Origin of the sequence: Pseudomonas putida, from assembly GCF_050990305.1 — a bacterium.
GTDB classification, from domain to species: domain Bacteria; phylum Pseudomonadota; class Gammaproteobacteria; order Pseudomonadales; family Pseudomonadaceae; genus Aquipseudomonas; species Aquipseudomonas putida_AH.
The window spans coordinates 401405-459075 of the sequence record NZ_CP158817.1 but is presented as its reverse complement, the minus strand read 5'-3'; the positions used below and the strand labels follow the sequence as shown (position 1 = coordinate 459075).

The window sequence follows — 57671 nt, the reverse complement described above, 5'->3', positions numbered from 1 at the left end:
CCCACAACGCCGTCTCGTAGGACATGCCGAAGGTGCTTTCGAACAGACGGGCACCGGCCACGATGCCGGAAGCACAGTAAATGGTGAAGAACACCAGGATAACGACCGCAGAGATGATTCGCAGCAGGCCGCTCTTGTCTTCGAAACGGCTGGCGAAGTAGTCCGGCAGCGTCAGGGCATCGCCGTTGTGCTCGGTCTGCACCCGCAGACGGCCAGCGACGAACAGCCAGTTCAAGTAAGCACCGACGATCAGGCCGATGGCGATCCAGCTTTCGGAAAGACCGGACATGTAGATCGCGCCCGGCAGACCCATCAACAACCAGCCACTCATGTCAGAGGCGCCGGCGGACAGCGCGGTCACGACGCTACCCAGGCTGCGACCGCCCAGGATGTAGTCAGACAGGTTATTGGTGGAGCGGTAGGCCATGAAGCCGATCAGCACCATGGCAGCGATGTAGATCACGAAGGTGATCAGGGTTGGATTCGTTACGCTCATTAAGTGACGCCCTGGCTTTGTTTTTATGTAGCGGCGGCTGTTGAACCGCTCGCAAACGATGACGTTTGACAGACGATTCGGGAGCCCGCGCATTTATGACTGATGTTTCCCCAGGAAAGCCATCAGCCGACGCACCCTCGATCCAGACGGGTTGCACCTTGGGGCGCGAATGCTAGTCAACAAAGCAAACTGGGTGCAACCTTTTATTGGGAATTAGTTGCACCCATTTATGGCAAATTCACAACCTCATTTTTTTACTATCCTTTTTACGCAACCCCGACAGATCTCACAAAATTAGGGGATCGAGCAAAATGCGGCACTTTCGTACCAGAATTTATTTCCTGATCAAGCGCGGAATTTTCCGACAAAAAAGGGTTGCACCCGGTTGCACCTCTGTCGGCGCACGGCTAATCTTGCCGCCAGCTGATGCCACGCAGTCGTGGCAAACATGAGGACAAAAAACATGGCTACCACCACCCTTGGCGTCAAGCTTGACGACCCGACCCGCGAACGCCTCAAGGCTGCCGCGACCTCGATAGATCGCACGCCGCACTGGCTGATCAAGCAGGCAATTTTCAATTACCTGGAAAAACTCGAGGGTGGTGCAACCCTGACCGAGCTGAACGGTTTGACCACCGCTGCCGCTGACGACGCGGGCGAAGTTCATACCGACCACGCACACCAGTGCTTCCTCGAATTCGCCGAAAGCATCCTGCCGCAATCGGTACTGCGCGCCTCGATCACCGCCGCTTACCGTCGTCCGGAGCCGGAAGTGGTGCCGATGCTGATCGAGCAGGCGCGCCTGCCGGCACCAATGGCAGAAGCCACCAACAAGCTCGCCGCTTCCATTGCCGAAAAACTGCGCAACCAGAAGAGCGCCGGCGGCCGTGCCGGTATCGTTCAGGGCCTGCTGCAGGAATTCTCCCTGTCGTCCCAGGAAGGCGTGGCACTGATGTGCCTGGCCGAAGCGCTGCTGCGCATCCCGGACAAAGGCACCCGTGACGCATTGATCCGCGACAAGATCAGCACCGGCAACTGGCAGCCGCACCTGGGCAACAGCCCGTCGCTGTTCGTCAACGCCGCCACCTGGGGTCTGCTGCTGACCGGCAAACTGGTGTCCACCCACAACGAAGCCGGCCTGACTTCGTCCCTGAGCCGCATCATCGGCAAGAGCGGCGAGCCGATGATCCGCAAGGGCGTCGACATGGCGATGCGTCTGATGGGCGAGCAGTTCGTCACCGGCGAAACCATCGCCGAAGCCCTGGCCAACGCCAGCAAGTTCGAAGCCAAGGGCTTCCGCTACTCCTACGACATGCTGGGTGAAGCGGCGCTGACCGAACACGACGCGCAGAAGTACCTGGCCTCGTACGAACAAGCCATCCACTCGATCGGCAAGGCCTCCCACGGTCGTGGGATTTATGAAGGCCCAGGCATTTCGATCAAGCTGTCCGCCCTGCACCCGCGCTACAGCCGCGCCCAGTACGAGCGCGTGATGGACGAGCTGTACCCACGCCTGCTGTCGCTGACCTTGCTGGCCAAGCAATACGACATCGGCCTGAACATCGACGCCGAAGAAGCCGACCGCCTCGAACTGTCGCTGGATCTGCTCGAGCGCCTGTGCTTCGAGCCGCAACTGACCGGCTGGAACGGCATCGGTTTCGTGATCCAGGCTTACCAGAAGCGTTGCCCGTACGTGATCGACTACGTGATCGACCTGGCTCGCCGCAGCCGTCATCGCCTGATGATCCGCCTGGTGAAAGGCGCGTACTGGGACAGCGAAATCAAGCGCGCCCAGGTCGAAGGCCTGGAAGGCTATCCGGTCTACACCCGCAAGGTGTACACCGACGTGTCCTACATCGCTTGCGCACGCAAACTGCTGTCGGTGCCGGAAGTCATCTACCCGCAATTCGCCACCCACAACGCCCACACCCTGTCGGCCATCTACCACATCGCCGGCCAGAACTATTACCCGGGCCAGTACGAGTTCCAGTGCCTGCACGGCATGGGCGAACCGCTGTACGAACAAGTTGTAGGCAAGGTTTCCGAAGGCAAGCTGAACCGTCCGTGCCGTGTGTACGCACCGGTCGGCACTCACGAAACCTTGCTGGCTTACCTGGTGCGTCGTCTGCTGGAAAATGGCGCGAACACCTCGTTCGTTAACCGCATTGCCGACCAGTCGATCTCGATTCAGGAGCTGGTGGCCGATCCGGTGGCCAGCATCGAACAAATGGCAACACTGGAAGGCGGCTTCGGCCTGCCGCACCCGCGCATCCCGCTGCCACGTGACCTGTACGGTTCGGAACGTGCCAACTCCAGCGGTATCGACATGGCCAACGAACATCGCCTGGCTTCCCTGTCCTGCGCCCTGCTGGCCACCGCACACAACAACTGGAAAGCCGCGCCGATGCTCGGTTGCGCCTCCAGCACCGAAGCCCCGGCACCGGTGCTGAACCCGTCCGATTTGCGTGATGTCGTCGGCCATGTGCAAGAAGCCACCGTCGAAGACGTCGACAACGCGATCCAATGCGCCCTGAACGCCGCCCCGATCTGGCAGGCCACCCCGCCTGCCGAGCGCGCCGCGATCCTGGAACGCGCCGCTGATTTGATGGAAGGCGAGATCCAGCCACTGATGGGCCTGCTGGCCCGTGAAGCCGGCAAGACCTTCGCCAACGCCATCGCCGAAGTGCGCGAAGCCGTGGACTTCCTGCGTTACTACGCGGTGCAGGCACGCAACGACTTCACCAACGACGCTCACCGTCCGCTGGGTCCTGTGGTGTGCATCAGCCCGTGGAACTTCCCACTGGCGATCTTCAGTGGCCAGGTCGCCGCCGCACTGGCCGCCGGTAACCCGGTGCTGGCCAAGCCTGCGGAGCAGACGCCGCTGGTCGCTGCCCAGGCCGTGCGCCTGCTGCTCGAAGCCGGGATTCCGGAAGGTGTGCTGCAACTGCTGCCGGGCCGTGGCGAAACCGTCGGTGCCGGCCTGGTGGGCGACGATCGCGTCAAAGGCGTGATGTTCACCGGTTCCACCGAAGTGGCTCGCCTGCTGCAACGCAACATCGCCGGTCGCCTGGACAGCCAGGGCCGTCCGATTCCTTTGATCGCCGAAACCGGTGGCCAGAACGCAATGATCGTCGACTCCTCGGCGCTGACCGAACAAGTGGTCATCGACGTTGTATCGTCGGCCTTCGACAGCGCCGGTCAGCGTTGCTCGGCACTGCGCGTGCTGTGTTTGCAGGAAGATTCCGCCGACCGCGTCATCGAAATGCTCAAGGGCGCCATGGCAGAAAGCCGTCTGGGCAACCCTGAGCGCCTGTCCGTTGACATCGGCCCGGTGATCGACGCCGAAGCCAAGGCCGGCATCGAGAAGCACATCCAGGCCATGCGCGACAAAGGTCGCAGCGTGTACCAGGTGGCCATCGCCGATGCCGAAGAAGTCAAACGCGGCACCTTCGTGATGCCGACCCTGATCGAACTGGAAAGCTTCGACGAACTGCAGCGGGAGATCTTCGGCCCGGTGCTGCACGTGGTTCGCTACAAGCGCAAGGACATCGACCAGTTGATCGGCCAGATCAATGCGTCCGGCTACGGCCTGACCCTGGGCGTGCACACTCGCATCGACGAGACCATCGCCAAGGTGATCGACACCGTCAATGCCGGTAACGTCTACGTCAACCGCAACATTGTTGGCGCCGTGGTCGGCGTGCAGCCGTTCGGTGGTGAAGGCCTGTCGGGTACGGGTCCGAAGGCCGGTGGTCCGCTGTACCTGTACCGCTTGTTGTCGACGCGCCCGACCGATGCCATCGAGCAATCCTTCGCTCGCGGCGATGCCGCCGTGGCGCCGGACGTGCGTCTGCGTGAGGCGATGAGCAAGCCGCTGACCGCCCTCAAAGCCTGGGCCGACAGCAACAAGTTCGCCGACCTGAGCACCCTGTGCGTGCAGTTCGCCGCGCAATCGCAAAGCGGTATCACCCGCGTCCTGGCCGGCCCGACCGGCGAGCGCAACAGCTATGCGATCCTGCCGCGTGAACACGTGCTGTGCCTGGCGGAAGTCGAAGGCGATCTGCTGACCCAACTGGCGGCGGTACTGGCCGTCGGTGGTTCGGCGGTGTGGCCGGAAACGGACCTGAGCAAGGCGCTGTTCGCACGCCTGCCGAAGGACATCCAGGCACGCATCAAGCGGGTGGCCGACTGGAACAAGGACGAGGTGGTGTTTGATGCGGTTCTGCATCACGGCCATTCCGATCAGTTGCGCGCGGTTTGCCAGCAAGTGGCCAAGCGCGCCGGCGCCATCGTCGGTGTTCAGGGCTTGTCGCAGGGTGAATCCAACATTGCCTTGGAGCGCCTGGTGATCGAGCGGGCGTTGAGCGTCAACACTGCGGCGGCGGGTGGTAATGCCAGCCTGATGACGATCGGCTAAACCGCCAAGTGTCAGTTACACAAAATGGGCGCCCTGAATGGCGCCCATTTTTTTGCCCTGTAGGAGCCGGCTTGCTGGCGATCAGTACAATGCGGTGCATCTGGAGCACTGCTATCGCCAGCAAGCCGGCTCCTACAGGGTCGTGTTTGGCTTCTCCATCACGCAGATCAATCATCCTATTCAGCCTCTATTCCTCAACCTAGACTCGGCCCATTCCAACAAAAGGTAGGCCGCCATGTCCGAGACGTTGCTCAGTTCCCGTAATCTGGCTTTCGAGCTGTATGAAGTCCTCGATGCCGAGGGCCTGACCCAGCGTGAGCGTTTTGCCGAGCACAACCGCGAAACCTTCGATGCCGCCCTCGGCACCGCCCGCAGCATTGCCGAAAAATTCTTCGCCCCGCACAACCGCAAGGGTGACGAGAACGAACCGCGCTACGAGGACGGTCGGGCGATTCTGATTCCGGAAGTGAAACCGGCGGTGGACGCCTTCCTCGAGGCCGGTTTCCTCAACGCCGCGCGCAGTTTCGAGGCCGGCGGCATGCAACTTCCTACGCTGTTGTCCCAGGCCTGCTTCGCGCACTTTCAATCGGCCAACGCCGCATCGACCTCGTACCCGTTCCTGACCATGGGCGCGGCCAACCTGATCGAAAGCTTCGGCAGCGACGAGCAGAAGCGCCGCTTTCTGCAACCGATGATCGACGGGCGCTTCTTCGGCACCATGGCCCTGACCGAGCCCCACGCAGGCTCATCCTTGTCGGATATTCGTACACGCGCCGAGCCTGCGTCCGACGGCACTTATCGCCTCAAGGGCAACAAGATCTTCATCTCCGGCGGCGATCACCCGCTGTCGGAAAACATCGTGCACATGGTCTTGGCCAAGCTGCCGGACGCACCGCCCGGGGTGAAAGGCATCTCGCTGTTCATCGTGCCCAAGTTCCTGGTCAACGATGACGGCAGCCTGGGCAAGCGCAACGATGTGCTGCTGGCCGGCCTGTTCCACAAGATGGGCTGGCGCGGCACCACCTCCACCGCACTGAATTTCGGCGATAACGGCGACTGTGTCGGCTATCTGGTGGGCAAGCCGCACCATGGCTTGAGCTACATGTTCCAGATGATGAACGAAGCGCGGATCGGCGTCGGCATGGGCGCGGTGATGCTCGGTTATGCGGGGTATCTGTATTCGCTGGAGTACGCCCGTGAACGTCCACAAGGACGGGTGCCGGACAGCAAGGATCCGAACACCGCACCAGTGGCGATCATCCAGCATGCCGACGTCAAGCGCATGCTGCTGACCCAGAAGGCCTATGTCGAAGGCTCCTTCGACCTGGGGCTGTACGCCGCGCGACTGTTCGACGACACCACCACCCTTGAGACCGAAGCCGAACGCAAACAGGCCCATGAACTGCTGGATTTGCTGACGCCGATCGTCAAATCCTGGCCGTCGGAGTTCTGCCTGAAGGCCAACGAACTGGCGATCCAGATTCTCGGCGGCCATGGCTACACCCGCGAGTATCCGGTGGAGCAGTACTACCGCGACAACCGCCTGAACCCGATCCACGAAGGCACCCACGGCATTCAGTCGCTGGACCTGCTGGGTCGCAAGCTGGCGCAGAACGGTGGTGCCGGGCTCAAGCAACTGATTCGCCTGATCGCTGACACCGCCGAACGCGCGCAAGCGTTCGAGTCGCTGTCGCCACTGCGTGAGCCTTTGGAGAAGCTGGTAGCTCGCCTGCAAACCGTGACCATTGGCCTGCTGACGGACCTGGCCCAAGGCAAGGTCAACAACAGCCTGGCGAATTCGGCGCTGTACCTGAAGGTGTTCGGCCATACCGTGATCGGCTGGCGCTGGCTGGAACAGGCCATCCGCGCCGAGGAAGGGTTGGCCAAAGGGAATGCGGCGGATGTGAGCTTCTATAAGGGCAAGCTGCAGGCGGCGCGGTATTTCCTGACCTGGGAAATTCCGAGCTGCCACCATGAGCTGGCGATTCTTGAGACGCGGGATGATGTGTGTTTGAACATGCAGGATGAGTGGTTCTGACAGCCACAAAAAGATCGCAGCCTGCGGCAGCTCCTACATTGGAATGCGTTCCTTTGTAGGAGCTGCCGCAGGCTGCGATCTCTTGATTTTGATTCAGCTCAGCTTGAACCCACCCATCTGCCGCGCCAAATCATCGGCCAACCGCTGCAACGTCTGACAATCTTCACGGCAAGCCCTGACCTCTCCCGCCGTCGCCCGCGCCAGATCGGAAATCCCTTGCACGTTGCGGTTGATCTCTTCGGTCACCGCCGACTGTTCTTCCGTCGCGGTCGCCACCTGATGGTTCATGTCGCTGATGCGCTCGATCTGGCCAGTAATCGCCGTCAGCGATGCCCCGGTCTTCTGACTGGATTCAACACCGGTGCCGGTGGCCGCTTGCCCGGTATGCATCGATGACACCGCATTCTCAGCGCCCTGCTTGAGGCTGCCGATCATCTGCTGGATTTCATCGGTGGACGACTGCGTCCGTCGCGCCAACGTGCGAACTTCATCGGCCACCACCGCGAATCCTCGCCCCATGCCCCCCGCCCGCGCCGCTTCGATCGCCGCGTTCAACGCCAGGAGATTGGTCTGCTCGGAGATCCCGCGAATCACCGCCAATACCTGATCGATCGACGCCACTTGATTAGCCAGTTCGCCCACAGCGCTGGCGGCCACACCGATTTCGTCGGACATGCTTTCGATATGGCGAATCGAGCCGCCAACCACGCCCCGAGCCTGCAAGGCTTCATCACGAGCCGTTTGCGAAACGAGCGCCGCGTTACCGGCGTTCTGCGCAATTTCTTGCACGGTCAGGCCCATTTCGTGGACAGCGGTGGCGACCATGTCGGTCATCTCCTGCTGGCGCCCGGAGCGCTCGGCAGTGTTGTCCACCACCCGCGCCACTTGGCCGACCGCCGTGCGCAGGCGTTCGCTGGTGGTCAATACTTCGCCGATCATGTCGCGCTGGCTGTCGAGGAATCGATTGAAACCGCGCGCCAGGTCGCCCAGCTCATCGGCGCGGCTGGCATCCAGCCGATGAGTCAAATCGCCACCACCGCTACCAATGGCTACCAGTGCGGCTGTTACCTGGCGAATCGGCCGTACCAGTCCACGGGCCAGCAACACCACCAGCAACAGGCACACCAGCGCCACCGCCAGGCCAATGCCGCTGCTCATCCACATGGCACGCCGCGCCTCGGCGTAGATCTGCGATTGCGGCACTTCGGCCACCAGGGTCCAACCCAGATCACGCAACGGCAGGCTCAATGCCAGATAATCCTCGCCATCGCGGACGAAGCTGCTGGTGGCGGCGGCATTTTTTTGACCCATGACGGCATGCGCCGCCGACTGGCCAATCTGTTCGCTCAGGGTGCGCTTGCCGCTGAATTGCGCCTCGGGATGTACCTGAATCAAACCGTCGGAACGTACGAGATAGACCTTGCCGCGCTCCCCGAAGCTGAAGTTGTGAATCAACTCGGACAGCTCTTTCATGCTCAGTCCGAGCCCGGCGACGCCCACGACCTTGCCCGCCTGTTCAACCTTGATGTCGATGAAAAGCGCCAATTCTCCGGTGGCCGTGTCGTTGTCGATATTGAGGGTGCGCGGCTGGTTGCTGTCGAGGAACGAGTAGAACCAGGCGTCTTTGGGGTTGGAACGACTGAGGGTGCGGTCCAGGCCTTTTTCAGTGATGTAGTGGCTTGACGCAGTCCCGATGATCAGCGCGGTGAAGGCCTTGTGCTCGGCGCGAATACCTTCCAGATACTGTGAAAACACAGGGGTCTGGGCAGTGCTCTCACCGTCGGCCAACCAGTCGCGCACCATGCTGTTGTTGGCGATGTCCCTAGCGGCGGTTAGGGGCTGAACGAGGATTCGCTCGATGTCATTGCGCATCGCTTCGATGCTCGACGGCAACGCTTGTTCGACCAGATAGCTCTGGGCGAGGCGGTTGACCACAAGGGTATAAATGCCAACCACGATCAGCACGCTGACCAGCAGGGCGGTGCCCATGCTCAGGATCAACTGCCATTGAATACTGCGTCGCCAGAACTGCATGGAGCACCCCCAAAGAATAAGAGGCTGAGACACTGCAACAGCCGTGCCGATTGTATACATCCAAACCGACAATTTATTCTTTGGTTGTGCGCAAAGCCGATCAGGCCTGATTGATCGTCTTGGAGATCACTTCAACCGTGGCGTTGACTTGCTCTTGGTAACGGTCGAGTTCGAGCTTGTGCTGCTTTTGCATTTCAATCTGCTGGGAACACAGGTTCATCGCGGCCAGCACCAGCAATCGGTCACCGATCAGTGTCGGGTACTTCTTTTTGGTCTCGGCCAGGGCAGCCTTCAACATCAACGCAGCATCCAGCAGGGTTTGTTCTTCCCCGGCCGGTGCCTTGATCGAATAGTCCTCTCCCAGGATCGAGACGACTTTTACCCCTGCGCCGTAACTCATGCGCTGACTGATTCGACTAGAGGCCCAGCGCTGACGCGCTCAACCAAAGCTTGAATACGTGCTGCGGTAGCGCCGTGCTTTTCTTCCTGCTCCATCAGGCTCAGTTGCAGGCTTTCGTTTTCATCCTTGGCCTGGGCCAGTTCTGCGCTCAGGGCTTGGTTGGTGTCGATCAGGGTCTGATTCTGTTGTACCAGGTCGCTGACCAGCTGTTCCAATTGGCTTAGGGATGCTTCCAACATTTTGATTTTTCCAGGCATTTTCAAAGGGCGCGTACGATAAAGAAAAGTCATCGTGGGCGCCAGGGTTAAACAGGCGCAAGGCCTTGATTTTCCTGGCGAGTGACGTTTCTCGCGAACTTTAAAGACTGTGATTGATTGATCTGGTTCCTGCACTTCGTCGCCACGGTTTAGCCGGTTGCCGCTAAAAGCAAAAGATCGCAGCCTGCGGCAGCTCCTACATTGGAATGCATTTCCCTGTAGGAGCTGCCGCAGGCTGCGATCTTTTAATCGGCAAAAAGCTTTTTGACAGCATCACATTTCAACAGGTTAGAATCGCTGGCACGCAGACTGCATGGTCAGTTTGTGCCCGCCTTTCAGCTTTCTGGAGTACTGCCTTTGAATGCGACGACCATCAACAGCCTGTTCTTGATCGGCGCGTTGCTGGTAGGTGCGAGCATTCTGGTGAGCTCACTTTCTTCGCGCCTGGGCATCCCGATTCTGGTCATCATCCTCGCCGTGGGCATGGCCGCCGGTGTCGATGGCGGCGGCATCATCTTTGACAACTACCCCACCGCTTATTTGGTCGGCAACCTCGCACTGGCGGTGATTTTGCTGGACGGCGGTTTGCGCACCCGGGTGTCGAGTTTCCGCGTGGCGTTATGGCCGGCACTGTCGTTGGCCACGGTCGGCGTGTTGATTACCACCGGGCTGACTGGCATGGCCGCCGCCTGGCTGTTCAACCTGAATCTGATTCAAGGCTTGCTGATCGGCGCCATCGTGGGCTCCACCGATGCCGCGGCGGTGTTTTCATTATTGGGTGGCAAAGGCCTGAACGAACGGGTGACCGCGAGCCTGGAAATCGAGTCCGGCAGCAACGACCCGATGGCGGTGTTCCTCACCGTGACCCTGATCGACATGCTCGCCAGCGGCCAGACCGGCCTGCATTGGAGCCTGCTGACTCACCTGCTGCGCGAGTTCGGCATCGGTGGCGTCATCGGCTTGGGCGGCGGCTGGCTCATGCTGCAACTGGTCAACCGCATCAACCTGGCCACCGGTCTCTATCCGATCCTGGTCATCGCTGGCGGCCTGGTGGTCTTTGCCCTGACCAACGCCCTGCATGGCAGCGGCTTCCTGGCGGTGTACCTGTGCGGCCTGGTGATCGGTAACCGCCCTGTGCGCAGCCGCCACGGCATTCTGCACATGCTCGATGGCATGGCCTGGCTGGCGCAGATCGGCATGTTCCTGGTGCTGGGGCTGCTGGTCACGCCCCACGACCTGCTGCCGATTGCCTTGCCGGCTCTGGGCCTGGCGCTGTGGATGATTCTGTTTGCCCGACCGCTGTCAGTGCTGGTCGGCCTTCTGCCCTTCAAGGCCTTCCATGGGCGTGAAAAGGCCTTCATTTCCTGGGTCGGCTTGCGCGGCGCGGTGCCGATCATTTTGGCGGTGTTCCCGCTGATGGCGGGTTTGCCCAACGCCCAGCTCTATTTCAACCTCGCTTTCTTTATCGTGTTGGTGTCGCTGCTGGTGCAGGGCACGAGCCTGCCGTGGATCGCCAAGCTGTTGAAGGTAACGGTGCCACCGGAACCGGCGCCGATCTCCCGCTCCGCCCTGGAAGTACACGTCACCAGTGAGTGGGAGCTGTTCGTTTATCGCCTCGGTGCCGAAAAGTGGTGCATCGGTTCGCACCTGCGTGAACTGAAAATGCCCGAGGGCACCCGTATCGCAGCCCTGTTTCGTGGCGAACAACTACTCCATCCGTCGGGTAGTACGGTGCTCGAAGTCGACGATTTGCTCTGCGTAATCGGCCACGAACACAACCTGCCCGCCCTCGGAAAACTGTTCAGCCAGGCGCCGCAACGGGGCCTCGATTTGCGCTTTTTCGGCGACTTCGTACTCGAAGGAGACGCCCAGCTGGCCGCGGTTGCTGCCCTGTACGGGCTGAAGGTCGAAGGCATCGATCCGGATATGTCCCTGGGTCGCTTCATTGCCCAGAAAGTCGGCGGCGCTCCGGTGGTCGGCGACCAGGTGGAATGGAACAACACCATTTGGACCGTCGCGGTCATGGACGGGAACAAGATCGGCAAAGTGGGCGTCAGATTCCCCGAAGGAAGTCGCCCGGGTCCGGGACTCTTCCTCTAAACTCAATTCTTCGCCTCGTATACTGATCGGTCTTTATGCCAAGCCTGCGCACCTTTTTCGTCATGGTCCTGTTGGGCCTGAGCCTCTCCGTCGGCACGCTGCAAGCCGCCGAACCACCCTCCCGCGAATCCGTGCAGGCAAGCCTGGACAAGATCGCCGACCGCAAACTGCCGGAGGCGGATCAAAAAGCCTTGCAGTCGGTTCTGCAAGGCACGCTGACGCAGCTCAACAATCGGCGGGATTACGAGCAAAAGCTCAGCGAACTCAAACAGCAATTAGCCTCGGCCCCCAAGCAGACCATCGAAAACCAACGGGAGTTGACGCGCCTCAAGGCCACTTCGGTGGTGCCGGTTGCGCAACGCTTTACCAAGGAGTCGATTCCTCAACTTGAGCAACTGCTCACTGAACGTTCGACCCAGCAAGCCGACCTGCAAAAAGCCCTGTCAGACGCCAACAGCCTGATCATTACGGCCCAGACGCGCCCCGAGCGCGCGCAGGCCGAGATCGCCAGCAGCCAGACACGCATCCAGCAGATCAACAACATCCTCAAGAGCGGTAAGGACAGCGGTAAGGCCCTGAGCGCCGAGCAGCGTGACCAACTCAACGCCGAACTGGCTGCACTCAACGCCCTGATCCCTCTACGCCGCCAGGAATTGGCTGGCAACACTCAGTTGCAAGACCTGGGCAACAGCCAGCATGACTTGTTATCGGAGCGATCCGACCGCCTGGATCAGGAGATCCAGGAGCTGCAAAATCTGATCAACCAGAAGCGCCTGGCACAGTCGCAAGAGACGGTGACGCAGCAGTCCATCGAAGCGCAGAAGGCCGGTGGCAGCAGCCTGTTGGCCACCGAAAGCGCCGCCAACCTGAAGCTTTCCGATTACCTGCTCAAGAGCACAGACCGGCTCAACGAAGTCACCCAGAAAAACCTGCAGACCAAGCAGCAACTGGACAGTGTGACCCAGAGTGATGCTGCCCTGGACGAACAGATCAACGTGCTCAAGGGCAGCCTGCTGCTCTCCAAGATTCTCTACAAACAGAAACAGGCCTTGCCGCGCCTCAGGGTCGATCGCGACCTGGCCGACCAGATCGCCGACATTCGCCTGTATCAGTTCGAAGTCAGTCAGCAACGGGAGTTGCTCAGTAACCCGGTCACCTATGTCGACAACCTGCTGTCGACCCAACCGCCCGAGCAAGTCACCCCGCAACTGCGCAAGAGCCTGCTGGAACTGGCCACCACCCGTGCGGACCTGCTGGAGCGTTTGAGCCGTGAGTTGAGTGCTGTGCTCAACGAGTCCATCACCCTGCAACTGAACCAAAAACAATTGCTGAGCACCGCGCAAAGCCTGCGGGCGACGCTCGATGAGCAGATGTTCTGGATTCCCAGCAACAAGCCGTTGGACCTGGAATGGGTACGCGGCGTGCCTGACCGCCTGAAGCGTCAGATCGACACCCTCCCCCTCGCCTCCAGCCTGAGCGAGCTGACCGATGGCCTGACTCAGCGTCCGCTACTGTTCCTGCCGCTGGCGCTGCTGATCGGTGCGCTGCTGTGGCGTCGCAAGCAGCTGTATGCCCGACTGAACAAGGTTCACCAGGACATCGGCCACTTCAAGCGCGACAGCCAGTGGCACACACCTCAAGCGATTCTGATCAATATTTTGCTGGCGATGCCGGTGTCGTTGGGTCTGGGGCTGTGTGGACTGGCCCTGCAAATCGATGCACGCGGGCAGAACGCCAATATGGGCGCGGCACTGATGCAAATGGCCGGGACCTGGCTGGTGTTCTACACCGCCTATCGAATCCTGGCACCAGGTGGTGTGGCGGAACTGCATTTTCGCTGGGAAAAACGTCAGGTCGAATTCCTCCGAGGTTGGGTTCGCAGGCTTGGCATGGTGGTGATGGCGCTGGTCGCCGTGGTAGCGGTTGCCGAGCTGCAGCCGGCGATACTGGCCGACGATGTATTGGGCATGCCGGTGGTGCTGATCTGCTACGCCTTGATGACCTGGCTGCTCAGCCGCCTGCTGCTCAGCAGCCCGACCCACGAACACGCCTCGCTGTTCCGCAAAGCCGTGGCCATCATGTTCACCGCCTTGCCGGTCGCCCTGTTCGTGGCCGTGTGCTTTGGCTACTACTACACCGCACTGAAACTCAGCGACCGACTGATCAATACGTTGTACCTGCTGATGTTCTGGATAGTGATCGAAGCCACCTTCGTACGCGGCCTGAGCGTCGCGGCACGCCGCTTGGCCTATCAGCGTGCCCTGGCCAAGCGTCAGGCCGCCAAAGAGGCCGGTGATGGCGAAGCGGTGATCGAAGAACCGACCATGGACATCGAGAAGGTCAACGAACAGTCCCTGCGACTGATCCGCCTGGCGCTGCTCGGTGGCTTCATGGCCCTGTTGTACTGGGTGTGGGCCGATCTGATCACGGTGTTCTCATACCTGGACAACATCACTCTCTACGAATACACCAGCGGCACCGGCGCCAATATGAGCATGGTGCCGATCAGCATCGGCGACATGCTCGGCGCATTGATCATCATCGGCATCACCTTCGCCCTGGCACGCAACCTGCCGGGCCTGCTGGAAGTGTTCGTGCTGTCAAAACTGAACCTGGCCCAGGGCAGCGCCTACGCCACCACGACGCTGCTGTCCTACGTGATTGCCGGCGTCGGTTTTGTCTCGACCCTCTCGACCCTCGGCGTCAGCTGGGACAAGTTGCAGTGGCTGGTGGCGGCGCTGTCGGTGGGCCTGGGCTTCGGCATGCAGGAAATCTTCGCCAACTTCATTTCCGGCATCATGATCCTGTTCGAACGTCCGGTGCGGATCGGCGACACCATCACCATCGGCAACCTGTCGGGCACGGTGAGCAAAATTCGCATCCGTGCCACAACCATCACCGACTTCGACCGTAAGGACATCATCGTCCCAAACAAAACGTTCATTACCGGACAACTGATCAACTGGTCCCTGACCGACACCATCACCCGGGTGACACTCAAGCTTGGGGTGGACTACGGCTCTGACCTGGACCTGGTCAAGGAACTGCTGCTCAAGGCCGCGCGGGAAAACCCACGGGTGCTCAAGGAGCCAGAACCCCATGTGTATTTCCTGAACTTCGGCGAAAGCACCCTCGATCACGAGTTGCGCATGCATGTGCGCGACCTCGGCGACCGCAACCCGGTGCTCGATGAGGTCAACCGCTTCATCAACCGTGAGTTCAAGAAACAACACATCAACATCTCGTTCCGGCAGATGGAGGTTTACCTCAAAAACCTTCATGGTCAGGAATACAAGATGGTGCCGATCGAGCCGGAAACGAAAACCATCGTGCCACTCAACGATGACAAGCAACCGCCGCTGGCACCACCTGCCGCTAAACTCGACTAACCGGCCATTCCCCAGCAGAATGCTCGGACATTCTGCTGGAGCCGGCCTTTGAAAGCCCTCGACGAACTGACCTTCGATAACCGCTTCGACCGCCTGGGCGATGCGTTTTCCGCCCATGTGCTGCCCGAGCCGATCGACAACCCGCGCCTGGTCGTGGCCAGCCCCGCCGCCATGGCGTTGCTGGATCTCGACCCAGCCGTGGCTGACACCCCGGAGTTCGCCGAACTGTTCAGTGGCCACAAGCTCTGGGCCGACGCGATTCCCAGGGCGATGGTCTATTCCGGTCACCAGTTCGGTTCCTACAACCCGCAGCTGGGCGACGGTCGCGGCCTGTTGCTGGGCGAGGTGTACAACGAGGCTGGCGAGCATTGGGACTTGCACCTCAAGGGCGCCGGCCAGACGCCCTTTTCGCGCATGGGTGACGGACGGGCGGTGCTGCGCTCCTCGATTCGCGAATTCCTTGCCTCCGAAGCCCTGCATGCGCTGAACATCCCGACCACCCGGGCGTTGTGCGTGATCGGTTCGGACACGCCGGTATGGCGCGAGAGGCAGGAACGCGCCGCCATGCTCCTGCGCCTGTCCCCGAGCCATGTGCGCTTCGGTCACTTCGAATACTTCTACTACACCAAGCGTCCCGAACAGCAGAAGACACTCGGCGACCACGTGTTGGCCATGCACTTTCCAGAGTGCCTTGAACAACCGGAACCGTACCTGGCGATGTTCCGCGAGCTGGTCGAGCGCAATGCCGAACTGATCGCCAAATGGCAGGCCTATGGTTTCTGCCATGGCGTGATGAACACTGACAACATGTCGATCCTTGGCATCACTTTCGACTTCGGCCCGTTCGCGTTCCTAGATGACTTCGACGCCAACTTCATCTGTAACCACTCAGATGACCGGGGCCGCTACTCCTTCAGCAACCAGGTGCCGATCGGCCAATGGAACCTCAGCGCCCTGGCCCAGGCCTTGACGCCGTTCATCAGCGTCGAAGCCCTGCGTGAAACCCTCGGCTTGTACCTGCCGTTGTTCCAGGCTCACTACCTGGACCTGATGCGCCGCCGCCTGGGCCTCACCACCGCCGAAGACGACGACCAGAAACTGCTGGAACACCTGCTGCAACTGATGCAAAACAGCGGCGTCGATTACAGCCTGTTCTTCCGCCGACTGGGTGAAGAATCACCGCAGGCCGCTGTGCGCCGCCTACGCGATGACTTCGTCGACCTCAAGGGCTTCGACAGCTGGGGCGAGCAATACATCGCCCGTGTCGCCCGCGAAGGCGAACTCGATCAAGCACAGCGCCGTCAACGAATGCATGCCGTCAATCCGCTGTACATCCTGCGCAACTACCTGGCGCAGAAGGCTATCGAAGCGGCGGAAAAAGGCGATTACTCGGAAGTCCGCCGGCTGCATGCGGTGCTGAGCAATCCGTTCGAGGAGCAACCGGGGATGGAGAGCTATGCGCAGCGGCCACCGGAGTGGGGCAAGCATTTGGAGATCAGCTGTTCATCGTGAAGTGCAACACAATTGAAAATATGAGCGGGTGACTCCAGATAAGGACCACCCGCTTATTACTGGACAACTTGCCATGACTGATCCGCTTCTGATCCCCTGCCCCCACTGCAATGGCCTCAACCGCATCCCCGCCGAGCGCTTGGGCGACCACCCCAAATGCGGACGCTGCAAGGCCGAAGTCCTGCTGAACAAACCCTTCGAACTCAAGCAAGGCGACTACGCCAGTCAGATCAAGGGCGATCTGCCGCTGTTGGTGGATGTGTGGGCGGATTGGTGTGGACCGTGCAAGTCATTTGCGCCGGTGTTCGAGCAGGCGGCCGGGCAGTTGGCGGGCAAGTGCCGGTTGGCCAAACTGGACAGCGAGGCGAACCAGCAATTGTCGGCGCAACTGGGGATTCGTTCGATTCCGAGCCTGATTCTGTTCAAGAACGGCCGGGAAGTCGCACGCCAGAGCGGGGCGTTCCCGTTGCCACAGTTGATGAGCTGGTTGCGGAGCCAGGGGATCTGAATTCCATACTGTAGGAGCCGGCTTGCTGGCGATTGTGCCATCCAGTCAACGGTCCGGCGCCTGATTTGCCGCTATCGCCAGCAAGCCGGCTCCTACAGGTGCTACTGAGCGTTTTCCAGCAGGTTGTGCAGCTCGACGAACTGCTGCGTCAGCTTGTGCCGCGGATCAAGATGGATCAACGGTATGTTCGCCTGGTGGGATTCGCGCATGCGCACCGAACTGCCCAGGTACACCGGCAGTACCGGCAAGCCTTCGGCAATCAACTCGTCGAGGATCTGCTGGGGCAGGCTGGCACGGGTCTGGAACTGGTTGACCACGATGCCTTCGACTTCCAGACCTTCGTTGTGGTCATCCTTCAACTCGTCGATCTCCGCCAATACGCCGTAAAGCGCCTGACGCGAAAAACTGTCGCAGTCGAAAGGAATTAGCACGCGATCGGCGGCAATCAGCGCCGAAACCGCATAAAAATTCAAGGCTGGCGGGGTATCCAGGTAAATCCGGTCGTAATCTTCGTCGAGTTCTTCCAGCAATTTTCGCAGTTTGTTGATCTTGTGCTTGGCTTCAAGCTTGGGCTGCAGGTCTGCCAACTCAGACGTGGCGGTGATGACATGCAGGTTGTCGAACGGGGTTTCGTAGATATCGACCTGATTTTTCTTGGAGAAAGGCCCGGATGAGAGGGTTTGCTTGAAGAAGTCGGCAATCCCCATCGGAATATCATTGCCGGTGAGTCCCGTCAGGTACTGAGTGGAGTTGGCCTGGGCATCGAGATCCACCAACAGGGTGCGATAACCCTCGCTGGCGCTGACCGCCGCCAGATTGCAGGCAATACTGGATTTGCCCACGCCACCTTTCTGATTGAACACCACGCGCCGCATGTCAAAACCTCCGTGTATCAAAGAATGACCGAGTGTAGTGGTCCACGGCATGGCTTAGCTAGCTGCCCGACATCGGGATTACGCGGTCTTTGGCAAACTTGCGCGGAAAACGCGTTGATCGCCCCCATTGGTTTGCGCCAGAGCCGACAGACGGATGGAATCACAATGCGAATAACTGTCAAACGTGCAGTTTTTGCAGGTCAACCGGCCCATCGTGCTGTGCAAAATGTAACCAGTATTTGCTAGAGCATCATCGCACCGCGATAATGCCCACCACTCGGCGCCAGGCGCCATGTGACTTGCGGTTTTCTGCCACTCACCGCGTCAAGCAAGCCCGCAGGGGCGGGATGAATGTCTGTGATCAAATTCAACATCGCCCAGTGGCGCGCATGGGCCCCAGGGCTCGAAAGCGTGGACGATTGGCTGGCATGGAGCCAGCAACCGGTCGTGTTGCCACTCAGCGATGCCGCTCCGGACGTGTCGTTTCTGCCTGCCATGCAGCGTCGACGCCTCAGTCGACTGGCGCGGATGGCATTCAGCGTCGGCTGGCCATTGGCCGAGGGTCGGCAGAATCTGCCGCTGGTGTTCATTTCCCGCCATGGCGAAACGCCGCGCACCTTTGACATTCTCAGCGATCTGGCCGCCGACCAGCCCCTGTCGCCGACCCATTTCAGCCTGTCGGTGCATAACGCAATCATCGGCCTTTGGTCGATTATGCGCGGCGAAACCAGCGAAATGACGGCCCTCGCCGCAGCTGGAGACGGTCTTGAAAACGGCATGCTGGAGGCGGCGGCCCTGCTCAAGCAAGGCGCGCCCGCCGTTCTGCTGGTGGTGACCGAAGAACAACCGCCAGAGGCTTACTCGACCTGGATAGACGATGTGCCGTTCCCTTATGCCGTCGGCCTGTTAATCACGCCTGGCAATGACTGGCAGTTGTCCCTGAACAGCCCCACGGATGCGTTGTCCAAATCCCGCTGGCCGCACGCGCTGGATCTATTGTGTGCGCTGCTTGGCCAGCAAACCCTCTGCCAACATGCCTGGAAAAATCGTGTATGGACCTGGCAACGCAACCCGTGACCGAAAAAAATCGCGACGCCTATTACTGGCGCCTGGTGGCCACCGCCGCAAGCTTCACCCTATTCGGGCTGGGTGGGCTGTGCCTGCGCCTGGTGGTTTTCCCGTTGCTGAACTGCCTGCCGGGCGATGCCCAGACCCATCGACTGCGCGCGCGGCAAACCGTCAGTCGCTGCTTCTGGTTTTTTGTCCGCTTCATGGCACGCGTCGGCGTGCTGACCTACGACATCCAGGGCGCGGAAAAACTGGGGCGGCCGGGGCAAATGATCGTCGCCAATCACCCGTCGCTGATCGACGTGGTGTTTCTGATCGGCCTGGTGCGCCACGCCAACTGCGTGGTCAAGCAAAGCCTGTGGGAGAACCCTTTTACCCGCAGCCCATTGCGCCGTACCGAATACATCAGCAACGACGGCAGCATGGACATGCTCGATGCGGCCGCTGACGCGCTTAAAAGTGGCCAGACCCTGATCATCTTTCCCGAAGGCACCCGCACCCAACCGGGCCAGGCGCCGGCCTTTCATCGGGGGGGCGCGGCAATTGCCGTGCGGGGTGCGAAAATCCTTACCCCGGTCGTGATCAAGGTCAACCCGACAACCTTGACCAAGGCCGAACCCTGGTATCGGATTCCCAAACGCCGCGTGCACTACAGTTTCCGGGTCGGCGCCGATATAGACCCACAGGCCTTCGCCGCGCTGGGCCCGGCGCCCCAAGCCTCGCGCAAGCTCAACGATTATCTGCATTCTTACTTTATTAAGGAGCTCGCCGAAGATGAGCGATCTGAACACCCGTGACCTGGTGCTGGAAATCAAAGACCTGATCATCGAAGCCCTCGGCCTGGAAGACATCAGCGCCCAGGATATCGGCGACAACCAGACGCTATTCGGCGAAGGCCTGGGCCTGGACTCGGTAGACGCCCTGGAACTGGGCCTGGCCATCCAGAAAAAGTACGGCATCAAGATCGATGCCGACGCCAAAGACACTCGTAATCACTTCAGCAACGTGGCGAGCCTTGCGGCGTTCGTCACTGCAAAACAGGCAGCTTGAGACCGGACCATGCAAACTCGTGACGACATTTTCAATACACTGCGCGATGCCCTGGTCGAGCTGTTCGAGCTGGACCCCAAGCGAGTGAGCCTCGAATCCAACCTGTACCAGGACCTGGAAATCGACAGCATTGACGCCGTCGACCTGATCGATCACATCAAACGTCAGACCGGCAAGAAAATCGCCGCCGAGGAATTCAAATCGGTGCGTACCGTCAGCGACGTGGTCGAGGCGGTCTACCGTCTGGTTCAACCAGCCGCATGAGTCGATTGATCGGCCTCGGCCTGCTGCTGGCAGGCCTGCTGTACCCCTTCGCGGTGTATTTCGGCATGGAGCATTTCGCACCGTGGCAGTTCGGCCTGCTGCTGGGCAGCCTGTGGCTGGCCCGCGTACTCACTGGCAAGCGCCAGCCCGGCAGCGTTTGGATGGCCCTGGTGGCCATTATTTTTTGCCTGTTGCTGGCGCTGTCCGACAATCCGGCGCTGCTGCGCTGGTACCCGGTACTGATCAGCGCCTTCATGCTGACACTGTTTGGCGGCAGCCTGATTTACGGCCCGCCGGTGGTTGAGCGCTTGGCCCGGTTGCGTGAACCGGATCTGCCAGACGAAGGTATTCGCTACACCCGCCAGGTGACCATCGCCTGGAGCGTGTTTTTTCTCTGCAACGGTTTGTGCGCCGCCGCCCTGACGCTTTGGGCACCGCTGAGCTGGTGGATGGTCTACACCGGGCTGATTTCCTACGGATTGATAGGCCTGATGTTTGCCATTGAACTGCTCATACGAATACGGGTACGAGGCCGTATATGAATTGGATAAAACTTGAGCACCTGTTGCTCAAGGCTCAGCCGGAGCGTGCCGTAACGGCCGAACCGGCGTTGAATCATGCGCAGCTATGCGAGCGAGCCCTAAGCCTGGCTGCCGGCCTGCAAACGCTCGGCGTGCGGCGCATCGCCGTTCACCTTGAAGACGCCGCCGACCTGGCAATAGCCCTGCTCGGCGCCTGGCGTGCCGGCGTCAACGTTTTGTTGCCCGCCGACCTGCAACCCCATACCCGACTGCGTTGGTCGAGCGAAGTCGACCTGTGGCTGACCGATCAGCCCGGTGACGCGCACCTGAACGACTTCCAGCACCCACCGTTGGCCGCTGAGACGCTGGAGCTGGATCGCTGCTCCCTGAGCCTGTGCACCTCCGGTTCCAGTGGCGAACCCAAGCGCATCGAAAAGAACCTGCGCCAACTGGTCAACGAAGTCGAAGCCCTCGAACGGCTATGGGGTGGCGATCTGGGCCCGGCCTGCATCATTGGCAGCGTCGCCACCCAGCACATTTATGGCCTGCTGTTTCGAGTGCTGTGGCCGCTGTGCGCCGGGCGCCCGTTCATACGTCAGCAACTGGCCTTTCCGGAAGATCTGCAACGCGCCAGCCGCCAATACCCGGCCTTCGCCTGGGTCGCCAGCCCGGCGCTGCTCAAACGTATGGGCGACAACCTCGACTGGCCGGCCTTGAGCGCGGTGCGTCGGGTGTTTTCCTCCGGTGGCGCATTGCCGAGCGAGGCCGCGCAGAGCCTGCACGAACGCCTGCACCAATGGCCAACCGAAATCTTCGGCAGCTCGGAAACCGGTGGCATTGCCTGGCGCCAGGGACAAGCACTCTGGCAGCCCTTCGTCGATGTCGCACTGAGCCAAGACAATGACGGCGCGCTGCTCATCGCCTCGCCCTACCTGCCCGCAGGCCATGTCGAACACACCGCCGATGCGGCGCGAATCGCCGCCGATGGTCGCTTCGAACTGCTGGGTCGATTGGACCGGATCGTCAAACTGGAAGAGAAACGCATCTCGCTGCCCATGCTGGAGCAAGCGCTGACGGCCCATGATTGGGTCGCCGAAGCGCGGCTTGGCGTTGTTCAGGAAAACCGTGCCTCGCTGGGGGCGTTGCTGGTCCTGACCGACGCGGGGCTACATGCCCTGCGCAATGAAGGTCGACGCACGCTCACGGAGCAATTGCGCCAACACCTGAGCCAGCACTGCGAAGCCATCGCCCTGCCACGGCGCTGGCGCTTGCTGCGGCAATTACCATTGAACGCTCAAGGCAAACTGCCCCAGGCCGACGTCGACGCCCTGTTGCTGGCGCCGCGCCCCAAAACACCGCAAGTGCTGGAGCAGGTCGAATCCGAGGGCGAGTGGAGTTTGCAACTGGCCGTACCACCGGATCTGGCCTATTTCAGCGGCCACTTTCCCAAGGCGCCGGTGCTGCCGGGTGTGGTGCAAGTGGAGTGGGCGATGCGCCTGGGCCAACAATTGATGAACCTGCCGGAAAAATTCGCCGGCATGGAAGTGCTGAAATTCCAGCAATTGGTGCGTCCGGGGGATGAAGTCCAACTGCACCTGCGTTTCGACCCGACCCGCAGCAAACTGTATTTCGCCTATCGCAATGAAACCGCCACCTGCTCCAGTGGACGGATATTGCTGGAGGCTGAGCATGCGTAGTTCAGGCGAGTGCTTCGCACTCATTCGCGAGCAGGCTCGCTCCTACAGTGGATCTGTGCTGCCCCTGTGGGAGCGGGCTTGCTCGCGAAGCAAACACCTCGGTACAGCAGACGTATCCCAACATGCATAACCCCTGCGCCGTCATCCCGGTCTACAACCACGAAACCGCGATCACCACCGTGGTCGACGCGCTGCAAGCCAGCGGGCTGCCCTGCATCCTGGTGGACGACGCCAGCGACAAACCCTGCGCCCAGGTTCTGGATCAACTGGCCCACCGCAACGACGTTCACCTGATCCGCCTCGCCGCCAACCAGGGCAAGGGTGGCGCGGTGATGACCGGCCTGCGTGAAGCGTCGCGCCTGGGCTTCAGTCATGCCTTGCAGGTAGACGCCGATGGTCAGCACGACCTGCAAGACGTGCAACGCTTTATCGAACACTCGCGTGCCCACCCCGACGCCGTGATCTGCGGTTACCCGCAATACGATGCCAGTGTGCCGAAGGGGCGCCTGTACGCCCGCTACCTGACCCACGTCATGGTCTGGATCAACACCCTGTCGTTGCAGATTCGCGATTCAATGTGCGGTTTTCGCGTCTATCCACTAACACCGGTGCTCGAGCTGATCGACAGTGCAAAGATCGGCAAGCGCATGGATTTCGACTCGGACATCCTGGTGCGCCTGGCCTGGCGCAATCAGCCGATGCAGTGGCTCAAAACCCGGGTTCATTACCCCCTGGATGGCGTTTCGCACTTTCGGATGTTCCACGACAACGTGTTGATTTCGAGCATGCATACCCGGCTGTTCTTCGGCATGTTACTGCGCTCACCTGTGATTCTCTGGCGGCGGTGGCGTACATGAGCGTCGACAAACAACACTGGGCCGATCGCGAGGAGCGCGGCAGCTTCTGGCTGATGAAGCTCACTGCATTCGCCGCCAAAGTGCTCGGGCGGCGCCTGTTGAGCCCATTGCTGTACGGCATCGTTTTGTACTTTTTCCTGTTCGGGCGCAGCGCCCGCCACAGCGCCTGGCAGTACCAGCAGCGACTCGCCGACTGGAGTGGTCGCAACGAACTGCGCCCGACCCAGTGGCGGGTGTTCGGCCAGTTCATGGCCTTTGCCGACTCCATGCTCGACAAGCTCGATGTGTGGAACGGCAAACTGAGCATCGAGCAGATCGAAATCATCGACCCGGCCCTACTGCGCAACCAATTGCGTGGCGTACGCGGGCAGATGTTGGTGGGGGCGCACCTGGGCAATCTGGAAGTCTGTCGCGCGCTGGCGGAGATCGGCGAGAAGGTGACGATGAACGTGCTGGTGCACACCAAGCACGCCGAGCAGTTCAACCGCTTGCTCGGTGAAGCCGGCGCGACCAACCTGCGCCTGATTCAGGTCAGTGAACTGGACCCGGTAATCATGCTGCAATTGCATGAACGCCTGGAGCGCGGAGAGTGGTTGGCGATTGCCGGCGACCGCGTACCGTTGCATGGCGGGCGCAGCGTGATCGTGGACTTCCTTGGCCACCCGGCAAAATTCCCGCAAGGCCCATGGCTGCTGGCCGGCCTGTTGAAATGCCCGATCAACCTGCTGCTGTGCCTGAAAAAACCTGACGGCGACTACCGACTGACCATTGAACCGTTTGCTGACGCAATCACTTGGAAGCGCAGCGACCGCGAGCAGGTCATTCATCAGTGGGCTTGCCGCTATGCCGAGCGCCTGGGTCACTATTGCCTCCAGGCCCCTCAACAATGGTTCAACTTTTACCCTTTCTGGAAGACCGATGACGACGCCAACGCTTGAGCCGGTAACCTTCGGCAAACTCCCTTTGCGCATCGAAGACGTGCTGGCTCTGGCCAACCGACAGGCGCCGACGCGATTGCAGGACGACCCCGCGTACCGCGAGCGTATTGCCAAAGGCGCACGATTCCTCGACTCCCTGCTGGACAAGGAAGGCGTGATCTATGGCGTGACCACCGGTTACGGCGATTCCTGCGTAGTGGCGGTGCCGCTGCATCACGTCGAGGCGCTGCCGCAGCACCTGTTCACCTTCCACGGCTGCGGGTTGGGCAAGCTGCTCGACGCCCAAGCCACCCGCGCGGTGCTGGCGGCCCGGCTGCAGTCGTTGTGTCACGGGGTTTCCGGAGTGCGCGTGGAACTGCTGGAACGCCTGCAAGCGTTCCTCGAACACGACATCCTGCCGCTGATTCCAGAGGAAGGCTCGGTGGGTGCCAGCGGCGATCTGACACCGCTGTCCTATGTCGCCGCGACCCTGTCGGGCGAGCGCGAAGTGATGTATCGCGGCGAACGCCGTCAGGCTGCCGACGTACACCGCGAACTGGGTTGGCAGCCTCTGGTACTGCGCCCGAAAGAAGCCCTGGCGTTGATGAACGGCACGGCGGTGATGACCGGCCTCGCCTGCCTGGCCTACGCCCGCGCCGATTACCTGCTGCAACTGGCCACCCGCATCACCGCGTTGAATGTGGTCGCGCTACAAGGTAATCCGGAGCACTTCGACGAGCGCTTGTTCGCCGCCAAGCCGCATCCGGGACAGATGCAAGTTGCCGCCTGGCTGCGCAAAGACCTGGCCATCGACGCGCCGACCGCTCCGCTGCACCGCCTGCAAGACCGTTACTCCCTGCGCTGTGCGCCCCACGTCCTCGGTGTGCTGGCCGACAGCCTGAACTGGCTGCGTTCGTTCATCGAGACCGAGCTCAACAGCGCTAACGACAACCCGATCATCGACGCCGAAGCCGAGCGCGTGCTGCACGGCGGGCACTTCTATGGCGGGCATATCGCCTTCGCCATGGACAGCCTGAAAAACCTGGTGGCCAACGTTGCCGACCTGCTGGATCGCCAGCTGGCGCTGCTGGTGGACGAACGCTACAACCACGGTCTGCCGAGCAACCTGTCTGGCGCCAGCGCCGAGCGCGCGATGCTCAACCACGGCTTCAAGGCCGTACAGATCGGCGCCAGCGCCTGGACCGCCGAAGCGCTGAAAAACACCATGCCGGCCAGTGTGTTTTCGCGCTCTACCGAGTGCCATAACCAAGACAAGGTGAGCATGGGCACCATCGCTGCCCGTGATGCGATTCGCGTGTTGGAGCTGACCGAACAGGTCGCCGCCGCCACGCTGTTGGCCGCCAATCAAGGCGTCTGGCTGCGTGCTCAGGCCGAAGACGCACGCCCGTTGCCACCCGCCCTGGCCGCCATGCATACCGAGCTGGCCAAGGATTTCCCGCCGGTCATCGAAGACCGCGCACTGGAAGGCGAACTGCGCCTGTGCCTGCAACGAATCGCCGAACAACACTGGAGGCTGCATGCGTAGCAAAGGAGTGCTCCACACCGATACGGAAATCCTCGTGCCGTTCTTCGATGTCGACAGCATGAACGTCGTCTGGCACGGCCATTACATCAAGTACCTGGAAGTCGCCCGCTGCGCATTGCTGGACAAGATCGGCCACAACTACGCCGCCATGTCCGAAGCGGGCTATGCCTGGCCGGTGATCGACCTGCAACTGCGCTACGTGCGCGGTGCGGTGTTCGGCCAGCGCCTGAACGTGCGCGCCAATCTGGTGGAGTGGGAGAACCGTCTGAAGATCAACTACCTGATCAGCGATGTGCTAACCGGTGAACGATTGACCCGCGCCGTTTCCGTGCAGGTCGCCGTCGATATGAACAGCCGCGAGATGCAGCTGGCCTCGCCCAAAGTCTTCACCGACGCCGTCGAGAGGGCCCTGCCATGATGCTCTTCCCTGTAGGAGCGAGCTCGCTCGCGATGGTCGTTAACGAAGACGCTGGGCACCTGACACCCCGCGGAGTTCTCAGGTTTTTCGCGAGCATGCTCGCTCCTACAGTGATCAGCGTATTACTGGGCATTCCGGGGCTAGCCCATGCCTTCGATCTGCAACAGCTCAGCGATCAACTGGCCAAACCCGAGGTGATTCACGGCAATTTCATCCAGGAAAAACACCTGCGCGCCCTGCCCCAGCCGCTGACCAGCAAGGGCACCTTCGTCCTGGCGAAAAACCATGGTTTGCTCTGGCTGCTGAAAACACCGCTGCAACAGGATTACCGCATCACCGCCAAGGGCATTGCCCGGCGTGATGCCAGCGGCTGGCAGATGCTGCCGAACAAGAGCGCCGGTGCCGAGCAGAACCGCTTGTTCCTCGCCGTGCTGCAGGGCGATAGCACTGGACTGCAACGGGATTTCGAGCTGTCGCTGAGCGGCGATGCGCAACACTGGCAACTGACGCTGGTACCGCGCTCGATGCTGCTCAAGCAGGTGTTCAATCAGATCAACATCACCGGGGGCGAACTGGTGCACAGCATCGAACTGCTGGAAACCCAGGGTGACAGCACCCTGTTGCGCATGCAGGACAGCACCAGCGCCCAACCATTGAGCGACGCGGAGCAACATGACTTTGCCGAGTGAGCGCAGGCTGCCGTGGCTGTTCCTGATCCTGCTGCTGGCCGTGCTGGCGCTCGCCGGCTGGCAATGGCGCGACGGTGCACCGCTGTCGGCCAACCTGATGGAACTGGTGCCCGGCACCGCCCCTGACGCCCTGGAACTGCGTGCCGAACAACGCATGCAGGAACCGCTCAACCGCGAAATGCTGGTGCTGGTCGGCCACACAGACCGCCAGCAAGCCATCGCCATGGCGCAGAAACTGGGTGATCAGTGGCAAGCCAGCGGCCTGTTCGAAAAGGTCCAGTGGAACCTGCAAGCCGATTTGCCGGCGCTGCGCACGCAGCTGTTGCAAGGTCGCCTGGCGATGCTTTCGCAGGGAGATCGCCAGCAACTGATCGAGCATCCCGACGCCTTCATTCAGCAGCGGGTGCAAGCACTGTTCGACCCATTCACCGGTTTCAGCCTGGTGCCGAGCCAGGAAGACTGGCTGGGTCTGACCGGGCGCATTCAGAACAGCCAGCCGCAACGCGGTTCGGTGCAACTGGACATCGGCAGCGGTGCCCTGATCGCCGATGCCGACGGCAAGAGCTGGGTGTTGCTGCGCGCGCGCACCACCGGCAATGCCTTCGACATGAACCTGCCGCTGCAAGTGGCCAACCTGCTTGAGCACAGCCGCGAAGAAGCTGCCGGGAGCGACGTTCAACTGTTGGCGGCCAGCGGCCTGCTGTATGCCGCCAACGGCCAGAAACAAGCCTCCCGTGAAATGACCTGGGTCGGCGGCGGTGCCACGGCCGGGATTCTGCTGTTGCTGTTGCTGGCCTTCCGTCGCTGGCGCGTGTTGCTGGCCTTCGTCCCGGTACTGGTGGGCATGTTGTTCGGCGCGGTGGCCTGCGTGGCGCTGTTTGGCCACATGCACGTGATGACGCTGGTGCTGGGTTCGAGCCTGATCGGCGTCGCCGTCGATTACCCGCTGCATTACCTGTCCAAGAGCTGGAGCCTGAAACCCTGGCGCAGCTGGCCGGCCCTGCGCCTGACCCTGCCGGGCCTGACCCTGAGCCTGATCACCAGCACCATCGGTTACCTGGCGCTGGCCTGGACGCCGTTCCCCGCACTCACCCAGATTGCCGTGTTCTCCGCCGCCGGCCTGCTCGGTGCCTATTTGTCCGCCGTTTGCCTGTTGCCGGCATTGCTCAAGGGCCTTGAACTGCGCCCGGCGCAATGGCCGTTGAAGCTATCTGAGAGTTTGTTGGGGATGCGTGATGCATTACTCAAACACCTGAGCACGCCCGTATTGCTGGCCCTGCTGATTGCCTTTTGCGCCGGTGGCCTGTTGCAGCTCGAGACGAAAAATGACATCCGCCAATGGGTCGGCGCACCGCAGCAATTGACCGACGAAGCAAAAACCATTGCCCGGATTACCGGTTACCAACCCACCAGCCAGTTCTTCCTGGTGCAGGCGGCCGATCAGCAGCAATTGCTCGATCGCCAGTCAGCGCTCATCGAACGTCTTGATCAGTTGGTCAACCTGGAAAAACTTCAGGGTTATCTGTCGCTCAACCAGTTGGTCAGCCCACCGAGCGAACAGCGCAAGGTGCGCGAAGCGTTGAACAAACTGCCACAGTTCTGGCAGCCGTTGCTCGATGTCGGCGTGCCCGTCGAGGCACTGCAAGCCGAGCTGACGACTTTGCAGGCACTGCCCGTCGAAGACATCAACGCCGCGCTGGCCGGCCCCTTGGCCGAGCCGTATCGCCTGTTGTGGCTGGGTCCGACCGATAGCGGCGTGGCCGCGATGGTCAGCCTGCAAGGCCTGAACAATCCGTCGCTGTTGCAGGTCCAGACCAGGGACTTGCCCGGCGTGAAACTGGTGGATCGTCTGGGCGAGCTGAACAGCGTGTTCGCGGCGACACAGGTCAGTGCCGCCGAGCTGAAACTCGCCTCTTGTGTACTGATCGTGCTGGTGCTGATTCTGCCGTTCGGCATCGGCGGCGCGTTGCGCATCGTGTCCCTGCCGCTGTTGGCGGCACTGTGCAGCCTGGCCAGTCTCGGCTGGCTGGGGCAGCCCTTGACCCTGTTCAGCCTGTTCGGCCTGCTGCTGGTGACGGCCATCAGCGTCGACTACGCGATCCTAATGCGCGAACAGGTGGGCGGCGCCGCCGTGAGCCTGCTGGGCACCTTGCTGGCAGCGTTGACCACCTGGCTGTCGTTCGGCCTGCTGGCGGTGTCGAGTACGCCGGCGGTGAGCAATTTCGGCCTGTCCGTCAGCCTGGGCCTGATGTTCAGCTTCATGCTCGCCCCTTGGGCCGGTCGCCACGCGCATGCAGCTACGGTCTCGGAGCCGACAACATGATGACCGCTCTGTTCTGGGTCATGGCCCTGATGCTGTTCGCCTTGGCGACCCGGCTCGGCCGCCACTTCGGCTTGATCCCGATCGTCAGCCAGTTGCTATTGGCGACCGTTGGCTTGCCGTTGCTGATGTACTTCTGGATCGAACCGCAATGGCAATTGAGCGGTGCGGCGCTGGTGTCGCCGACCTGGCTGAAAAACCTCTACAGCCTGAGTTTCGCGCTGTTGCTGGGCTACATCCTCAGCGACGTGATCGACCTGCATCTGGACCGCCAAAGCCTGAAAATCGCCCTGCCGAGCTTCTGCATTCCATTTGCCGGCGGACTCGCCACGGCCTTCTGGCTGTTGCCGCCGCAACCCTGGCTCAGCTCCCTGGCGGTCGGTCTGTTGTTCGCCATCACGGCGATCCCGGTGCTGTACCTGTACCTGCGGCACATCGATTACCCGCCCACCGCCACCCGGCGACTGGTGCAAACCGCGATTCTCATCGACCTCACGTGCTGGACCCTATTCGCCATCGCCCAGGGCACCCTGCACCTGAGTAGCCTGCTGCTGCCATTGGTCGGCGCCTGCTTGCCGGTAGTGCTGAGGCTGCTGGGCTTGCGTCAATTGTGGCTGTACAGCCTGGGCTTTTTCGCCCTGCTGGTGGTGGCCGAGCACTACAAGCTCAACGCGCTGATTTTCGGTATCGGTTATGTGTTGATCATGGCCGCGTTGAAGGCACCGCTGGTGCTGCCGCTGCCAGCGATCTGGATGAGCCGCTTGCAGACCTACCTGGCGATTCCGCTGATCCTTACGTTCGGCATCGTGCAGATCAATGTCCACAGTGCGATGGACAGCCTCGGCTGGACACAACTTGCGGCGCTGCTGCTGTTGCCGATTGCCAGCAAATTGCTGGGCAACTGGCTTGGCCTCGCGTGGGCGGGCGCCTCGTTCCAGGGCGCCAGCCGTTGGCGGGAAAGTGTGCTGCTGAATATTCGCGGCTTGAGCGAAATCGTGTTTCTCAACCTGCTGCTGCAACAACAACTCATCAGCCCGGCGCTGTACTTTGCGTTGATGCTGATGGGCCTGGTTGCGACACTGCTGCCGGCACTGGCCGGCATGCACCGGATTCCCCTGAATGCTGCCGCCCCGGCAAGGAGCCCCCATGCCAACCGTTGAAATGCAACGTCGCCAGATCGTGATTATCGGCGCAGGCCCTTCGGGTGCCATCGCCGCTGCGCTGCTCAAGCGCAAGGGGCACGATGTGCTGGTGATCGAGCGCCAGCATTTCCCACGGTTTTCCATCGGCGAAAGCCTGTTATGCCACTGCCTGGATTTCGTCGAAGAGGCGGGCATGCTCGACGCTGTCAACGCCGCCGGTTTTCAGCTGAAAACCGGTGCCGCCTTTGCCTGGGGCGAGCAGTACAGCACCTTCGATTTCAGTGAAACCTTCACCCACGGCAAACCGACGACCTTCCAGGTGCAGCGCGCCGATTTCGACCAACTGCTGGCCGATCAGGCGGCACTGCAAGGCGTGGAAATCCGCTATGGCGAAGCCATCGTCAGCGTCGACATCGATCAAGGCAAACCCTGGCTGGATGTGCGTCGCGAGGACGGCAGCGCGTACCGCATCGAAGCCGATTTCATGCTCGACGCCAGTGGCTACGGGCGCGTCCTGCCACGATTGCTCGACCTCGAGGCACCGTCGAACTTCCCGGTACGCCAAGCGGTGTTTACCCACGTCGAGGACCATATCGAGCACCCGGGTTTCGACCGTACCAAGATCCTCGTCACCACCCATCCGACCCAGCGCGATGTCTGGTTCTGGACCATCCCGTTCAGCAACGGGCGGTGTTCAGTAGGCGTGGTCGCCGCCAAGGAGCATTTCGAGGGCCGCGCAGGCAACCTGGACGATTGCCTGCGCGGCTTCATTGAAGAAACCCCAAGCCTGGCCGGGGTACTGAACAACGCGGTGTGGGATACGCCCGCGCGAACCATTGGCGGTTACTCGGCCAACGTCAAAACCCTGCACGGGCCGGGTTTTGCGTTGCTGGGTAACGCCGCGGAGTTCCTCGACCCGGTATTCTCCTCCGGCGTGACCATCGCCATGCGCTCGGCGAGCATGGCGGCAGGCGTTCTGCACCGCCAACTGCAAGGCGAAACGGTCGACTGGCAACGGGAGTTCGCCGTACCGCTCAAGCGCGGCGTCGACACCTTCCGCTGCTATGTCGAAGGCTGGTACGCCGGGAGTTTCCAGGACGTGATTTTCCATGAGGGCAGCTCGGCGGAGATTCGCCGCATGATCAGCTCGATCCTGGCCGGGTATGCCTGGGACGAACGCAACCCGTTCGTCAGCGAGGCCAAACGCCGGTTGAAGGTGATTTCAGAATTCTGCGCAAGGAATGCCTCATGAACTATTTGAGCAAGACTTACGTCGAGGAAACCCGTTTCGGCCTGTGGTTCCTGCGCAGCCGCACCTGGCAGCACTATGTGTTGCGCGTGGCGATCGATGATTTGCGCAGCTTGTTCAGCGAAGCCCCACCCAGCCATCCGGTGCTGCTGGACGCCGGTTGCGGTCAGGGCAAGTCATTCCAGTACCTGCGCCAGACCTTCATGCCCGGACGTCTGATCGGCGTAGATGCCGACCCCCATAGTCTGAACCGCAGCGGTGCAGAAGCGGTCAATCAGGGTATAAAAGTGGAGTTGCTCGGCAGCGATTGCGCGAACCTTCAGATACCGGATGCCAGCGTCGACCTGCTGTTCTGTCATCAGACCTTCCATCATCTGGTGGAACAGGAACAGGCACTGGCCGAGTTCTTCCGCGTACTCAAGCCTGGCGGTTATCTGCTGTTCGCCGAATCCACCGAGGCTTACATTGATACCTGGGTCATTCGCTGGCTGTTTCGCCACCCGATGCAAGTGCAGAAAAGTGCGGCGCAGTACCTGGACATGATTCGCCGCCAGGGTTTCGAATTTGGCGAACAGAACGTGTCTTATCCCTACTTGTGGTGGAGCCGCGCCAAGGATTTCGGTTTGCTGGAACGCTTGGGTCGTAAACCGAAACCCTTTGGCCAGCGCGAAGAAACCCTGGTCAATGTGGTGGCGCGTAAACCGTTGGAAGGTGCTGTGTGATGTTCCACAACAACCCCTGTGGGAGCGAGCCTGCTCGCGAAAACGGTACATCCGTCAATAAACATGTTGGATGTAGTGCCCTCTTCGCGAGCAGGCTCGCTCCCACAGGTGTAGTCGGTGTTCTGCTGTTTTGCGTAGCCCTGTTGTTGAGCGCCTGCTCCAGCCGGGCACCGATGCCTGAGAAATCGCCGGCGCTGCCCTTGCCGCTGCAATTGCACATCGAACGCCTGCAAGCCGAACAACGCCAGGATTGGGTGCTGGTGATCCAGCAGGAAGGCCCGGCCATTCGCTGGTCGATGATGGACCTGCTGGGCATTCCTCAGGCTCGGCAGCAACTGGTGGACGGAGAGTGGCGTGCCGATGGGCTGCTACCGCCCAACCCGGAGGCCCGGGAACTGTTCGCCGCGCTGCTGTTTGCGCTGACACCCAAGGACGAGCTATCCGGCAACTACCCTGCCGCTTGGCAACATGGCGCTCAACGCTCTTTTCCGGAGCGCTGGGACGTCCGTTACTCACAACCGATGAACTTTGAATTGAACCTGCCCAAAGGCCCCAAATACCACGTCACGCCGCTGAGCGGAGAGACACCATGACCGCCTACCTGAATGCCCTCGGGGTGATCTGCTCCCTGGGTCGCGACAAGCACGAAGTCGCGCGCAATCTGTTTGCCGGCGATTGTTCCGGCATGCGCAGCGAAGCGGGCTGGGTGCCGCAGCGGTCTTTGCCGGTGGGCGCGGTGCGTGGCGAACTGGTGGCGATTCCCACTGAATTGTCCCGGCAAGACACCCGCAACAATCAGTTGCTGATGGAAGCCACCCTGCAAATTCGTCAGGACATCGATCAAGCAATCCAGACTTACGGCCGTGATCGCATCGGTGTCGTGCTGGGCACCAGCACCTCCGGCATCCACGAAGCGAGCCAAGGTCTGGCCGAGTACATCCGCGACAATCAGTTCCCACCGGAGTACGACTACCAGCAGCAGGAACTTGGCGCCCCGGCGAACTTCCTCGCCGATTGGCTGCAACTGAGCGGCCCGGCCTATGTGATTTCCACCGCCTGCACCTCCAGCGCACGGGCGTTGATGAGTGCCCAGCGCCTGCTGGATCTGGGTGTCTGCGACGTGGTGCTGTGCGGCGGCGTCGACAGCCTGTGCAAACTGACCCTCAACGGGTTCACGGCGCTCGAAGCGGTGTCGGATCAGCGTTGCAACCCGTTCTCGGTGAATCGCAACGGCATCAACATTGGCGAAGCCGCCGTGCTGTTCCTGATGAGCAAGCAGGCTGGCGACAACCAGCCGATTGCTCTGCTCGGCAGCGGCGCCAGTTCCGATGCGCACCACATTTCCGCACCGGAACCTTCCGGTCGTGGCGCCTTGCAGGCGATGCACAAGGCCTTGGGCCAGGCTCACTTGCAACCGCAACAGATCAGTTACCTGAACCTGCACGGCACCGCCACGCAACACAACGACGCCATGGAAAGTCAGGCCGTCGCCACCTTGTTCCCGGCCGGCGTGCCCTGTTCATCGACCAAGCCCATGACCGGGCACACCCTCGGCGCGGCCGGCGCGCTGGAAGCTGCGTTCTGCTGGTTGAGCCTGAGCACGGATAACCGCGAGCATGCGTTACCACCTCATCTCTGGGACGGCCAACCGGACCCTGAACTGCCCGCCCTTGAATGGGTGACCCCAGGCGATCACCTGACGTCCACTGGTCCCCGCTACCTGATGAGCAATTCCTTCGCTTTCGGTGGCAACAACGTCAGCCTGATTATCGGAGACGCCCCATGATTGACTGGCCGCTCGCCGAACTGCTGCCCCACGCTGGCGACATGATCCTCATCGACCGGATCCTGGCGTTCGATGAAGAGCAGATTTCTACCTGCCTCACGGTCAAGCCCGACGGCCTGTTCAACCTCCCCGATGGCAGCCTGCCGGCCTGGGTCGGTATTGAACTGATGGCCCAGAGTGTCGCCGCCTTCGCCGGTTGCCGTGCGCGCCAGCGCGGTGATGAGGTGGAGCTTGGTTTCTTGTTGGGCAGTCGCAAGTTCGAGTGCAACGTCGAGCGTTTTCCTGCGGGCACCGAGCTGACCATTCACGGCCTTCGCTCGTTGGAAGACGACAACGGCATGGGTGTGTTCGAATGCCACATCAACGCGCCGGGCATCCACGCGACCGCTCGTCTCAATGTGTACCGTCCGCCCCAGGCGACCCACTATCTCCATGAACCCCAAGGCTCTTCACAAGGAACGCAGCCATGACTGAATCCGTACTTGTCACCGGCTCCAGCCGTGGCATCGGCCGCGCCATCGCCCTGCGCCTGGCCCAGGCCGGTCACGACATCGTGCTGCATTGCCGAAGTGGGCTGAGCGAGGCCATGGCGGTCCAGAATGAAATCGAGGCCCTGGGACGCAAGGCGCGCATCCTGCAATTCGACGTGTCCGACCGCGCCGTTTGCAAAACCATTCTCGAAGCCGATGTGGAAACCCATGGCGCCTATTACGGCGTGGTACTCAACGCCGGACTGACCCGTGACGGTGCTTTTCCGGCGCTGAGCGAGGATGATTGGGATGTGGTGATGCGCACCAATCTCGATGGTTTCTACAATGTGCTGCACCCAGTGATGATGCCGATGATCCGACGTCGCGCCGCCGGGCGAATTGTCTGCATCACCTCGGTGTCCGGGCTGATCGGCAACCGTGGCCAGGTCAACTACAGTGCCTCCAAGGCCGGGTTGATCGGCGCGGCCAAGGCGCTGGCGATCGAGCTGGGCAAGCGAAAAATCACCGTCAACTGTGTCGCACCCGGCCTGATCGACACAGCGATGCTCGATGAAAATGTGCCGGTGGAAGAGCTGATGAAAATGATTCCCGCACAACGCATGGGCACCCCGGAAGAGGTGGCCGGCGCGGTGAATTTCCTGATGTCGGCGGAAGCCTCGTACATCTCCCGGCAGGTCCTGGCCGTCAACGGAGGCCTTTGCTGATGAAGCGCGTCGTCGTCACCGGCATGGCCGGAATCACCTCGTTGGGCAATGATTGGGACACCATCGCCGGCCACTTCGCGGCCAACCGCAGCGGCATCCGTCGGATGGACGAGTGGGACCGTTTCACCGAGCTCAACACTCGCCTGGCCGGCCCCATTGATGATTTCAAAGTACCGAGCCACTGGACCCGCAAACAGCTACGCAGCATGGGTCGGGTTTCACGGCTGGCCGTTGCCGCCTCGGAGTACGCCCTGGCCGACGCCGGGTTATTAGGGGACGCATCGATCAAGGACGGACGCATGGGCGTCGCCTGCGGCTCGTCCACCGGCAGCACCGACGAGATCAAGGCATTCGGCAACATGCTGCTCAACTCGGTAGCCGAAGGCCTGAACGCCAACTCCTACGTGCGCATGATGCCGCACACCACGGCGGCCAATATCAGCATTTTCTTCGGACTCACCGGCCGCTTGATCCCCACCTCCAGCGCCTGTACCAGCGGCAGCCAGGGCATTGGTTATGCCTACGAGGCGATCAAGTTCGGCCGCCTGCCACTGATGCTCGCCGGCGGCGCCGAAGAACTGTGCCCGACCGAGGCGATGGTCTTCGATGCGCTCTACGCCACCAGCCTGAAAAACGACACGCCACACTTGTCTCCACGTCCCTACGACACTGGCCGCGACGGCTTGGTGATCGGCGAAGGCGCGGGCATGTTGGTGCTGGAAGAACTGGAACACGCCCTGGCGCGGGGCGCACATATTCACGCCGAGATCGTCGGCTTCGGCAGCAACGCCGACGGCCAGCACACCACCCGTCCGGAGCAAATCACCATGCGCCGGGCCATGGAACTGGCGCTGGAAGACGCTGACCTTGCACCGTCGGCCATTGGCTACGTCAACGGCCACGGCACCGCCACCGAACAGGGCGACATCGCCGAAACCCTGGCCACCAGTAGCCTGTTCGGCGAACGCATGCCCATCAGTTCGCAAAAAAGCTTCCTCGGCCACACCCTCGGCGCGTGTGGTGCGCTGGAGTCCTGGTTCAGCATCGAAATGCTCAACCGCGACCTGTACGTGCACACCCTCAACCTCGACGAAGTCGACCCGCACTGCGGCAAGCTCGACTACCTGCGCGGCGAGTTCCGGCAGATGAGCAATCAGTTCGTGATGAACAACAATTTTGCGTTTGGCGGGGTGAACACGTCGCTGATCTTCAAGCGCTGGCGATAGGCCGATAACGCCACAAACGCAATACCTGTAGGAGCCGGCTTGCTGGCGATAACGGTGGATCAATTGACTTTGATGTCGCCTGACATTGGGCTATCGCCAGCAAGCCGGCTCCTACGGATCTGCGTCCGTTCACGATGATGCGCTCATGCGCGAGTCATGGTGGATCGAGGTTACCCAGCACCCGACTCACCGCCATCTCCCCCAGCATGATCGACTGCTGGATCCCCAACAGAATGTGGCCATCCGACTCCTTCAGGTTTCGGGCGAAGTCGCTGGCCATGGCTCTGGTGGAGGCCAGGGAGACGCAGGCGTATTCAAGCAGGGTGTGGTTGTCGATGTCGGGGGCGATGAGGAAGATCGGGCTGGGCGAATGGGTCATGGTTCAGTGTCCTGCAGGGCCGATAACGCCACAAACGCAATACCTGTAGGAGCCGGCTTGCTGGCGATAGCGGTGGATCAATTGACTTTGATGTCGCCTGACATTGGGCCATCGCCAGCAAGCCGGCTCCTACGGGTCTGCGTCCGTTCACGATGATGCACTCATGCGCGAGTCATGGTGGATCGAGGTTACCCAGCACCCGACTCACCGCCATCTCCCCCAGCATGATCGACTGCTGGATCCCCAACAGAATGCGGCCATCCGACTCCTTCAGGTTCCGGGCGAAGTCGCTGGCCATGGCGCTGGTGGGGGCCAGGGAGACGCAGGCGTATTCAAGCAGGGTGTGGTTGTCGATATCGGGGGCGATGAGGAAGATCGGGCTGGGCGAATGGGTCATGGTTCAGTGTCCTGTAGGGCCGATAACGCCACAAACGCAATACCTGTAGGAGCCGGCTTGCTGGCGATAACGGTGGATCAATTGACTTTGATGTCGCCTGACATTGGGCTATCGCCAGCAAGCCGGCTCCTACGGATCTGCGTCCGTTCACGATGATGCGCTCATGCGCGAGTCATGGTGGATCGAGGTTACCCAGCACCCGACTCACCGCCATCTCCCCCAGCATGATCGACTGCTGGATCCCCAACAGAATGTGGCCATCCGACTCCTTCAGGTTTCGAGCGAAGTCGCTGGCCATGGCGCTGGCGGAGGCCAGGGAGACGCAGGCGTATTCAAGCAGGGTGTGGTTGTCGATATCGGGGGCGATGAGGAGGATCGGGCTGGGCGAATGGGTCATGGTTCAGTGTCCTGTAGAAGGGAGAGCCGACACCGAATCACTATTCATCAGAAGGGTGGCAGCTGTACGCAGGTTAGTAGACCGGGCAAAGCGCAAACCGGCGCGCCCAAAGGCGCCCTGCGCACAGCTACCGTCAAGGGCAGGTATGGATATACCTGCCTATCAGGAACGCATATGCACTGCGATTTGCTATGGGCTACTAAACCCGATCACTGACCATCAGTGACGCGAATCAAGTTAGCGATGGCCCTCGAAGCGCACAAGCCGGCGGATTCTGGAGTAGGTGTAGGCAGCGCCGCAAGGCGCCGTAGCCTGTTGGAGGGATTTCAGAAAAGTCTTACGGACGAGGGTGAAATATCTGGTAGATCGCGGTTTGGCTGATGCTTTTTTGGTGTTTGGCGGACGCCTTCGCGGGCAAACCCGCTCCCACAGGGTCATGCGCTGACCTGTGGGAGCGGGCTTGCCCGCGAAGGACGGCGCGGCCGTCAACCTTTTCAGAAACATCAGAAACGACAAAGGGCGCCTTTCGGCGCCCCTTCACAAACAGGTCGGCTTGTCATCGCCCTTGTACCTGCCTGGCTCTGCGATGGCTGGTTATCCAGGATCCTCAGAGTCTCACAAGCCCCTTTCGGGAACATCGATAGTATTGATCGAAAAAAGATCGGGAACAACAGGTAGCAACTCGCCTATCTGTACCAGTTTCTACGCCATCACAACCCTAACGCCCTGCGCACCGCGGTTTTGATTGCGGCGAACTCGTCTGTTTCAAGTTGTGAAATGACGTAAGTTCGCTTTCCCTGGCGATCCCGAGTCTTGATTCGATCCAGTCTGGAGAGACTCACAGTTGCGACCATATCGCATTTTGCCCAACAGGTTGGTGTTGCTCCTTGAAGATGGTTAGCTAGCTCCAAATGGTGTTCAAGGGCAGAGTCCGGAGCAGTGGTACTCAACGGTACAACCGTTACCAACAAGCTGTTCGTTCTGTGTTTTCGAATCACTACAACCGGTCTGATCTTGACCATTTAAGGCACTTCATAGCCCCTGAAATCACAGATCAATACACTGCCTTCCTTTGGTTGATATAGAAGTGGCATCCTTGGCACTCGGCAAAAGAAATCGATTCTGCGCAAGATTCCAGAAAACCACTAAGTTCGATCCGTTACTTTGAATGTCCTCATTGAAGATCCACGATCTCATACGCCTGAGCCTTCAACCTTCCGCGTCAACAACTCCACAAACGCCCGAGCCATCGCCGACTTCTGATCCTTGCGCTGCACCAGCCACACCGCCGACACCGCCGCCGGGTCCAGCAACGGTCGATACACCACACCATCGATGCGCATCCGTCGGTACGACGCCGGCAACACCGACACCCCCAGCCCCGCTGCCACCAGTCCAATGATCGTCATCGCCTCCCCGGCCTCTTGCGCAAAGTGCGGGCTGAACCCTGCATCCCGCGCCAGGCTCAATAGCTGGGCGTACAACCCGCTGCCGTAGCTGCGTGGAAAAAACACGAAGGGTTCGAGGGCCAGTGCGGACAGGTATATCCCCTCTTCACTGCCCTCCACCAACGGATCCTTGGAGCTGAGTACCGCCACCAATGGCTCGCGCATCAACTCGACCACGTTGAGCGAGTCAGGCAGCCCCAGCGGCCGCATGATCCCGACCTCGATCGATTCGTCCACCAGCGCATCGGCCACCTGCGTGCTGCTCATTTCCCGCAGGTTCAGGTGCACCGCCGGGAAGCGCTGGCGAAACGCGAAGATCGCCTGGGGAATGGTCGAGTTGAACGGCGCCGACGACGTGAAGCCGATCTTCAGTTCGCCCAGCTCACCCAACTGCGCGCGCCGCGCGACATCTGCCGCTTTGTCGACCTGCGCCAGCACCAGCCGCGCCTCTTCCAGAAACAGCCGACCGGCCTCACTCAGCTCGACCCGACGATTGGTACGCTCGAACAATCGCGCGCCGACCTCCTGCTCCAGCGCCTGAATCTGCTGGCTCAACGGCGGTTGGGAGATGCCCAGCACCTGTGCGGCGCGGCCGAAATGCAGTTCTTCGGCGACGGCGATGAAGTAGCGCAAATGGCGCAGTTCCATGAAAACCTCATTAGGTCGTTAAAGCTATCAAACAGGTCGAACAATATATTGGATTGAATCATTAGCCAGCTATATGCTTTTTTCATTGCCTGACCGGCTGTACGCATCCGAGGTCCACCGTGAAAACTGCTGTCGCTCCACTTGCCCATGAAGCTTCTCCTGCCGTACAGGACGACGTTGTCGCTGAACTGAAAGAGATCTACATCGAAAAAGGCACGCCGGCGTTCATGCGCACCGTGCTGGCATTGTTCTGTGGCGGCTTCGCGACCTTCGCCCTGCTCTACTGCGTGCAGCCGATGATGCCGCTGCTGTCCCACGAATATTCCATCAACGCAGCGCAAAGCAGCCTGATTCTCTCGGTGGCCACCGGCATGCTCGCCATCGGCCTGCTGATCACCGGCCCGATCTCCGATCGCGTGGGGCGCAAACCGGTGATGGTGGCAGCACTGTTTTGCGCCGCACTGTGCACCATGGCCAGCGCGATGATGCCGAGCTGGCATGGCGTGCTGATCATGCGTGCGCTCATCGGCTTGTCCCTGAGTGGCCTGGCGGCAGTCGCCATGACTTATCTCAGTGAAGAAATTCACCCCGAACACATCGGCCTGGCCATGGGTTTGTACATCGGCGGCAACGCCATCGGCGGCATGAGCGGACGCTTGATTACCGGCGTGTTGATCGACTTCGTCAGCTGGCACACGGCGATGCTGGTGATCGGTGGCCTGGCGCTGATCGCGGCAGCGGTGTTCTGGAAAATCCTTCCCGAATCGCGCAACTTCCGCTCCCGTTCGCTGCATCCGCGCAGCCTGCTCGACGGTTTCACCATGCACTTTCGCGATGCCGGCCTGCCGCTGCTGTTCCTCGAAGCCTTTGTGCTGATGGGCGCATTCGTCACCCTGTTCAACTACATCGGTTACCGCTTGCTGGCCGAGCCGTACCACATGGAACAAGCCTTCGTCGGCCTGCTCTCGGTGGTGTACCTATCGGGCATCTACAGCTCGGCGAAAATCGGCTCGCTGGCCGACAAACTGGGCCGTCGCAAGGTGCTCTGGAGCACCATCGTGCTGATGATCGCCGGTCTCGCCCTGACGATGTTCACGCCACTGCCGCTGGTGATTTTCGGCATGCTGGTCTTCACCTTCGGCTTCTTCGGCGCCCACTCGGTGGCCAGCAGCTGGATCGGCCGACGCGCCACCAAGGCCAAGGGCCAGGCGTCATCGCTGTACTTGTTCAGCTACTACGCCGGTTCGAGCATCGCAGGTACTGCCGGCGGAGTGTTCTGGCATGTCGGTGGCTGGAATGGCATCGGCCTGTTCATTGGCGGGTTGCTGCTGGTGGCGTTGGGGGTAGCGTTGAAACTGGCGAAACTGCCGCCATTGCCGTAAACCCGCTCCCTTGTAGGAGCTGCCGCAGGCTGCGATCTTTTGATCCGGCCTTTAACAATCAAAGGCAAAAGATCGCAGCCTGCGGCAGCTCCTACAGGGGTTATTTGAGTGTTATTTGGGCGTGCAATGCGGCGTCGCGCCTTTCCAGTGTTAGCAATTGCAGCGTGACGCCTTCGCGCTCCATACGGTCCAGCCATGACAGCAAGGCCTTGGCATCGCCGCTGAGGGTCAGGCGCAACAGATCGTTATCGGTGTCCATCTGATGCATCTCCAGCCCGGAAATGCCGACGCTTTCGCTGATACGCAGCGACAGCGCCCGGTCAGTGGGTTCGGAAGCACTGTTGCCAGGTCGCGCCTGTAGCAGCTGTGCGGCCACCGCCAGTTGCTGCTGGTACTGACGCTCGGCTGTCGCCAATCGTTGTTGCGTGGGTTGCCAAATCAGGCTGAAAGCCACCACGCCCAGGATAAATACACTCAGGATGAGCAACAGTCGTTGCTCGCGGATGGCCAGGCGTTGCCAGCGCTGCATCGTTACCGCCCGAAGCCCGGTCGATTTCATACGCCTTGCTCCATGGTCAGGGTGGCCTGCACTCGATCGCCTTCCTTGTTGGCGCTGTCGAGTCTTACCGGTAGGCCTTGCTGGCGGCCACGTTCACGCAACAACTCCAGCTGCGCAAAGCTGTTGGCGGACAGCTGGATTTTCCAACCGTCGCCCTCACGAAACTCAATGCGCTGCACGTCGACGTTGCCGGCGCCGATGACTTGCTCGACCAGATGGACCAGGCTTGCAATACGCTTGCCCTCAGGCTCCGCACTGCGGTTTTGCAGTGCTTTGAGTTGTGCCGCTAGATCAACGATGCGGGTCTGCTGCGGATAAAGCGCCTTGAATTGCTGCTCATTGCGACTGTAAAGCTGACGGGTTTCGCTTTCGATAAAGTGGATTCTCGCCTCAGTGGCAGCCCAGTTCAGGAGCAACAGCATCAGCATCGCCAACCCGCCCAGGCGCCAAGGCAGGTGCTTTCTACGCCGTGCGAATTCACCGTGCAGCAAATTGACGGCTTGCCCGCTTTCCAGGTTCAACCACTGGTCGATATCGGCAATGTCCTGGCGCTCATCAAGCCATTGGATGTCCGCTGGCAAGCCCGGCTGGAGCAGTGCCCAGTCGTCATCCGCCACCGACAGGCGAGCGGGCAACCCGCCACCGAGTATCCAGCGACCGAACCACCGAACACCGATAGCCTGGTCATGGGGTAACACGTCGGCATCGACAAACACTGAGCGCACCTCAATTCCCGCTTCAACCAGCAGCGCAAGCACGGCCCTCAAGCGTTCCCGATCAATCACCATCACCGGGTAGTGCCCTTGTGGGTCATGGCCGCCAACGCTCAAGTGCAGGTTTTCCAGCGTTTCGCTCAACTGCTCTTCAACAGCGAAGGCGATGGTTTGCGTATCCGGTCGACGCCTGGAGGGCCAGGGTTCACTGCGCACCCAACTGCATAACTCCATTGGCAATAGCAAATCGACCGCCTGGCCGTCCAAAGTCCGGGCCGCTTGGCTCAGAGACATGAGTTGTCGCTGACCGGATGGCGACCACATGCAACTCGGCCAGTCGAGCGCGCAGGCGGCCACGCCTTCGGCGGTGAGGTAGAGCCAGGTTTTCATTGGGTAATCTCGAGGGAATTGAACGGCAGTAAACGTCGTTGCAGGACTTTGAGTTGACGTGTCTTGGGGTCGCGTTCGACATCAGCGCCCAGACGCAAGCGATTCTGCCCGTGAGTCACCTCGACCGTGATCCGAAACCAGCGGCTATCGATGCCCAGGCCATGACTGCTCACCTCGGCCCCAGCCAGCAACGGGTCCAGGGTAAAGGCCTGCACGCTCGGCCACGGGTTCGTCGTACGTTGATGCACTAACGCATCCGCCGTTGCCGCTTCAATACCATCGAGCGTGCGCAGCACCAGCGGCCGTGCCGTATTGATGTTCAATGCGGCGTCAGTTGGGAGCAGCGCGACCCAGGGTTCCAGACGCCCCAACAACTGACCATCAACACCCGGAAGCAGGCGCAACTGGCTCACTTCTCGCAATGCGCCCACCTGCTCCAACTGCAGATCTGGCATTTGAAGAAGCGCCAGCAAACGTTTCCAGCGATGGAGCGTGACCTGATCGATCTGTCCCTTAATCAAGATGGCGTTGAGATTGAAACGCCCGGCGAGATCTTCGATCACCACATGGATTCGCGCATCCTCGATTTCGAAGTCTGCTGCTTGCTCAGCCATCAGATCACGGTTTTTATCCTGAGCCTGCAGCAGCGACAACGCCAAGGATTCCCCAGCCATACCAAGTTGTCGCATGTGCATTTGTTGCAACTGCAGCCCACTGCTTTGCAGCATCAAACGGTGGCTGCGCAATACACCGCCGATGATCAACAACGCCAGACTCATCACCAGCAAAACGCTGATCAGCGCAACGCCACGTTGACGTCCCCTCATGGCAACGCCTCCGGCATTAGAAGCACCCGGCGGATCGCCTCGAAGCGTCCCGCAGAGAGTTGCATCTCCAGCGCCAACGGCGCTTTCACGTGCCCATCACTGCGCCAACCGGCCTGAGCGTCGAACAGACGCCAACTCACGTGCCGAACATCGCCCAGCAGTTTCTGCCGCTGCACGATCAATGCGCCTTCACCCCGACTTTCGCGCCACAACGCGCCGTTTTCGAAACGATAGGTCAGTGCCTGTCGTTCGCTGCGTGGCAGATCCTGCGGGTTTCGCCAATGGCTGCGCTGCCAATGCAGCAACGTCTGCTCCAGCACGATGGGTTGTTCGGTGATGTGCAACAGATCGCGTTCGATCACCGCGATTGCGCGTTGCAGCCCTCGCAATTCACGCTCATGTGTCAGGGTGACTTGTTGCACACGCAGCACAGTGTCGAACAGGGTCCAACTGGCCAGTCCCAACAAGGCGAATACCGCCATGGCGATCACCAGTTCAAGCAAGGTAAACCCGACTTGCCTACTCGCCATGATGGGGGATCCAGCCACTGGCGCGGTGCACGGGTTGATCGCGGCCGTCCAGACTGACGTCGACATCGACCGCCAGCAGCTGGGGGGCGCTTGCGGTGCGGATGCTCTGCCTTACCAACCAGTGGCGATGATTCATTTGCACCACCTGTTGCGACTGACCGATGAGCAAAGCCGATTGCAGGCGAAGTTCGTTCAAGTGGTTGTCCGCAACCCACGCTGCGATCAGTCGCTCTTCGACTGCGCCCGCTTGCTTGATGACATATTGGCTCGCCGACAACACGGCCGTCGCCAGGGTCGCGAAAACCACCAGTGCCACCATGATCTCCAGCAACGTGAAGCCGTCCATGCGACGCGTGAACGAGCGCCTAACCATCGATCACCACCTCACCGATGCCATCGCTGGACAGGCTCAACCCGCTTCGACCCTGGGTTTCGAAGGTCAGGGTGAACGTGCTGGTTTCATCACTGCTGAGCATCAGCAATTGGGGCGGCCCTTCATCAGTGCCCAGGCTCACGAAGTGCCCGTCGTATTCCAACCGCAGTCGCAAGCCGTCCGGCCATCGAGACAGCGCCGTCATCGGCTCCCAGCCACGGGCCTCAAGCCGCATTGCCCGGTAGCCTTCGGTGCTCAGCCGAACGCCGTACTCCTGACTGTCGAGCACCGCCCGTTCACGCAAGTGTCGAATCACTCCCGCCAGTGCTTGCGCTTCTTGCCTGGCCTGACGCGCCGGGTTCATCCCTGTGGCAAAACTCACCATGCCCACCAGCACGCCGATGAGCACGATGACGATCATCAGTTCCAGCAAAGTAAAACCCCGACAGCGGCGCCGCATGAATCAGCCGCCCCAATTGCCAATATCGCCCGCATGCCCTTCGCCACCTGTCACACCATCAGAGCCGAGGGAGTACAGGTCATAGCTGCCATCGACCGATCTCACACCCGGATTGAGGTATTGATAGGGCGTGCCCCACGGGTCCACGGGCAGGCTTTTGAGGTAACCCTGAGGGTTCCAATTGCGCGCCGCCGGCAGCCCGGAGGGGCGTTTGCTTAGAGCCTCCAGGCCCTGCTGTGTCGAGGGGTATTGGAAGTTGTCGAGGCGGTACATTTCCAGGGCGGTGGCGATGGCCTGGATATCGGTTTTGGCCGCGGTGACTTTTGCCTGATCGGGGCGACTCATGAATTGCGGCACCACGATGGCGCCGAGAATGCCGATGATGACCACCACCACCATGATTTCGATCAGGGTAAAACCGCGCTGGGACGTTCTGTGACATAGAGCATTCATCGGTCAATTCACCAATTGGTTGAGGCTGAGTATGGGAAGCAGGATGGCCAGGACGATCAGCAGCACGACGCCGCCCATCAACACGAGCATGGCCGGTTCGAACAGGCTCACCGACAGGGCGATGCGCGCTGCCAGGCTGCTTTCCTGTTGTTCGGCGGCGCGGGCAAGCATGCGATCGAGTTCGCCGGCCCGTTCACCGCTGGCGATCATGTGCAACATCATCGGGGGAATATCGCCGCTCAGTTCCAGGCCACGGGTCAAGGTGCCGCCTTCGCGGACCGAGCGGGCGACATCGGCCATGCGTGCACGAATGGTCAGGTTGCCGATCACCGCGGCGGCGATTTCCAGGGCGTCTACCAACGGCACCGCGCTTTTGCCGAGAATCGCCAGGGTGCTGGCAAACCGCGCCGCCTCCATCGCTCGCAACACCTCGCCGATCATCGGCAGGTTCAAAGCCAGGCGATGCCAGCGCAGTCGCCAGACCGGCTGGTGCATGCCCCAGCGCCAGAGGCTGACCAGTATCACCAGCCCGCCGAGCAACAGCAGCCCGTGGTTGCGCAAGCCATCGCTCACACCGATCAACGCCACGGTCAGCCAAGGCAACGCCTGACCGCTATCGACGAAAATTTTCACCACGTCTGGCACTACGTAACCGAGCAGAAAACCGACGATCGCCGCGCTGGTCAGCATCAGGATCAACGGGTAGACCAAGGCCATCTGGATTTTCTGCCGCGAGGCCTGACGCGCTTGTGTGTAAGCCGCCAACTGCTCCAGCACATCGCCCAAATGGCCGGAACGTTCACCGGCAGCGACAGTGGCGCGAAACAACTCGGGGAAAGCCTTGGGAAACAGGCCCAGTGCGGTTGAAAGCGCATGGCCTTCCATCACTCGGCCCCTGACCGCCGATAACAAGCTGGCGACCTTTCGCCTGGCACTTTGTTGAGCTACGGCCTCCAGGGCTTCCTCAAGGGGCAAACCCGCCTGAACGAGGGTGGACAGTTGCAGTGTCAGCAACGCCAGGTCCGCGGCGCTGAGGCGTGCGCCCCGTGGCTGTGTCCCGCTACCACTACCCACCTTGACCTCATGCAGCTCACGCGGCCATAAACCTCGCTCGCGCATCAGTTGCCGGGCATGGCGTGGACTGTCGGCTTCTAGTCGGCCCTTGCAGCGCCGGCCCTGGGCATCGTCCGCACGGTAATCGAACGTCGGCACGCCTAATCCTCCTGAGTCACGCGCAGCAACTCGTCGAGACTGGTCACGCCGTCCAACACCCGTTGGCGCCCATCCTGAAACAAGCTGCGCGATACCTTGCGCGTCTCATCGGTCAACGCCTGCTCGCTGGCGCCTTGATGAATCAGCGTCGACACGGCAGGCGTCACGCCGATCAGTTCGTAGATCCCTATTCGTCCGCGATAACCGTGCTGACACTGATCGCACCCCACGGCTTTGAACAGCAGCGCAGGCGCCGTGACATCGAGCCCCAACCGCTGACAGGCCGCCACATCGGCGCGGTATGACACCTTGCAGTGAGCACACAATGTACGCAGTAACCGCTGGGCCAGAATGCCCACCAGCGACGACGCCAGCAGATAGGCATCGACCCCCATATCGACTAATCGCGTTACCGCGCCAACCGCGCTGTTGGTGTGCAAGGTCGAGAGAACCAAATGCCCTGTGAGTGAAGCCTGAACAGCAATTTCCGCGGTCTCGCGGTCGCGGATTTCGCCGACCATCACCACGTCCGGGTCCTGGCGCAAGATCGCCCGTAAACCACGAGCGAATGTCATGTCGACTTTCGGGTTGACGGGCATCTGGCCGATCCCCGGCAGGTGATACTCGATGGGATCTTCGACCGTAAGGATATTGCGGGTCTGATCGTTCAGATTGCTGAGCGCGGCATACAGGCTAGTGGTTTTGCCGGAGCCGGTGGGCCCTGTCACCAGCAGAATGCCGTGGGGTCTGCCCAGCAGTTGGCGCAGGACAGCAAGCGTGTCGTCCGGCATGCCCAGACGCTGCAACTCCAGACGCCCGGCCTGTTTGTCGAGCAATCGCAACACCACCCGTTCACCATGCGCCGAAGGTAGCGTCGAAACCCGCACGTCGACTTCGTGCCCGGCCAGTCGCAGGGCCATTCGTCCATCCTGAGGCACACGTTTTTCCGCGATATCCAGTCGCGCCATGACCTTGATCCGCGACACCAGCAGCGTCGCCAGTTCACGTCTCGGTCGCAGCATTTCACGCAATTGCCCGTCGATACGCATGCGCACCGAGAGGTATTGCTCGAAGGTTTCCAGATGCACGTCTGAGGCATGCTCACGTACAGCTTCGCTGAGTAGCGCGTTGATCAGACGGATAATCGGCGCGTCGCCTTGCTGCTCCAGCAGATCGGCGGTTTGCGGAACCTGGTCCACCAGGCTGAGCAGATCCAGTTCTTCGTCCAGCCCTTCAGCGACCTGCCTGGCGGCACTCTGCCCTTCGCGATAAGCGGCAGCCAATCGGGCTGCAAACACCTCGGGCTGCAACAACCGCAGTGGCAGCTCCCGCGACAAAATCGGCCCACAAACACGACGCGCCTCGGCCAAAGCCGTCAACGGTGTATCGGCACGCATCGCCATCACCCATTGTTCGCCTTCACGCTCCAGCAGAACGCCAAACCGCCGGGCAAATCCAAAAGGCAGTGGTTCGCGAACCAGAGGCGAGGTCGTCATGGTGTGGTCGGCGCTGGCTGGCGCAAATCGAACAGCGGCGCATCGGAATCCGGCTCGAACAACTGACGCGCATCCGCTGGCAGCAACAACGAGTTGTTGCCCTGCGCCCCAGGCTTGCTCAAGTCACGCAGTGCGTTGTAACGCTGCCGGCTTACGTCGACCAGGTCTTCCTTGCTGCGCACGATCGTGGGCCGCAAAAACACCATCAGGTTACTTTTGGTTTGCGTATCCCGAGTCCAGCGGAACAGGGCTCCAAGGTAAGGAATATCACGCAGCAGCGGCACCCCGCTTTTCTGGGTTCGCACGCTGTCGCGAATCAAACCGCCAATCACGATGATTTCGCCGTCGTCGGCCAGGATGGTGCTCTTGAGTGCCCGTTTGTTGGTGATCAGATCGGAAGAGTCGATACCCGATACCGAAGGTGCGATGTCCGACACTTCCTGCTCGACTTCCAGGCGCAAGCTCGAACCGTCATTGATGTACGGCTTGATTTTCAGGCTGATGCCCACGTCCTTGCGTTCAACCGTAGTGAATGGATTGTCTGCACCACTGCTGTTGGTGGCGTAGGAGCCGGTTTTGAAGGGCACGTTCTGACCGACGATGATTTCTGCTTCCTGATTGTCCAGCGTCAAGAGACTGGGTGTGGAAAGCAGGTTGCTGCGGGTGTTGCTGGCCAGAGCGGAAATCAATGCGCCGAAGCGGTCACCGCCCAACTTCAGTATCGCGCCCTCTGGAGCCGATTTTTTCTCATCGAATGTCAGGCCGCCGACGATCGGAACGTCAGTGCCGGGGAAATTGATGAAACCCTTGGCATCACCGGTGTTCAAGCCCCACTGCACGCCCACCGCTTCGGCAATGTCTCCGGAAATCTCAACAATGGCGGCATGAATCAGCACTTGTGCCCGTGGTTGATCTAGCTGACGCACGATGCTTTCGATGGTTTTGACTTGTGCCGGTTCGGCGATCAGCACCAGCGCATTCTGGCTTTCGTCGGCCTTGATCATGAAGGTCGCGCCGCTGGAGATATCCTTAGTGCCACCATGGGCCGTGGGCGGCTTTCTGCCCTGCCCCATGGTTTCCAGAATTTCAGCCAATTGTTTTGCATCGCTGTGACGCAGGCGAATTACACGGGCGTTATCGGGGATCGCCGTGGCGCGGATGTCGAGGCCGCGGGCCAATTCAGTCAAACGTTGGCGGACCGTGGGCGGGCCGATGAGAATCAGGCGGTTGGTCCGGCTATCCGCCAATACCTGGATCGTTGTATCGGCGTTGCGTTTGCCCAGTGAGGCGTCCATCAGCAAGGCCACGTCGCTGGCCTGGGCGTGGAGCAGTTGAACCACCGAGTGCATGTTGCCCTGGCCGGAATCCAGTTGCCGAATCACTCGAGCAATACGTTGCACGTTAGCCGCCGTATCGGTGACCACCAGGGCATTGGCTGACACCGACGGACCGACATAACCATTGACCGACACCAACGGCCGGACCAGCCCGGCAATGTCGGCGGCGCTGCTGGTATTCAACGCGATGACCTGCGTGACGAACTGCGACGCTGTGGTGTTTTTTGTCTTGCCTTGGCCGGCGCGGGTTTTCGCTTCAGCGACTGGCGTAATGAGGATTCGGTCACCCTCATCGATCACCGTGAAGTTGTGGGCATCGAGTACCGAGTAAAACAGTCGACGAACGCCCTCGCGGTCCAGCGCCTGACGGGACATGACGGTGACACGACCGGAGACTCTGGGGTCCAGCACCACAGTCGTGCCGAGAATGGACGAGATTTCTTCGACGATGTCACGCAGCTCGGCGTTGTTCATCGCCAACTGCCATTTTTCTTGCTCCGCCCGCAGCGTGCCGGGCAAAGCAATCACTGCCAACAAGGCAAGAAGAAGCATGGCACGCAGTGCCTGCGTGCCAATCAAGCTGTTCATGGGTTTATTCACTCTGACTGCCCCGATTGCGGGCGTAGATAACGTGCAGAAATAGCGGGAGTCTGAACCTCGGACTGCGAGCCGACTGGGTGCAGGAAACGCGTGGCGGGTGCCTGCAGCGTCAACACTTCCTCGCGCCCCTTGTTCCACAACACCGCCTGATTCGCCTCGACGCGACGCAGCACGCTGCCGCCCGGCAACTGATCGCCTACCTGATAAATCCGTGCGCCTTGCCCATCGGCCAGCAAGGCTCTGGACAAGCCGGTACCGAGAATAAAGCTGGCTTGCAGCGTCAGTGGCTCGGCACTGGGCAGCAAGGCATTCTCAGCTGACAGACCGAGCACCGTAATAACGGCGGTTGTTTCGAGGGGCGCACGAGGCGGCAAGGGCGTGATGGGTGTCGCAAGCGACAACGGCGAGGCAAGACTGTCTCGAAATCCCCATTCCTGCCACGTCAAAAGCGCTGCATAACCCACGCATATGAGCACCAGACAGAGTGCGTAAAGGCGTCCTTTCACTCGAGTTGTTCACTTCGAACTATGCTGCAAAAGGACATGCGTCGCAGCACGCGATGGCCGCACAACTCATGAACGATAACCGCACCGACATGCAGCACGATCAGCAGCGAAAGGAACAGGCACGACCACACGTGCAGGGTAAAGAATTGCGCGATGAGGGCCGGATCACTCAGCGGTTGAACGATCTCGACCACCCCGAACACATCGATTGGGCGATTCATCATCAACACACCGGTCACCAGCACAATTGCTACCGTGAGGTAGATGAGCGAATGAACGATAAAAACGAGTTTTTTTTCCAACGTTAAAGCGTTCAGGTTCATGTGCCGAACGTGAGCAACAAAAATGCTGAGGCGCCAGACAAAAAGCGGGATGAACACCGTTGTCAGCGACACATTGATAAAGGCAACCAACTGACTGATCCGGGCGGGCACTTCAGCCACAGCGACATAGAACCCCGATGCCAGCGTCCAGATGATCACAGCCGCCGAGATCCAGTGCAGCCATACGCGCTGCCCGGAATAATTCAAAACCGTCATGCTTAACTCTGATTTCAAACACAAGTGAGCCTTCAGGCGAACTTTGAAAATTCGCCTGAAGGATTACCGGGCGGACTTAAATTTTGTCCCAGGCCATATGCCAATGCGCACCGACGCCAGGCTCAAAACCATTGGCAGTCGGGACGTATTGCTTGCAGTAACCGGCCTCAGGGAACGGCTTGCATTCAAAGACTTCGTTGGTCTTTGGTTGCAGCACTTTGGTGCCTGCGGTGTACTCGCTCAGACCTTCGGGGAACACGAAGTCATGCTCGACGCCAGCACCTTCACCAGTCACTTGGGTGGTCTGGGTGTCCTGGCGAGTGGTGCGACCATCCAGGGTGGTGCCAACCAGGGTCAGGGTGTGTTTGCCAGGGTTGCTGCGAATATCCATGACCAGTTGGGTAGGACCGCTTTCCACTTGAGTCCTGGTGGAACCGACCGGCTTGTTGTTCTCATCGTACAAAGTCGCTTCAACATTCATTTTGCGGTTGGAGATCATGCCAAAATCGACCTTGGCCTGCCCCTTCACGAGCACGTATTCAGCTTGCTGGGAAGCTACCGACATGCGCGCCGCGGCGTCTTCTTTCATGTCCAGTTGAACTTCGTAACGGGCCACACCGCTTTCTTTTTGCGCATACAGGCTGTTGTTGCCCTTGACCGGTTCGATAGTGCCGTTTTCATCACGAACGCCAGCGCGGATCAGTGTGTGAGCCTTGTTGATGGCTTCCGCCAGCTTGAACGACCAGTTGTTTGGCGAACCTTCCACAGTGGAATCGATAGAGATTTCAACGCTGTATTGCGGGTTCTCGCCACTGGCCGAGAATGCACGGGCCTTGACCTTGTCGCCCACCAGCAACTGGGTTGAAGGCGCGATGCTACCCACGGAGGACCAACCACCCGGCAGCTCTGGTTCCGCCAGAATATTCACGTCCGTGGCGTTGTAAAACGCTGCATCGGTATCGCCGACGGTCCAGATTGCCAGGATGACGTGCTGGCCGGACTTATCCGAGGGAATGGTGCACTTGTGCTTGGCACCCGACTCAGGCTTTTGATTACCACCATCGATGGTGCAGAACGGGGTACTTTCAAAGGTGGCGCGTTTGAGGGATTCGTTCGGGTTCCAGCCGTTGCGGGTAATGAAATACTCGTGTTTTGTGGCTGGGTGCACCGCCGTGTAGTGCCATTGGAAATCGATGTTGCGGTCCTTGATTTCCGTCAGATGCCAACGGGTGGCAGATTGAGCATCGAGAGCGGAGAACAACGAGTGGCCACCACTCGGGATCTTGCCGTCGATGGGGCCCTGCAAAGGAGCGCCACCCGTTCCCGCCGGGAAACCTTTAAAGGTTTCGCCAACACTTTGCGGCTCGTATTGAGCACCACCGCAGTTGGTGTTCAAGCCTTTTTGGCAAAGCAGCGCACGGGATGGCGGCACTTCCAGATAGCCATGAGCGGAAACACTTTGAGACGCCAACATTGCCGATAACAGGATCATTGAAGAAGTGCAGGCCGCAAACGCACTTCCCTTGTAAGAAATATTTTTCATCACTTGAATTCCGGACTACTAATCGAAGATTAAGGCGCAAATAACTGGCGCCGATGTTTGCGATATTGCTCAGCGCTTGGCAGAGCAGGGTCCGGAACATTACTTGGACTAATGAGTTTTCTATGCAGGGAAATTCCTCCCTGCAAGTAGGAATAGTCGCTTTGTAACTTCTACCGACAACGGACGAAAGAAAATCCTTACAAGAAGCGACATCCAGCACACACAAAATTTAAGCGCATAAAAAAGCCTGTCTGGCACCAGGCCAGACAGGCTTTTTTTCAACTTCAGAAATTTACTGGTGATACTGCGCCGACAACTCATGCACCGCGCGCAGGAACGCACCTGCATGCTCCGGATCGACTTCCGGGGTGATGCCATGGCCCAGGTTGAACACGTGGCCACTGCCCTTGCCATAGCTGGCGAGGATGCGCCCGACTTCGGCGCGGATCGCTTCTGGCTTGGCGTAGAGCACCGTCGGGTCCATGTTGCCTTGCAGGGCGACTTTGTCACCGACACGGGCGCGGGCGTTGCCGATGTCGCAGGTCCAGTCCAGCCCCAGCGCGTCGGCGCCAGCCTCGGCGATGCTTTCCAGCCACAGGCCGCCGTTCTTGGTGAACAGGATCACCGGCACCTTGCGACCTTCATGTTCGCGGATCAGGCCGCTGACGATTTTCTTCATGTAGGCCAGGGAGAATTCCTGATAGGCCGCCGCCGACAGGTTGCCACCCCAGGTATCGAAGATCTGCACCGCTTGTGCACCGGCCTTGATCTGGCCGTTGAGGTAGCTGGTGACCGACTGCGCGAGCTTGTCCAGCAGCAGGTGCATAGCTTGTGGGTTGTCATAGAGCATGGCCTTGGTCTTGCGGAAGTCTTTCGACGAACCGCCTTCGACCATGTAAGTGGCCAGGGTCCATGGGCTGCCGGAGAAGCCGATCAGCGGTACGCGACCATTGAGTTCGCGGCGGATGGTGCTGACCGCATCCATCACATAGCCCAGGTCTTTCTGCGGATCAGGAATCGGCAGGGCTTCGATGTCGGCCAGGGTGCTGACGACTTTCTTGAAGCGCGGACCTTCGCCCGTTTCGAAGTACAAGCCCTGGCCCATGGCATCGGGGATGGTCAGGATGTCTGAAAAGAGGATCGCCGCGTCCAGTTGTGGATAACGGTCCAGCGGCTGCATCGTGACTTCGCAGGCGAACGACGGGTTCATGCACAGGCTCATGAAATCGCCGGCCTTGGCGCGACTGGCACGGTATTCAGGCAAGTAGCGGCCGGCCTGACGCATCATCCACACGGGAGTGACGTCTACGGGTTGCTTGAGCAGGGCGCGCAGGAAACGGTCGTTCTTCAGGGCAGTCATGTCGGCATCCGGAAAAAAAGTGCGGGCATTTTCTCAGAGCGCGAGGGAAAAGGCACGGATGCAGGTCAGCCTTTTGTCTATCGGGTCAATTTGTCGCGGGTAGATGGGCTGAAAATAGCCTTGTAGGAGCCGGCTTGCTGGCGATCCAAACGACGCGGTGTATCAAGTACGCCGCGTTATCGTTGATCGCCAGCAAGCCGGCTCCTACAGGGGGTATATGTTGATCAGACGCCCAGGTAATCCAGGATCCCTTCAGCGGCATTGCGGCCTTCGAAGATCGCCGTCACCACCAGGTCGGACCCGCGCACCATGTCGCCACCGGCGAAGATTTTCGGGTTGCTGGTCTGGTGCTTGTACTGACCTTGTTCCGGTGCCACGACGCGGCCCTGGCTGTCGGTCTGGATCTCGAATTGCTCGAACCACGGCGCCGGGCTCGGACGGAAACCGAACGCGATGACCACGGCATCGGCCGGGATGATCTCTTCGGAGCCCGGGATCGGCTCGGGGCTGCGACGGCCACGGGCGTCCGGTTCGCCGAGACGGGTCTCGACCACTTTCACGCCTTCGACCTTGTCTTCGCCGACGATGGCGATCGGCTGACGGTTGTAGAGGAACTTCACGCCTTCTTCCTTGGCGTTCTTCACCTCTTTGCGCGAGCCGGGCATGTTCGCTTCGTCACGACGATAGGCACAGGTCACCGACTTGGCGCCCTGGCGAATCGAGGTACGGTTGCAGTCCATCGCCGTGTCACCGCCGCCGAGTACCACGACCTTCTTGCCTTTCATGTCGACGAAATCTTCCGGCGACTTTTCAAAGCCCAGGTTGCGGTTGACGTTGGCGATCAGGAAGTCCAGCGCGTCGTAGACGCCCGGCAGGTCCTCACCAGCAAAGCCACCTTTCATGTAGGTGTAGGTGCCCATGCCCATGAACACGGCATCGTATTCTTCGAGCAGTTGCTCCATGGTCACGTCCTTGCCCACCTCAGTGTTGAGGCGGAACTGGATGCCCATGCCGGTGAAGACTTCGCGGCGATTGCTCAGCACGGTCTTTTCCAGCTTGAACTCGGGGATGCCGAAGGTCAGCAGACCACCGATTTCCGGGTTCTTGTCGAACACCACCGGGGTCACACCACCGCGCACCAGCACGTCGGCACAGCCCAGGCCCGCCGGGCCCGCGCCGATGATGGCGACACGCTTGCCGGTCGGTTTGACCTTGGACATGTCCGGGCGCCAGCCCATGGCGAACGCGGTGTCGGTGATGTACTTCTCTACCGAACCGATGGTCACCGCGCCGAAGCCGTCGTTGAGGGTACAGGCGCCCTCGCACAGACGGTCTTGCGGGCACACCCGGCCGCAGACTTCCGGCAGGGTGTTGGTCTGGTGCGACAGCTCGGCGGCCTGGAGGATGTTGCCCTCGGCCACCAACTTCAGCCAGTTGGGAATGAAGTTGTGCACCGGGCACTTCCATTCGCAATACGGGTTACCGCAGCCCAGGCAGCGGTGGGCCTGGTCGGCCGACTGCTGGGGCTTGAAGGGTTCGTAGATTTCCACGAACTCTTTCTTGCGTTGACGCAACAGTTTCTTCTTCGGATCCTTGCGCCCGACATCGATGAACTGGAAGTCGTTATTCAGACGTTCAGCCATTGTTAAAACCTCATCAAACTCTTCAGGCGCATATCACTGCGGGTTGGCACGGGTGCTGGAAAGCAACGATTTCAGGGAGGCAGCCTTGGGCTTGACCAACCAGAAACGGCGCACGTAGTCATCGAGGTTCTCGGCGAGTTCACGACCCCACTCGCTGTCGGTTTCCTCGACGTACTCGTTCAGCACGCGTTGCAAATGGCTACGGTAGGCTTCCATCGCCTCGCCGCTGATCCGCTGGATTTCCACCAGTTCGTGGTTGACCCGGTCAACGAAGGTGTTGTCCTGGTCGAGCACGTAGGCGAAACCACCGGTCATGCCAGAGCCGAAGTTGTAACCGGTCTTGCCCAGTACGCAGACGAAGCCACCGGTCATGTACTCGCAGCAGTGATCGCCAGTGCCTTCCACCACAGTGTGGGCACCGGAGTTACGCACGGCGAAACGCTCGCCCGCAGTGCCGGCGGCGAACAGCTTGCCGCCGGTGGCGCCATACAGGCAGGTGTTGCCGACGATGGCGCTGTCCTGCGTTTTGTAGACGCTGCCTTTCGGTGGAACGATCACCAGCTTGCCGCCGGTCATGCCCTTACCGACGTAGTCGTTGGCGTCACCTTCCAGGTACATGTTCAGACCGCCAGCGTTCCACACGCCGAAGCTCTGGCCAGCCGTACCTTTGAAACGGAAAGTGATCGGCGCATTGGCCATGCCCTGGTTGCCGTGTTTGCGGGCGATTTCACCGGAGATCCGCGCGCCGATGGAACGGTCGCAGTTGCAGATATCCAGGGCGAACTCGGCGCCGCTCAGGTCGTTGATCGCCGAGGTGGCCATATCGACCATTTTCTCGGCCAGCAGGCCCTTGTCGAACGGTGGGTTGCGATCCACGCCGCAGAACTGAGGCTTGTCCGCCGGAATGTGATCGCTGCCCAGCAACGGGGTCAGGTCCAGGTGATGCTGCTTGGTGGTCTGGCCTTCGATGATGTCCAGCAGATCGGTACGGCCAATCAGCTCTTCGAGGGAGCGCACGCCCAGCTTGGCCAGCCATTCACGGGTTTCTTCGGCGACGTAGGTGAAGAAATTCACCACCATGTCGACGGTACCGATGTAGTGGTCCTTGCGCAGCTTCTCGTTCTGAGTCGCGACGCCAGTGGCGCAGTTGTTCAGGTGGCAGATGCGCAGGTATTTGCAGCCCAGGGCGATCATTGGCGCGGTGCCGAAGCCGAAGCTTTCAGCGCCGAGAATCGCTGCCTTGATCACGTCGAGGCCGGTTTTCAGGCCGCCGTCAGTCTGCACGCGAACCTTGCCACGCAGATCGTTGCCACGCAGGGTCTGGTGGGTTTCGGCCAGACCGAGTTCCCACGGAGCGCCCGCGTATTTGATCGAGGTCAGCGGCGAAGCACCGGTACCGCCGTCATAGCCGGAGATGGTGATCAAGTCCGCGTAGGCCTTGGCCACACCGGCGGCGATGGTACCGACACCAGCTTCTGCTACCAGCTTCACCGAAACCAACGCCTGTGGATTGACTTGTTTCAAGTCGAAAATCAGCTGCGACAAGTCTTCGATCGAGTAGATGTCGTGGTGCGGCGGTGGCGAAATCAGGGTCACGCCTGGTACGGCATAACGCAGCTTGGCGATCAGGCCGTTGACCTTGCCGCCTGGCAGTTGACCGCCCTCGCCTGGCTTGGCGCCCTGGGCGACCTTGATCTGCAGCACTTCGGCGTTGACCAGGTATTCCGGGGTTACACCGAAACGACCGGTGGCCACTTGCTTGATTTTCGAGCTCTTGATGGTGCCG

53 protein-coding genes (2 of these 53 running past the window's edge) are annotated in these 57671 nt (G+C 60.5%); 27 read left to right on the top strand and 26 right to left on the bottom strand.

What is annotated here, in order from left to right:
- Positions 1-496 carry the 5' portion of a sodium/proline symporter PutP gene (putP, locus tag ABTV22_RS02140; RefSeq protein ID WP_433738346.1) on the bottom strand. The gene continues 989 nt to the left of window position 1, outside the view, so only the first 496 of its 1485 coding nucleotides appear in the window; its start codon is at positions 494-496; its stop codon lies beyond the left edge, outside the window.
- Between the two features lie 463 nt (positions 497-959).
- Between putP and putA the strand changes: the two genes are divergently transcribed.
- On the top strand, positions 960-4913 hold the full coding sequence (gene putA / locus ABTV22_RS02135; protein WP_433738345.1) for a trifunctional transcriptional regulator/proline dehydrogenase/L-glutamate gamma-semialdehyde dehydrogenase: 3954 nt from the start codon (positions 960-962) through the stop codon (positions 4911-4913).
- Positions 4914-5148: 235 nt separating this feature from the next.
- The gene (locus ABTV22_RS02130; protein ID WP_433738344.1) at positions 5149-6951 is read left to right on the top strand and encodes an acyl-CoA dehydrogenase; all 1803 of its coding nucleotides are present in this window, start codon (positions 5149-5151) and stop codon (positions 6949-6951) included.
- Positions 6952-7044: 93 nt separating this feature from the next.
- On the opposite strand, the gene ABTV22_RS02125 is transcribed toward ABTV22_RS02130, so the two are convergent.
- From ABTV22_RS02125 to ABTV22_RS02115, 3 genes are all read right to left on the bottom strand, one after another.
- The gene (locus ABTV22_RS02125) at positions 7045-8985 is read right to left on the bottom strand and encodes a methyl-accepting chemotaxis protein (protein ID WP_433738343.1); all 1941 of its coding nucleotides are present in this window, start codon (positions 8983-8985) and stop codon (positions 7045-7047) included.
- Between the two features lie 100 nt (positions 8986-9085).
- A complete protein-coding gene (locus ABTV22_RS02120; protein ID WP_433738342.1) occupies positions 9086-9385 on the bottom strand; it encodes a cell division protein ZapA in 300 nt (99 codons plus the stop codon).
- Complete coding sequence (locus ABTV22_RS02115; protein ID WP_433738341.1) at positions 9382-9624, bottom strand: hypothetical protein; 243 nt, start codon at positions 9622-9624, stop codon at positions 9382-9384. Before ABTV22_RS02115 ends, ABTV22_RS02120 begins: the two co-directional genes overlap by 4 nt.
- A 375-nt stretch (positions 9625-9999) precedes the next feature.
- Here ABTV22_RS02115 and ABTV22_RS02110 point away from each other — a divergent pair, with 375 nt between their 5' ends.
- From ABTV22_RS02110 to trxC, 4 genes are all read left to right on the top strand, one after another.
- Positions 10000-11742 (top strand): potassium/proton antiporter, encoded by a 1743-nt coding sequence (locus ABTV22_RS02110; protein ID WP_433738340.1) that lies wholly within the window; start codon positions 10000-10002, stop codon positions 11740-11742.
- A gap of 35 nt (positions 11743-11777) precedes the next feature.
- A complete protein-coding gene (gene mscK / locus ABTV22_RS02105) occupies positions 11778-15131 on the top strand; it encodes a mechanosensitive channel MscK (RefSeq protein WP_433738339.1) in 3354 nt (1117 codons plus the stop codon).
- A gap of 48 nt (positions 15132-15179) precedes the next feature.
- Positions 15180-16643, top strand: a complete 1464-nt coding sequence (gene selO / locus ABTV22_RS02100) for a protein adenylyltransferase SelO (protein WP_433738338.1) — start codon at positions 15180-15182, stop codon at positions 16641-16643.
- Positions 16644-16716: 73 nt separating this feature from the next.
- On the top strand, positions 16717-17151 hold the full coding sequence (gene trxC / locus ABTV22_RS02095; RefSeq protein ID WP_034148665.1) for a thioredoxin TrxC: 435 nt from the start codon (positions 16717-16719) through the stop codon (positions 17149-17151).
- A 101-nt stretch (positions 17152-17252) separates the two neighbouring features.
- On the opposite strand, the gene ABTV22_RS02090 is transcribed toward trxC, so the two are convergent.
- Positions 17253-18026: a ParA family protein gene (locus tag ABTV22_RS02090; RefSeq protein WP_433738337.1), complete on the bottom strand. Its 774-nt coding sequence runs from the start codon at positions 18024-18026 to the stop codon at positions 17253-17255.
- 351 nt (positions 18027-18377) lie between these two features.
- On the opposite strand from ABTV22_RS02090, the gene ABTV22_RS02085 reads away from it, so the two are divergent.
- The 20 genes from ABTV22_RS02085 (at position 18378) to ABTV22_RS01990 (ending at position 36693) form a co-directional block, all read left to right on the top strand.
- On the top strand, positions 18378-19103 hold the full coding sequence (locus ABTV22_RS02085) for a beta-ketoacyl synthase chain length factor (protein ID WP_433738336.1): 726 nt from the start codon (positions 18378-18380) through the stop codon (positions 19101-19103).
- Complete coding sequence (locus ABTV22_RS02080) at positions 19079-19891, top strand: lysophospholipid acyltransferase family protein (protein WP_433738335.1); 813 nt, start codon at positions 19079-19081, stop codon at positions 19889-19891. Before ABTV22_RS02085 ends, ABTV22_RS02080 begins: the two co-directional genes overlap by 25 nt.
- Positions 19869-20144, top strand: coding sequence for a phosphopantetheine-binding protein (locus ABTV22_RS02075; RefSeq protein WP_433738334.1), 276 nt, complete (start codon positions 19869-19871; stop codon positions 20142-20144). Before ABTV22_RS02080 ends, ABTV22_RS02075 begins: the two co-directional genes overlap by 23 nt.
- 9 nt (positions 20145-20153) lie before the next feature.
- On the top strand, positions 20154-20408 hold the full coding sequence (locus ABTV22_RS02070) for an acyl carrier protein (protein ID WP_110965992.1): 255 nt from the start codon (positions 20154-20156) through the stop codon (positions 20406-20408).
- Positions 20405-20950, top strand: a complete 546-nt coding sequence (locus ABTV22_RS02065) for a hypothetical protein (RefSeq protein ID WP_433738333.1) — start codon at positions 20405-20407, stop codon at positions 20948-20950. The genes ABTV22_RS02070 and ABTV22_RS02065 overlap by 4 nt, the downstream gene beginning before the upstream one ends.
- A complete protein-coding gene (locus ABTV22_RS02060) occupies positions 20947-22626 on the top strand; it encodes an AMP-binding protein (RefSeq protein ID WP_433738332.1) in 1680 nt (559 codons plus the stop codon). Before ABTV22_RS02065 ends, ABTV22_RS02060 begins: the two co-directional genes overlap by 4 nt.
- 122 nt (positions 22627-22748) lie before the next feature.
- Complete coding sequence (locus ABTV22_RS02055) at positions 22749-23483, top strand: glycosyltransferase family 2 protein (protein WP_433738331.1); 735 nt, start codon at positions 22749-22751, stop codon at positions 23481-23483.
- Complete coding sequence (locus ABTV22_RS02050; RefSeq protein ID WP_433738330.1) at positions 23480-24421, top strand: glycosyl transferase; 942 nt, start codon at positions 23480-23482, stop codon at positions 24419-24421. Before ABTV22_RS02055 ends, ABTV22_RS02050 begins: the two co-directional genes overlap by 4 nt.
- Complete coding sequence (locus ABTV22_RS02045) at positions 24402-25946, top strand: HAL/PAL/TAL family ammonia-lyase (protein ID WP_433738329.1); 1545 nt, start codon at positions 24402-24404, stop codon at positions 25944-25946. Before ABTV22_RS02050 ends, ABTV22_RS02045 begins: the two co-directional genes overlap by 20 nt.
- Positions 25939-26364 carry an acyl-CoA thioesterase gene (locus ABTV22_RS02040; protein ID WP_433738328.1) on the top strand — a complete coding sequence of 142 codons (426 nt, stop codon included), beginning with the start codon at positions 25939-25941 and terminating at the stop codon, positions 26362-26364. Before ABTV22_RS02045 ends, ABTV22_RS02040 begins: the two co-directional genes overlap by 8 nt.
- Positions 26361-27053, top strand: coding sequence for an outer membrane lipoprotein carrier protein LolA (locus ABTV22_RS02035; RefSeq protein ID WP_433738327.1), 693 nt, complete (start codon positions 26361-26363; stop codon positions 27051-27053). The genes ABTV22_RS02040 and ABTV22_RS02035 overlap by 4 nt, the downstream gene beginning before the upstream one ends.
- Positions 27037-29376 carry an MMPL family transporter gene (locus tag ABTV22_RS02030; RefSeq protein WP_433738326.1) on the top strand — a complete coding sequence of 780 codons (2340 nt, stop codon included), beginning with the start codon at positions 27037-27039 and terminating at the stop codon, positions 29374-29376. The genes ABTV22_RS02035 and ABTV22_RS02030 overlap by 17 nt, the downstream gene beginning before the upstream one ends.
- A complete protein-coding gene (locus tag ABTV22_RS02025; protein ID WP_433738325.1) occupies positions 29373-30533 on the top strand; it encodes a sodium:proton antiporter in 1161 nt (386 codons plus the stop codon). The genes ABTV22_RS02030 and ABTV22_RS02025 overlap by 4 nt, the downstream gene beginning before the upstream one ends.
- Positions 30520-31767: an NAD(P)/FAD-dependent oxidoreductase gene (locus ABTV22_RS02020; RefSeq protein WP_433738324.1), complete on the top strand. Its 1248-nt coding sequence runs from the start codon at positions 30520-30522 to the stop codon at positions 31765-31767. Before ABTV22_RS02025 ends, ABTV22_RS02020 begins: the two co-directional genes overlap by 14 nt.
- A complete protein-coding gene (locus ABTV22_RS02015) occupies positions 31764-32486 on the top strand; it encodes a class I SAM-dependent methyltransferase (protein WP_433738323.1) in 723 nt (240 codons plus the stop codon). The genes ABTV22_RS02020 and ABTV22_RS02015 overlap by 4 nt, the downstream gene beginning before the upstream one ends.
- Entirely contained in the window at positions 32486-33079 is a 594-nt protein-coding gene (locus ABTV22_RS02010; RefSeq protein WP_433738322.1) for a hypothetical protein, read from the top strand. Before ABTV22_RS02015 ends, ABTV22_RS02010 begins: the two co-directional genes overlap by 1 nt.
- Positions 33076-34272 carry a beta-ketoacyl-[acyl-carrier-protein] synthase family protein gene (locus ABTV22_RS02005; RefSeq protein ID WP_433738321.1) on the top strand — a complete coding sequence of 399 codons (1197 nt, stop codon included), beginning with the start codon at positions 33076-33078 and terminating at the stop codon, positions 34270-34272. Before ABTV22_RS02010 ends, ABTV22_RS02005 begins: the two co-directional genes overlap by 4 nt.
- Positions 34269-34742 (top strand): hotdog family protein, encoded by a 474-nt coding sequence (locus tag ABTV22_RS02000; RefSeq protein ID WP_433738320.1) that lies wholly within the window; start codon positions 34269-34271, stop codon positions 34740-34742. The genes ABTV22_RS02005 and ABTV22_RS02000 overlap by 4 nt, the downstream gene beginning before the upstream one ends.
- A complete protein-coding gene (fabG, locus tag ABTV22_RS01995) occupies positions 34739-35467 on the top strand; it encodes a 3-oxoacyl-ACP reductase FabG (RefSeq protein WP_433738319.1) in 729 nt (242 codons plus the stop codon). The genes ABTV22_RS02000 and fabG overlap by 4 nt, the downstream gene beginning before the upstream one ends.
- Positions 35467-36693 carry a beta-ketoacyl-ACP synthase gene (locus ABTV22_RS01990; RefSeq protein ID WP_433738318.1) on the top strand — a complete coding sequence of 409 codons (1227 nt, stop codon included), beginning with the start codon at positions 35467-35469 and terminating at the stop codon, positions 36691-36693. The genes fabG and ABTV22_RS01990 overlap by 1 nt, the downstream gene beginning before the upstream one ends.
- Positions 36694-36847: 154 nt before the next feature.
- Here the strand turns inward: ABTV22_RS01990 and ABTV22_RS01985 are convergent, their stop codons facing one another.
- The 5 genes from ABTV22_RS01985 to ABTV22_RS01965 all read right to left on the bottom strand — a co-directional run bounded on the left by ABTV22_RS01985 (position 36848) and on the right by ABTV22_RS01965 (position 39962).
- Complete coding sequence (locus tag ABTV22_RS01985; RefSeq protein WP_433738317.1) at positions 36848-37072, bottom strand: DUF6124 family protein; 225 nt, start codon at positions 37070-37072, stop codon at positions 36848-36850.
- A gap of 172 nt (positions 37073-37244) precedes the next feature.
- Complete coding sequence (locus ABTV22_RS01980; RefSeq protein WP_433738316.1) at positions 37245-37469, bottom strand: DUF6124 family protein; 225 nt, start codon at positions 37467-37469, stop codon at positions 37245-37247.
- A gap of 172 nt (positions 37470-37641) precedes the next feature.
- A complete protein-coding gene (locus tag ABTV22_RS01975) occupies positions 37642-37866 on the bottom strand; it encodes a DUF6124 family protein (protein WP_433738315.1) in 225 nt (74 codons plus the stop codon).
- A 710-nt stretch (positions 37867-38576) separates the two neighbouring features.
- Positions 38577-38888, bottom strand: coding sequence for a type II toxin-antitoxin system PemK/MazF family toxin (locus ABTV22_RS01970; protein WP_433738314.1), 312 nt, complete (start codon positions 38886-38888; stop codon positions 38577-38579).
- 171 nt (positions 38889-39059) lie between these two features.
- A complete protein-coding gene (locus ABTV22_RS01965; protein WP_433738313.1) occupies positions 39060-39962 on the bottom strand; it encodes a LysR substrate-binding domain-containing protein in 903 nt (300 codons plus the stop codon).
- A 119-nt stretch (positions 39963-40081) separates the two neighbouring features.
- On the opposite strand from ABTV22_RS01965, the gene ABTV22_RS01960 reads away from it, so the two are divergent.
- Positions 40082-41344: an MFS transporter gene (locus ABTV22_RS01960; RefSeq protein ID WP_433738312.1), complete on the top strand. Its 1263-nt coding sequence runs from the start codon at positions 40082-40084 to the stop codon at positions 41342-41344.
- Between the two features lie 100 nt (positions 41345-41444).
- Here the strand turns inward: ABTV22_RS01960 and gspM are convergent, their stop codons facing one another.
- The 16 genes from gspM to gltB all read right to left on the bottom strand — a co-directional run.
- A complete protein-coding gene (gene gspM, locus ABTV22_RS01955) occupies positions 41445-41903 on the bottom strand; it encodes a type II secretion system protein GspM (protein WP_433738311.1) in 459 nt (152 codons plus the stop codon).
- Entirely contained in the window at positions 41900-43006 is a 1107-nt protein-coding gene (gspL, locus tag ABTV22_RS01950; RefSeq protein ID WP_433738310.1) for a type II secretion system protein GspL, read from the bottom strand. The genes gspM and gspL overlap by 4 nt, the downstream gene beginning before the upstream one ends.
- Positions 43003-43833, bottom strand: a complete 831-nt coding sequence (locus ABTV22_RS01945; RefSeq protein WP_433738309.1) for a general secretion pathway protein GspK — start codon at positions 43831-43833, stop codon at positions 43003-43005. Before ABTV22_RS01945 ends, gspL begins: the two co-directional genes overlap by 4 nt.
- Positions 43830-44363, bottom strand: coding sequence for a type II secretion system protein GspJ (locus tag ABTV22_RS01940; protein ID WP_433738308.1), 534 nt, complete (start codon positions 44361-44363; stop codon positions 43830-43832). The genes ABTV22_RS01945 and ABTV22_RS01940 overlap by 4 nt, the downstream gene beginning before the upstream one ends.
- Entirely contained in the window at positions 44353-44736 is a 384-nt protein-coding gene (gspI, locus tag ABTV22_RS01935; RefSeq protein ID WP_433738307.1) for a type II secretion system minor pseudopilin GspI, read from the bottom strand. The genes ABTV22_RS01940 and gspI overlap by 11 nt, the downstream gene beginning before the upstream one ends.
- Complete coding sequence (gspH, locus tag ABTV22_RS01930) at positions 44729-45196, bottom strand: type II secretion system minor pseudopilin GspH (protein ID WP_433738306.1); 468 nt, start codon at positions 45194-45196, stop codon at positions 44729-44731. The genes gspI and gspH overlap by 8 nt, the downstream gene beginning before the upstream one ends.
- Positions 45197-45199: 3 nt before the next feature.
- Positions 45200-45649, bottom strand: a complete 450-nt coding sequence (gspG, locus tag ABTV22_RS01925) for a type II secretion system major pseudopilin GspG (RefSeq protein ID WP_433738305.1) — start codon at positions 45647-45649, stop codon at positions 45200-45202.
- A gap of 3 nt (positions 45650-45652) precedes the next feature.
- The gene (gene gspF / locus ABTV22_RS01920) at positions 45653-46861 is read right to left on the bottom strand and encodes a type II secretion system inner membrane protein GspF (RefSeq protein ID WP_433738304.1); all 1209 of its coding nucleotides are present in this window, start codon (positions 46859-46861) and stop codon (positions 45653-45655) included.
- A 2-nt stretch (positions 46862-46863) separates the two neighbouring features.
- Positions 46864-48357 carry a type II secretion system ATPase GspE gene (gene gspE / locus ABTV22_RS01915; protein ID WP_433738303.1) on the bottom strand — a complete coding sequence of 498 codons (1494 nt, stop codon included), beginning with the start codon at positions 48355-48357 and terminating at the stop codon, positions 46864-46866.
- Positions 48354-50282, bottom strand: coding sequence for a type II secretion system secretin GspD (gene gspD / locus ABTV22_RS01910; protein ID WP_433738302.1), 1929 nt, complete (start codon positions 50280-50282; stop codon positions 48354-48356). Before gspD ends, gspE begins: the two co-directional genes overlap by 4 nt.
- An 8-nt stretch (positions 50283-50290) precedes the next feature.
- Positions 50291-50599 (bottom strand): hypothetical protein, encoded by a 309-nt coding sequence (locus tag ABTV22_RS01905; RefSeq protein WP_433738301.1) that lies wholly within the window; start codon positions 50597-50599, stop codon positions 50291-50293.
- A 197-nt stretch (positions 50600-50796) separates the two neighbouring features.
- A complete protein-coding gene (locus ABTV22_RS01900) occupies positions 50797-51339 on the bottom strand; it encodes a cytochrome b (RefSeq protein ID WP_433738300.1) in 543 nt (180 codons plus the stop codon).
- A gap of 76 nt (positions 51340-51415) precedes the next feature.
- Positions 51416-52882: an N-acetylglucosamine-binding protein GbpA gene (gbpA, locus tag ABTV22_RS01895; protein WP_433738299.1), complete on the bottom strand. Its 1467-nt coding sequence runs from the start codon at positions 52880-52882 to the stop codon at positions 51416-51418.
- 292 nt (positions 52883-53174) lie between these two features.
- Positions 53175-54242 carry a uroporphyrinogen decarboxylase gene (gene hemE, locus ABTV22_RS01890; protein WP_433738298.1) on the bottom strand — a complete coding sequence of 356 codons (1068 nt, stop codon included), beginning with the start codon at positions 54240-54242 and terminating at the stop codon, positions 53175-53177.
- A 224-nt stretch (positions 54243-54466) separates the two neighbouring features.
- Positions 54467-55885: an FAD-dependent oxidoreductase gene (locus tag ABTV22_RS01885; RefSeq protein ID WP_433738297.1), complete on the bottom strand. Its 1419-nt coding sequence runs from the start codon at positions 55883-55885 to the stop codon at positions 54467-54469.
- 33 nt (positions 55886-55918) lie between these two features.
- Positions 55919-57671: the 3' portion of a glutamate synthase large subunit gene (gene gltB / locus ABTV22_RS01880; RefSeq protein WP_433738296.1), read on the bottom strand. It continues 2693 nt past the right edge of the window; the window shows 1753 of its 4446 coding nt (coding positions 2694-4446); its start codon lies beyond the right edge, outside the window — the gene reads right to left on this strand; it ends in the stop codon at positions 55919-55921.

Coding starts and splice junctions, on each gene's coding strand:
- putA (WP_433738345.1), top strand. CDS start 960: ATGGCTACCACCACCCTTGGCGTCAAGCTTGACGACCCGACCCGCGAA.
- ABTV22_RS02130 (WP_433738344.1), top strand. CDS start 5,149: ATGTCCGAGACGTTGCTCAGTTCCCGTAATCTGGCTTTCGAGCTGTAT.
- ABTV22_RS02125 (WP_433738343.1), bottom strand. CDS start 8,985: ATGCAGTTCTGGCGACGCAGTATTCAATGGCAGTTGATCCTGAGCATG.
- ABTV22_RS02120 (WP_433738342.1), bottom strand. CDS start 9,385: ATGAGTTACGGCGCAGGGGTAAAAGTCGTCTCGATCCTGGGAGAGGAC.
- ABTV22_RS02115 (WP_433738341.1), bottom strand. CDS start 9,624: ATGTTGGAAGCATCCCTAAGCCAATTGGAACAGCTGGTCAGCGACCTG.
- mscK (WP_433738339.1), top strand. CDS start 11,778: ATGCCAAGCCTGCGCACCTTTTTCGTCATGGTCCTGTTGGGCCTGAGC.
- trxC (WP_034148665.1), top strand. CDS start 16,717: ATGACTGATCCGCTTCTGATCCCCTGCCCCCACTGCAATGGCCTCAAC.
- ABTV22_RS02090 (WP_433738337.1), bottom strand. CDS start 18,026: ATGCGGCGCGTGGTGTTCAATCAGAAAGGTGGCGTGGGCAAATCCAGT.
- ABTV22_RS02085 (WP_433738336.1), top strand. CDS start 18,378: ATGTCTGTGATCAAATTCAACATCGCCCAGTGGCGCGCATGGGCCCCA.
- ABTV22_RS02080 (WP_433738335.1), top strand. CDS start 19,079: ATGGACCTGGCAACGCAACCCGTGACCGAAAAAAATCGCGACGCCTAT.
- ABTV22_RS02075 (WP_433738334.1), top strand. CDS start 19,869: ATGAGCGATCTGAACACCCGTGACCTGGTGCTGGAAATCAAAGACCTG.
- ABTV22_RS02070 (WP_110965992.1), top strand. CDS start 20,154: ATGCAAACTCGTGACGACATTTTCAATACACTGCGCGATGCCCTGGTC.
- ABTV22_RS02065 (WP_433738333.1), top strand. CDS start 20,405: ATGAGTCGATTGATCGGCCTCGGCCTGCTGCTGGCAGGCCTGCTGTAC.
- ABTV22_RS02060 (WP_433738332.1), top strand. CDS start 20,947: ATGAATTGGATAAAACTTGAGCACCTGTTGCTCAAGGCTCAGCCGGAG.
- ABTV22_RS02055 (WP_433738331.1), top strand. CDS start 22,749: ATGCATAACCCCTGCGCCGTCATCCCGGTCTACAACCACGAAACCGCG.
- ABTV22_RS02050 (WP_433738330.1), top strand. CDS start 23,480: ATGAGCGTCGACAAACAACACTGGGCCGATCGCGAGGAGCGCGGCAGC.
- ABTV22_RS02045 (WP_433738329.1), top strand. CDS start 24,402: ATGACGACGCCAACGCTTGAGCCGGTAACCTTCGGCAAACTCCCTTTG.
- ABTV22_RS02040 (WP_433738328.1), top strand. CDS start 25,939: ATGCGTAGCAAAGGAGTGCTCCACACCGATACGGAAATCCTCGTGCCG.
- ABTV22_RS02035 (WP_433738327.1), top strand. CDS start 26,361: ATGATGCTCTTCCCTGTAGGAGCGAGCTCGCTCGCGATGGTCGTTAAC.
- ABTV22_RS02030 (WP_433738326.1), top strand. CDS start 27,037: ATGACTTTGCCGAGTGAGCGCAGGCTGCCGTGGCTGTTCCTGATCCTG.
- ABTV22_RS02025 (WP_433738325.1), top strand. CDS start 29,373: ATGATGACCGCTCTGTTCTGGGTCATGGCCCTGATGCTGTTCGCCTTG.
- ABTV22_RS02020 (WP_433738324.1), top strand. CDS start 30,520: ATGCCAACCGTTGAAATGCAACGTCGCCAGATCGTGATTATCGGCGCA.
- ABTV22_RS02015 (WP_433738323.1), top strand. CDS start 31,764: ATGAACTATTTGAGCAAGACTTACGTCGAGGAAACCCGTTTCGGCCTG.
- ABTV22_RS02010 (WP_433738322.1), top strand. CDS start 32,486: ATGTTCCACAACAACCCCTGTGGGAGCGAGCCTGCTCGCGAAAACGGT.
- ABTV22_RS02005 (WP_433738321.1), top strand. CDS start 33,076: ATGACCGCCTACCTGAATGCCCTCGGGGTGATCTGCTCCCTGGGTCGC.
- ABTV22_RS02000 (WP_433738320.1), top strand. CDS start 34,269: ATGATTGACTGGCCGCTCGCCGAACTGCTGCCCCACGCTGGCGACATG.
- fabG (WP_433738319.1), top strand. CDS start 34,739: ATGACTGAATCCGTACTTGTCACCGGCTCCAGCCGTGGCATCGGCCGC.
- ABTV22_RS01990 (WP_433738318.1), top strand. CDS start 35,467: ATGAAGCGCGTCGTCGTCACCGGCATGGCCGGAATCACCTCGTTGGGC.
- ABTV22_RS01985 (WP_433738317.1), bottom strand. CDS start 37,072: ATGACCCATTCGCCCAGCCCGATCTTCCTCATCGCCCCCGACATCGAC.
- ABTV22_RS01980 (WP_433738316.1), bottom strand. CDS start 37,469: ATGACCCATTCGCCCAGCCCGATCTTCCTCATCGCCCCCGATATCGAC.
- ABTV22_RS01975 (WP_433738315.1), bottom strand. CDS start 37,866: ATGACCCATTCGCCCAGCCCGATCCTCCTCATCGCCCCCGATATCGAC.
- ABTV22_RS01970 (WP_433738314.1), bottom strand. CDS start 38,888: ATGGTCAAGATCAGACCGGTTGTAGTGATTCGAAAACACAGAACGAAC.
- ABTV22_RS01965 (WP_433738313.1), bottom strand. CDS start 39,962: ATGGAACTGCGCCATTTGCGCTACTTCATCGCCGTCGCCGAAGAACTG.
- gspM (WP_433738311.1), bottom strand. CDS start 41,903: ATGAAATCGACCGGGCTTCGGGCGGTAACGATGCAGCGCTGGCAACGC.
- gspL (WP_433738310.1), bottom strand. CDS start 43,006: ATGAAAACCTGGCTCTACCTCACCGCCGAAGGCGTGGCCGCCTGCGCG.
- ABTV22_RS01945 (WP_433738309.1), bottom strand. CDS start 43,833: ATGAGGGGACGTCAACGTGGCGTTGCGCTGATCAGCGTTTTGCTGGTG.
- ABTV22_RS01940 (WP_433738308.1), bottom strand. CDS start 44,363: ATGGCGAGTAGGCAAGTCGGGTTTACCTTGCTTGAACTGGTGATCGCC.
- gspI (WP_433738307.1), bottom strand. CDS start 44,736: ATGGTTAGGCGCTCGTTCACGCGTCGCATGGACGGCTTCACGTTGCTG.
- gspH (WP_433738306.1), bottom strand. CDS start 45,196: ATGCGGCGCCGCTGTCGGGGTTTTACTTTGCTGGAACTGATGATCGTC.
- gspG (WP_433738305.1), bottom strand. CDS start 45,649: ATGAATGCTCTATGTCACAGAACGTCCCAGCGCGGTTTTACCCTGATC.
- gspE (WP_433738303.1), bottom strand. CDS start 48,357: ATGACGACCTCGCCTCTGGTTCGCGAACCACTGCCTTTTGGATTTGCC.
- gspD (WP_433738302.1), bottom strand. CDS start 50,282: ATGAACAGCTTGATTGGCACGCAGGCACTGCGTGCCATGCTTCTTCTT.
- ABTV22_RS01900 (WP_433738300.1), bottom strand. CDS start 51,339: ATGACGGTTTTGAATTATTCCGGGCAGCGCGTATGGCTGCACTGGATC.
- gbpA (WP_433738299.1), bottom strand. CDS start 52,882: ATGAAAAATATTTCTTACAAGGGAAGTGCGTTTGCGGCCTGCACTTCT.
- hemE (WP_433738298.1), bottom strand. CDS start 54,242: ATGACTGCCCTGAAGAACGACCGTTTCCTGCGCGCCCTGCTCAAGCAA.
- ABTV22_RS01885 (WP_433738297.1), bottom strand. CDS start 55,885: ATGGCTGAACGTCTGAATAACGACTTCCAGTTCATCGATGTCGGGCGC.